This is a genomic window from Arthrobacter sp. 10L430 (assembly GCF_056395245.1).
Genome location: NZ_JBFTJD010000032.1, coordinates 1 through 43,063 on the forward strand (window position 1 = coordinate 1; position 43,063 = coordinate 43,063).

At 66.8% G+C, this 43,063-nt stretch carries 43 protein-coding genes; 18 read left to right on the forward strand and 25 right to left on the reverse strand.

Annotated features, from left to right (window positions below; genetic code table 11):
- Positions 1 to 265: 265 nt before the first annotated feature.
- Both AC1DDG_RS19780 and AC1DDG_RS19785 read left to right on the forward strand, forming a co-directional pair.
- Positions 266 to 2,674, forward strand: coding sequence for a molybdopterin oxidoreductase family protein (locus tag AC1DDG_RS19780; protein WP_476877403.1), 2,409 nt, complete (start codon positions 266 to 268; stop codon positions 2,672 to 2,674).
- The gene (locus AC1DDG_RS19785; protein WP_476877404.1) at positions 2,671 to 3,132 is read left to right on the forward strand and encodes a hypothetical protein; all 462 of its coding nucleotides are present in this window, start codon (positions 2,671 to 2,673) and stop codon (positions 3,130 to 3,132) included. The genes AC1DDG_RS19780 and AC1DDG_RS19785 overlap by 4 nt, the downstream gene beginning before the upstream one ends.
- A gap of 19 nt (positions 3,133 to 3,151) precedes the next feature.
- On the opposite strand, the gene AC1DDG_RS19790 is transcribed toward AC1DDG_RS19785, so the two are convergent.
- Entirely contained in the window at positions 3,152 to 4,201 is a 1,050-nt protein-coding gene (locus tag AC1DDG_RS19790; protein ID WP_476877405.1) for an FUSC family protein, read from the reverse strand.
- A gap of 129 nt (positions 4,202 to 4,330) precedes the next feature.
- Positions 4,331 to 5,296: an SMP-30/gluconolactonase/LRE family protein gene (locus AC1DDG_RS19795; RefSeq protein ID WP_476877406.1), complete on the reverse strand. Its 966-nt coding sequence runs from the start codon at positions 5,294 to 5,296 to the stop codon at positions 4,331 to 4,333.
- Between the two features lie 202 nt (positions 5,297 to 5,498).
- Here AC1DDG_RS19795 and AC1DDG_RS19800 point away from each other — a divergent pair, with 202 nt between their 5' ends.
- From AC1DDG_RS19800 to AC1DDG_RS19825, 6 genes are all read left to right on the forward strand, one after another.
- Positions 5,499 to 6,374 carry an amino acid-binding protein gene (locus AC1DDG_RS19800; protein ID WP_476877407.1) on the forward strand — a complete coding sequence of 292 codons (876 nt, stop codon included), beginning with the start codon at positions 5,499 to 5,501 and terminating at the stop codon, positions 6,372 to 6,374.
- A 385-nt stretch (positions 6,375 to 6,759) separates the two neighbouring features.
- On the forward strand, positions 6,760 to 8,124 hold the full coding sequence (locus AC1DDG_RS19805; protein ID WP_230120002.1) for an MFS transporter: 1,365 nt from the start codon (positions 6,760 to 6,762) through the stop codon (positions 8,122 to 8,124).
- 83 nt (positions 8,125 to 8,207) lie between these two features.
- Positions 8,208 to 8,891 (forward strand): GntR family transcriptional regulator, encoded by a 684-nt coding sequence (locus tag AC1DDG_RS19810; RefSeq protein WP_230120003.1) that lies wholly within the window; start codon positions 8,208 to 8,210, stop codon positions 8,889 to 8,891.
- Positions 8,888 to 9,679 (forward strand): aspartate/glutamate racemase family protein, encoded by a 792-nt coding sequence (locus AC1DDG_RS19815; RefSeq protein WP_476877408.1) that lies wholly within the window; start codon positions 8,888 to 8,890, stop codon positions 9,677 to 9,679. The genes AC1DDG_RS19810 and AC1DDG_RS19815 overlap by 4 nt, the downstream gene beginning before the upstream one ends.
- 53 nt (positions 9,680 to 9,732) lie before the next feature.
- The gene (locus AC1DDG_RS19820) at positions 9,733 to 11,169 is read left to right on the forward strand and encodes an amidohydrolase family protein (RefSeq protein ID WP_476877409.1); all 1,437 of its coding nucleotides are present in this window, start codon (positions 9,733 to 9,735) and stop codon (positions 11,167 to 11,169) included.
- A gap of 8 nt (positions 11,170 to 11,177) precedes the next feature.
- Positions 11,178 to 11,906 (forward strand): maleate cis-trans isomerase family protein, encoded by a 729-nt coding sequence (locus tag AC1DDG_RS19825; RefSeq protein WP_476877410.1) that lies wholly within the window; start codon positions 11,178 to 11,180, stop codon positions 11,904 to 11,906.
- Positions 11,907 to 12,039: 133 nt separating this feature from the next.
- Here the strand turns inward: AC1DDG_RS19825 and AC1DDG_RS19830 are convergent, their stop codons facing one another.
- From AC1DDG_RS19830 to AC1DDG_RS19905, 16 genes are all read right to left on the reverse strand, one after another.
- Positions 12,040 to 12,957, reverse strand: a complete 918-nt coding sequence (locus AC1DDG_RS19830) for a diacylglycerol/lipid kinase family protein (RefSeq protein WP_476877411.1) — start codon at positions 12,955 to 12,957, stop codon at positions 12,040 to 12,042.
- An 82-nt stretch (positions 12,958 to 13,039) separates the two neighbouring features.
- Positions 13,040 to 14,413 (reverse strand): NAD(P)(+) transhydrogenase (Re/Si-specific) subunit beta, encoded by a 1,374-nt coding sequence (locus tag AC1DDG_RS19835; protein ID WP_476877412.1) that lies wholly within the window; start codon positions 14,411 to 14,413, stop codon positions 13,040 to 13,042.
- Positions 14,410 to 14,766 carry an NAD(P) transhydrogenase subunit alpha part 2 gene (locus tag AC1DDG_RS19840; protein WP_230120009.1) on the reverse strand — a complete coding sequence of 119 codons (357 nt, stop codon included), beginning with the start codon at positions 14,764 to 14,766 and terminating at the stop codon, positions 14,410 to 14,412. Before AC1DDG_RS19840 ends, AC1DDG_RS19835 begins: the two co-directional genes overlap by 4 nt.
- Entirely contained in the window at positions 14,766 to 15,956 is a 1,191-nt protein-coding gene (locus tag AC1DDG_RS19845) for a Re/Si-specific NAD(P)(+) transhydrogenase subunit alpha (RefSeq protein ID WP_476877413.1), read from the reverse strand. Before AC1DDG_RS19845 ends, AC1DDG_RS19840 begins: the two co-directional genes overlap by 1 nt.
- A gap of 193 nt (positions 15,957 to 16,149) precedes the next feature.
- Entirely contained in the window at positions 16,150 to 16,989 is an 840-nt protein-coding gene (locus AC1DDG_RS19850; protein WP_476877414.1) for an IclR family transcriptional regulator domain-containing protein, read from the reverse strand.
- Positions 16,990 to 17,076: 87 nt separating this feature from the next.
- Complete coding sequence (locus AC1DDG_RS19855) at positions 17,077 to 17,766, reverse strand: 3-oxoacid CoA-transferase subunit B (RefSeq protein ID WP_476877415.1); 690 nt, start codon at positions 17,764 to 17,766, stop codon at positions 17,077 to 17,079.
- Position 17,767: 1 nt separating this feature from the next.
- A complete protein-coding gene (locus AC1DDG_RS19860; protein WP_476877416.1) occupies positions 17,768 to 18,427 on the reverse strand; it encodes a 3-oxoacid CoA-transferase subunit A in 660 nt (219 codons plus the stop codon).
- Between the two features lie 2 nt (positions 18,428 to 18,429).
- Complete coding sequence (locus AC1DDG_RS19865; protein ID WP_476877417.1) at positions 18,430 to 19,629, reverse strand: thiolase family protein; 1,200 nt, start codon at positions 19,627 to 19,629, stop codon at positions 18,430 to 18,432.
- The gene (gene pcaC / locus AC1DDG_RS19870) at positions 19,626 to 20,153 is read right to left on the reverse strand and encodes a 4-carboxymuconolactone decarboxylase (RefSeq protein WP_476877418.1); all 528 of its coding nucleotides are present in this window, start codon (positions 20,151 to 20,153) and stop codon (positions 19,626 to 19,628) included. The genes AC1DDG_RS19865 and pcaC overlap by 4 nt, the downstream gene beginning before the upstream one ends.
- Complete coding sequence (locus AC1DDG_RS19875; RefSeq protein ID WP_476877419.1) at positions 20,150 to 20,968, reverse strand: alpha/beta fold hydrolase; 819 nt, start codon at positions 20,966 to 20,968, stop codon at positions 20,150 to 20,152. Before AC1DDG_RS19875 ends, pcaC begins: the two co-directional genes overlap by 4 nt.
- A complete protein-coding gene (locus tag AC1DDG_RS19880) occupies positions 20,961 to 22,445 on the reverse strand; it encodes a lyase family protein (RefSeq protein WP_476877420.1) in 1,485 nt (494 codons plus the stop codon). The genes AC1DDG_RS19875 and AC1DDG_RS19880 overlap by 8 nt, the downstream gene beginning before the upstream one ends.
- Entirely contained in the window at positions 22,442 to 23,023 is a 582-nt protein-coding gene (pcaG, locus tag AC1DDG_RS19885) for a protocatechuate 3,4-dioxygenase subunit alpha (protein WP_476877421.1), read from the reverse strand. The genes AC1DDG_RS19880 and pcaG overlap by 4 nt, the downstream gene beginning before the upstream one ends.
- Positions 23,016 to 23,927 (reverse strand): protocatechuate 3,4-dioxygenase subunit beta, encoded by a 912-nt coding sequence (pcaH, locus tag AC1DDG_RS19890; protein WP_476877422.1) that lies wholly within the window; start codon positions 23,925 to 23,927, stop codon positions 23,016 to 23,018. Before pcaH ends, pcaG begins: the two co-directional genes overlap by 8 nt.
- Positions 23,928 to 23,968: 41 nt before the next feature.
- Positions 23,969 to 25,936, reverse strand: coding sequence for a bifunctional sugar phosphate isomerase/epimerase/4-hydroxyphenylpyruvate dioxygenase family protein (locus AC1DDG_RS19895; RefSeq protein WP_476877423.1), 1,968 nt, complete (start codon positions 25,934 to 25,936; stop codon positions 23,969 to 23,971).
- Positions 25,936 to 26,817, reverse strand: coding sequence for a shikimate dehydrogenase (locus tag AC1DDG_RS19900; RefSeq protein ID WP_476877424.1), 882 nt, complete (start codon positions 26,815 to 26,817; stop codon positions 25,936 to 25,938). Before AC1DDG_RS19900 ends, AC1DDG_RS19895 begins: the two co-directional genes overlap by 1 nt.
- Positions 26,818 to 26,965: 148 nt before the next feature.
- Positions 26,966 to 27,865 (reverse strand): IclR family transcriptional regulator, encoded by a 900-nt coding sequence (locus AC1DDG_RS19905; RefSeq protein WP_476877425.1) that lies wholly within the window; start codon positions 27,863 to 27,865, stop codon positions 26,966 to 26,968.
- Between the two features lie 227 nt (positions 27,866 to 28,092).
- Here AC1DDG_RS19905 and AC1DDG_RS19910 point away from each other — a divergent pair, with 227 nt between their 5' ends.
- Positions 28,093 to 29,412 (forward strand): MFS transporter, encoded by a 1,320-nt coding sequence (locus AC1DDG_RS19910; protein WP_476877426.1) that lies wholly within the window; start codon positions 28,093 to 28,095, stop codon positions 29,410 to 29,412.
- A gap of 150 nt (positions 29,413 to 29,562) precedes the next feature.
- Here the strand turns inward: AC1DDG_RS19910 and AC1DDG_RS19915 are convergent, their stop codons facing one another.
- Positions 29,563 to 30,630 (reverse strand): ATP-dependent DNA ligase, encoded by a 1,068-nt coding sequence (locus AC1DDG_RS19915; RefSeq protein ID WP_476877427.1) that lies wholly within the window; start codon positions 30,628 to 30,630, stop codon positions 29,563 to 29,565.
- 120 nt (positions 30,631 to 30,750) lie between these two features.
- Between AC1DDG_RS19915 and AC1DDG_RS19920 the strand changes: the two genes are divergently transcribed.
- Positions 30,751 to 31,722, forward strand: a complete 972-nt coding sequence (locus AC1DDG_RS19920; RefSeq protein WP_476877428.1) for a TIGR03885 family FMN-dependent LLM class oxidoreductase — start codon at positions 30,751 to 30,753, stop codon at positions 31,720 to 31,722.
- Positions 31,719 to 33,413: an alpha-amylase family protein gene (locus AC1DDG_RS19925; RefSeq protein ID WP_476877429.1), complete on the forward strand. Its 1,695-nt coding sequence runs from the start codon at positions 31,719 to 31,721 to the stop codon at positions 33,411 to 33,413. The genes AC1DDG_RS19920 and AC1DDG_RS19925 overlap by 4 nt, the downstream gene beginning before the upstream one ends.
- A gap of 70 nt (positions 33,414 to 33,483) precedes the next feature.
- Here the strand turns inward: AC1DDG_RS19925 and AC1DDG_RS19930 are convergent, their stop codons facing one another.
- Entirely contained in the window at positions 33,484 to 35,214 is a 1,731-nt protein-coding gene (locus AC1DDG_RS19930) for a glycoside hydrolase family 13 protein (protein WP_476877430.1), read from the reverse strand.
- Positions 35,215 to 35,424: 210 nt separating this feature from the next.
- Between AC1DDG_RS19930 and AC1DDG_RS19935 the strand changes: the two genes are divergently transcribed.
- Entirely contained in the window at positions 35,425 to 35,661 is a 237-nt protein-coding gene (locus tag AC1DDG_RS19935; protein ID WP_230120026.1) for a hypothetical protein, read from the forward strand.
- Positions 35,662 to 35,666: 5 nt separating this feature from the next.
- Here the strand turns inward: AC1DDG_RS19935 and AC1DDG_RS19940 are convergent, their stop codons facing one another.
- From AC1DDG_RS19940 to AC1DDG_RS19955, 4 genes are all read right to left on the reverse strand, one after another.
- Positions 35,667 to 35,954 carry a MoaD/ThiS family protein gene (locus tag AC1DDG_RS19940; RefSeq protein ID WP_476877431.1) on the reverse strand — a complete coding sequence of 96 codons (288 nt, stop codon included), beginning with the start codon at positions 35,952 to 35,954 and terminating at the stop codon, positions 35,667 to 35,669.
- A gap of 9 nt (positions 35,955 to 35,963) precedes the next feature.
- Positions 35,964 to 37,094: a WD40/YVTN/BNR-like repeat-containing protein gene (locus AC1DDG_RS19945; protein ID WP_476877432.1), complete on the reverse strand. Its 1,131-nt coding sequence runs from the start codon at positions 37,092 to 37,094 to the stop codon at positions 35,964 to 35,966.
- Between the two features lie 59 nt (positions 37,095 to 37,153).
- Complete coding sequence (locus AC1DDG_RS19950; RefSeq protein ID WP_230120029.1) at positions 37,154 to 37,444, reverse strand: hypothetical protein; 291 nt, start codon at positions 37,442 to 37,444, stop codon at positions 37,154 to 37,156.
- Between the two features lie 351 nt (positions 37,445 to 37,795).
- Positions 37,796 to 38,260 (reverse strand): DUF6194 family protein, encoded by a 465-nt coding sequence (locus AC1DDG_RS19955; RefSeq protein ID WP_476877433.1) that lies wholly within the window; start codon positions 38,258 to 38,260, stop codon positions 37,796 to 37,798.
- Between the two features lie 61 nt (positions 38,261 to 38,321).
- On the opposite strand from AC1DDG_RS19955, the gene AC1DDG_RS19960 reads away from it, so the two are divergent.
- From AC1DDG_RS19960 to AC1DDG_RS19980, 5 genes are all read left to right on the forward strand, one after another.
- Positions 38,322 to 38,912, forward strand: a complete 591-nt coding sequence (locus tag AC1DDG_RS19960; RefSeq protein ID WP_476877434.1) for a dihydrofolate reductase family protein — start codon at positions 38,322 to 38,324, stop codon at positions 38,910 to 38,912.
- Positions 38,913 to 39,050: 138 nt separating this feature from the next.
- Positions 39,051 to 39,515, forward strand: coding sequence for a phage tail protein (locus tag AC1DDG_RS19965; protein ID WP_230120032.1), 465 nt, complete (start codon positions 39,051 to 39,053; stop codon positions 39,513 to 39,515).
- Between the two features lie 102 nt (positions 39,516 to 39,617).
- Positions 39,618 to 39,950 (forward strand): hypothetical protein, encoded by a 333-nt coding sequence (locus AC1DDG_RS19970; protein WP_476877435.1) that lies wholly within the window; start codon positions 39,618 to 39,620, stop codon positions 39,948 to 39,950.
- A 155-nt stretch (positions 39,951 to 40,105) separates the two neighbouring features.
- The gene (locus AC1DDG_RS19975) at positions 40,106 to 40,537 is read left to right on the forward strand and encodes a LexA family protein (protein WP_476877436.1); all 432 of its coding nucleotides are present in this window, start codon (positions 40,106 to 40,108) and stop codon (positions 40,535 to 40,537) included.
- Positions 40,530 to 41,813 (forward strand): Y-family DNA polymerase, encoded by a 1,284-nt coding sequence (locus AC1DDG_RS19980; protein ID WP_476877437.1) that lies wholly within the window; start codon positions 40,530 to 40,532, stop codon positions 41,811 to 41,813. The genes AC1DDG_RS19975 and AC1DDG_RS19980 overlap by 8 nt, the downstream gene beginning before the upstream one ends.
- Before the next feature lie 18 nt (positions 41,814 to 41,831).
- On the opposite strand, the gene AC1DDG_RS19985 is transcribed toward AC1DDG_RS19980, so the two are convergent.
- Positions 41,832 to 42,032, reverse strand: coding sequence for a hypothetical protein (locus AC1DDG_RS19985; protein WP_230121448.1), 201 nt, complete (start codon positions 42,030 to 42,032; stop codon positions 41,832 to 41,834).
- Between the two features lie 168 nt (positions 42,033 to 42,200).
- Between AC1DDG_RS19985 and AC1DDG_RS19990 the strand changes: the two genes are divergently transcribed.
- Complete coding sequence (locus AC1DDG_RS19990; protein ID WP_230121449.1) at positions 42,201 to 42,710, forward strand: universal stress protein; 510 nt, start codon at positions 42,201 to 42,203, stop codon at positions 42,708 to 42,710.
- Positions 42,711 to 43,063: the final 353 nt, after the last annotated feature.

The window sequence follows — 43,063 nt, forward strand, 5'->3', positions numbered from 1 at the left end:
CATCCAAAATCGCGTTTTTCTCGTCAACAGTGAAGTGACGATTCGACTGGCGGACAGGAATAACAAAATCCATCATGGACCTTCCCCGCCCGAGTGCCGCGTCCGGTGCAGACAGAAACCTGTCACACAAGAGCCTGACACACAGGGGCCCAGGGCCGGTCAAGCGACCCAGGGCCGGTCATGCGGCCAACGGCGTTCAAACGCGCAAGGGCGGCGAGTACTCTAGGAACACCAAGCGCACTTACCATCGCTGGAGGGTGAACCGATGACGGACCGGATTACGGAAATCTGGGGCGAGCGAAAACCTTATGGGAGCGGCCAGGACTGGCCCGAGCGGGTGGACCAGGTCCTGGCGGAGGGGCTGACCGGGGACGACGTGGACCAGTGGGTGCAGTCGGCCTGCGTCCTGTGCAGCAACGGCTGCGGGTGTGACATCGCCGTCAAGGACGGCCGCATGGTGGGCATCCGCGGCCGCGTGCAGGACCGGGTGAACCGCGGTCGTTTGGGGCCCAAGGGGCTGTACGGAAGTTGGCAGGGTGAGACTCACAAGGACCGGCTGACCCGCCCGCTGATCCGGGTGGACGGCCAGCTCGTGGAGACGGACTGGGACACCGCCATGGGCCGGATCGTGGACCGGAGCAAGGACCTGCTGGCCAGCAAGGGACCGCTCAGCCACGGCTTCTACACCAGCGGCCAGCTGTTCCTGGAGGAGTACTACGCCCTGGGAATCCTTGGCAAGGCCGGGATCGGCACGCCGCACATGGACGGCAACACGCGGCTGTGCACCGCCACTGCCGCCGCGGCCCTGAAGGAATCCTTCGGCGCGGACGGCCAGCCGGGCAGCTACACGGACATAGACCACTGCAGCGCCATGTTCCTGTACGGCCACAACATGGCGGAGACGCAGACGGTTCTCTGGTCACGGGTGCTGGACCGGCTGGACGGCCCCAACCCGCCGCGGCTGGTGTGCGTGGATCCGCGCGACACGGAGGTGGCCCGCCGCGCCGAGGTGCACCTGCCGGTTCATCCGGGGACGAACCTTGCGCTGATGAACGGCCTGATCCGCGAACTCTTCACCAACGGTTGGATCGACGAGGATTTCATTGAGCGGCACACGGCCAACGTGGAGCAGTTGCGCAGCGTGGTGGACCCCTGGACGCCGGAAAGGGTTGCCGAAACGTGCGGTGTGGACGCAGCGGACGTCCGCCGCGCCGCCGAAATTTTCGGTACGAGCGACAGGGTGCTCTCCACGGTGCTTCAGGGCTTCTACCAGTCGGCGCACGCCACGGCATCGGCCTGCCAGGTCAACAACCTGCATCTGCTCCGCGGCATGCTAGGCTCCCCCGGCCGCGGCGTCCTGCAGATGAACGGCCAGCCCACCGCGCAGAACAACCGGGAATGCGGCGCCGACGGCGATCTGCCCGCCTTCCGCAACTGGGAGAACGCGGAGCACGTCCGGGAGCTGGCCGGTATCTGGAACGTGGACCCCGGCATCATCCCGCACTGGGCACCTCCCACCCATGCCCTGCAGATCTTCCGCTACGCCGAGCAGGGATCGATCGGGCTGCTGTGGATCTCGGCGACGAATCCGGCAGTGTCGATGCCGCAGCTGAGCCGGATCCGGGACATCCTCCGGAAGGACAGCCTCTTCCTGGTGGTGCAGGACATCTATCTTACCGAGACCGCCCAGTGCGCCGACGTCGTCCTCCCATGCGCGGCCTGGGGCGAGAAGACCGGAACGTTCACGAACGTGGACCGCACCGTCCATCTGTCCGAAAAGGCCGTGGATCCGCCGGGCGAGGCGAAGAGTGATCTTGATGTCTTCCTCGACTATGCGCGCCGGATGGAGTTCAAGGACAAGGACGGCCGGCCGCTGCTGGACTGGTCGGGCCCGGAAGACGGCTTTGAAGCCTGGAAGGAGTGCTCCCGCGGCCGGCCCTGCGATTACACCGGGCTCAGCTACGCGAAACTGAAGGGCGGCAGCGGCATCCAGTGGCCCTGCACCGATGCGCATCCGGACGGGACCGAGCGCCTTTACACCGACGGCGAATTCCCCACCACCCCGCAGTATTGCGAGTCCTACGGGCACGATCTCCTCACCGGCGCCACCACCGGCGAAACCGTCTACAAGGCAACGGTCCAGCCCGGAAAGGCGTGGTTGAAGGCGCTGGACTACAGTCCGCCGCACGAGGAACCCGACGCCGACTACCCGCTGCGATACACCACCGGCCGGACGGTTTATCACTTCCACACACGCACCAAGACCGGCCGCAGCCGCCGCCTGAACGACGCCGCCCCCGAGCCGTGGATCGAAATGTCCGTCCAGGACGCGGCGAGCGCCGGCTGCAAGGAAGGGGACATCGTCCGGGTCACCTCGCGCCGTGGCCGCCTCGAAGTGCCCGTGCGGGTCGGGGACATCCGCCCGGGTACCGTTTTCGCACCGTTCCACTACGGGTACTGGGACACGGCCGACGGCGGAACGTCCGAGGGCGGTTCGCCCGCCAGCCCCACCCGGGCGGCCAACGAACTCACCATCACCGAATGGGATCCGGTGTCCAAGCAGCCGGTCTTCAAGAATGCCGCGGTCCGGGTCGAAAGGTTGCGTGCCGGCGACGGGCCGTCCAAGGCGCCGGACACCGCGGCATCCCGCCCTGCCACAGGAGGCCAGCCGTGAAACTGCCTGTCTATATCGGTCTGCTCGACGAGGCAGAGGCGACCCTGGCGGCATCGTTCCGGGTGGTCGCCGAGGGCCACGTGGACGAGCCCGACGTGCACTTCATCCTTCAGACGCTGGCCAAGAAGTGCGACGCCCACCGCGAAGCCCTGAAGCCGGTCATCGAACGCTACGGCGAAGATGTCGAGGGCGAAGAGGAGCACCGCCTGACGGCCAACGGCGTGACGGAGGTCCGCTCGGGACCCCTCGCCCTGATGCTGGATCTGCAGGACCTGTACGTGCTGGTCCATCACATCGATGTCACCTGGATGATGGTGGGCCAGGCCGCCCAGGGGGACCGGGACGAGGAACTCCAGCGCATAGTGAAGCAATGCGAGGGAGACACTGAACTGCAGATCAGGTGGCTCAAGACGCGGATGAAACAGGCGGCACCGCAGGCCCTCCTCGTGGCCGAATGAGGGTTCGGCCGCATGAGGGCTAGCGCCGCAGCCGCGCCCAGGCGGTAGGCGCGAGCACCACGGCAATACCGACGGCGGCGCCAATCACCGTTTCCACGATCCGGTCCCGGAGCAGGAGATCCGGGTGAGCCGGAGCCGCCAACAGGGTCGAGATCAGCGCGAGCGGCGTCACGAAGACCTGCGCCAGGACGTAATTGCGGGCGATAAACAGCTCGGCGCCGAACTGGCAGAGTGCGATCACGAGAACGGTCTGCCACGGCACGGGATGCAGCAGCAGGATGCCCGCGAGCAGGATGAGGCCAAGCACCGTGCCGATGATTCTCTGGACGCCGCGCGCGACGCGGTGCCGCGTAGTGCGGCCCACCAGGGGAACCACGGCCGCCACCATGGCCCAGTAGTTGTGGCCAAACCCAAGCCACTGCCCCACGAGGGTTGCAAGGGACCCGGCCAGGCCTGCCGCGACCAGGTAGCCCACGGCCTCAAGCCACGCGGACCGCCGCTCGTCCGGCGTGATCCTCACTGGCGGAGGCATGTCCCACGGCGTCCGGCGGCTGCGCAGCACCCTGGAGGACAGGCCCAGCAGCAGGCAGAAGACCGTGGTCAGAAGGGCCACCAGCATGCATTGCCACAGCGGCGGCTGGTTGGGGATGGAGGCGATCGCGGCGAAGGCGAAGATGTGAAAGAGGGAGCCGGCCGGCCGGTGCCGCCACCTGGCGATGACCAAGGAGCAGGCACCGGCAACCAGCGTGGTGGCCAGGACCAGGAGCCAGCTGCTCGCGGCGGCCGAGAGCCCCAGCGCGTCGCTGCTCCGGGCCGACAAGGTGGCCAGGAGCATGACCAGGAGCATGAGCGACCCGGCCCGCACCTGGATGAACAGACGCTTCCTGTGCAGCTCACCGCGGCCGTAAATCCCTGTGAACGCACCAAAGGACGCAAAGATTGCCAGATCCAGGCGGTCCAGCAGCACGAGGGTGATCAGCGGGACGAAGACCCCCACTGCGCAACGGATGGCGACGCGATGGTCCTTGTTTGCCGGGGCAACGGTGAACATCTCGGCCAGCAGCTTCACGGTGGATTGGCGCCTTTCGTAGCGGTTAGGAACTCACGACGGCGGCTCTGGCGTCCGATTGTAAGTTTACTTGGCTGCTACCTTCCCTCCCGGTGAAACGGGGCGTCGGTGGTGTTGCGTTTGTCTCCGTCAGTCGAGCGAGCGGCCCCGCGCGTCGACCACGACAACCTCGAAGGTCTTCGCGTTCGGAACCCCGAACTTGGCGTTGACCGCGGCGAGGTCATCGCCGAAGAGTGCAACCGTCGTCGGTACGTTGAAGTGCTGGCTCTTAATGACCTCGCGCAGCTTTGCGGTTGATTCGTGGAAGTTCACGCGGAGGCGGCTGATCTGGTTGGAGGCGTTCTGCACAGCCCAGACCGTGCTGCCCTTCACCAGGATGCCGTCGACGTTCGGCAGTTTCACGCCCTTGATTTCGGCACTCGCCCCGGTCCGTGGGCTGACGGTGTACAGCGCCTTGTTGTCGGAGTGGGAAACCACCAGTCGGCGCGCGTCATTGGAATAGGCGATGCCGTTGAGGTTGAAGCCTTTCGTGAGCGCGGCTGCCGGCCCCGTCAGCTTCAGAGTCCGGAGTTTGCCAAGGTCACCGTCGTGACCGACGGGGACGAAGTACAGCTCAGCCGCTTGGGAGTTGGTGAACCAGGCGCCATCGGAGGTCAGAGCCACGTCGTTGATGAAGGAAGCCTTCTTCGTCAGTTGGTACGTCTTGAGCGTCTTCTTGGTCTCGGTGCTGTACACATAGGCCTGACCGGTGGGCCCGCCGGCAACGAAGAGAAGGTCGTTCCGGGTGTCGGCCTTCATGCCCACCGCCACCCGGCCGTCAGGCACGTCGATGAACTTCTTCGCGGTGCCCTTGTGGATGTCGCCGCGGAATATGTCTCCAGTGACGAGGTCGCCCGTGAAAAAGGTGTTGTCTTCGCCGGCCGCGATGCCTTCAGCACCTTTGGCGCCGGGAAGGACGATGACCGAGTGTCCGTCCTCCGACTGCGGCTGGCTGGCGGCCATGACGGGTGCCGGGACCAGCAGCGACGCCAGGGCGATCAGCCCGATGGCGGCACGGCGGCGTGCAGAACCAGAATTTCTTGTGCTGAGGCGCATTTTGCTCTCCGGAGTTGGCTGTTTTCCGTGCGAGCTGGCCGGTGCACGGGAGCTCCGCACGATGGTCTCTTCAGTGTAGATTCGGCCGTTATGGCTGGCCAGAGCGCGACGCAACAGGAAACCCCCGTCCGGCCGGAAATTCTTCCCGAGATCGGAACCCCCGGGCAATGCTCCCGTAACAGCAGCCAGACACGATGAAGGCATGAAGCCTAAAGCACCGATTCCTGCCGCGGCTGAATTGAGCTGCGAAGTGTGCGGCCAGATGCCCGAGCCACCCAAGACCCGCCTCACGGTGGCCAATGTCGCCGTCATGCTCCCCATCGAACTGCTGGTCCATGCCCTGGTGGTGCAGACACACCTGCCCTACCTGGCAAAGGTCCTGGTCCTCACGCTCACGGCCACCGTCCTGGTGATCTGGGTGGCGGAACCGTCGGCGGCGCGGATCCTGCGGCGCTGGCTTCACGCGCCCGCGCTGCGGCACCGGCGCCGGCTTGGCGCCGCTCCTGCCCTGTGGCGGGCCAGGACCGTTCTGCGGGACCAGCCCGGCTCCCTGAAGAAAATCACCCGGTCGCTGGCGCTGCTGGACACCAATATCCTGAGCATTCACGTCCATCCCGTCCGCGGCGGCGTGATGGACGAATTCGTACTGTCGGCACCCGGGGAACTTGGCGAGCGCAAGCTGCTCGACGCGCTTGAAGACGGCGGCGGCAGGCATCCGCAGGTGTGGCCGACCACCGCCCTGGCGATGGCCGACGGGCAGACCAAGGCGCTGAGCCTCGCGGCGCGCATCGCCGCGACCCCAGGGGAGCTTCCGCTGGCTGTCGCCGAGCTGCTGTCCGCACGGATCCTCGATCCCGGTGCCGAATCCGCCCAGCTTCCGGGGGAAACGAACGACGCCGGGACCCTCCTTAAGATTCCGACGGCATGGCACGGACCCATCACCTTCTACCGCCCGGGCGAGCCGTTCACGCCCGCCGAATCGGCCCGGGCGCACCGGCTCGCGGAACTCGCCGAGATCCTGGCGCATGTGCCGGCGACTGAGGAAGGGATCCGTCCGGCGACCGCGCAGTCAAGTTAGACGGCGTAGCCAGGCCAGAGACAAGCCGCCGGCGGAAGCCGGCGGCTTGTTCCCTTGCGTCCGGGCATTTCAAGCGCGTCCGGGTTTTGGCCAGTCACAATCGGTAAATAGGGCCGGCGGCGGCCATCTGTCCCGAAACCCTTGACAGTGGGCCGCATCACTTCTACCTTGGATTTTGGGATCCCAAAACGGGATCCCAAATGAGATCCGAACAGGATCCCAGAACATCAGGTATCGCCAGTGCTTTCGCCACTCAGACTTTGCCCTCCAGAATTCCCGCCGCCCACCCCGCGGCCGCACGTCTCCACCAGCATCACCCCCCAACAAATTTCAGATTCATCCAGCTCGATTCCCTGTCCGTAAACTTCCCCGTGAAGGAGAAGCTGTGTCCATTCCCAATACCGAAACAGTGACCGCAGAGGCTCAAGGCACCACCGGCCCCTCAGCCAACGGCAAGCCCGGCAAGGACGGCGTGCAACGGCGCACCAACGTCCGCTGGAAAATGTTCCTGCTCCTGCTCGTCCTGGTTTCCGTCAACTACATCGACCGGGGCTCCATCTCGGTAGCCCTGCCCATCATCCAAAAGGAGTTCAATCTCGCCCCTGAGCTTGTGGGCCTGCTGCTCTCCGCATTCTTCTGGACCTACGCCCTCATGCAGATCCCGGTCGGCCTGCTGATCGACAAGTTCGGTCCCCGCAAAGTGATGACCGCCTCCTGCGTTGGCTGGGGCGCCGCGACGGCCGCCTCGGGCATGGCCGGCGGCTTCCTGAGCATGTTCATCGCCCGCCTCGGCATCGGCATCACCGAAGCCGGCGTCATGCCGGCCGGCGGCAAGCTCAACGCCATCTGGATGCACAAGTCGGAGCGCGGCCGCGGTGCCACCATCCTGGACGCCGGTGCCCCGCTGGGTGCAGGCCTGGGCGGCATCCTCATCGCCGGCCTGATCGCCTCCACCGGCAGCTGGCGCAGTTCGTTCGTCATTGCCGGTGCCGCAACGGTCCTGATGGGCCTGGCCGTCTGGTGGTACGTCCGCGACAATCCGCGGCAGCACCGCGGCGTCAATGCCGCCGAAGCCGAGTACATCGAAGCCTCGCACGCTGCCGAGGATGCCGAAGCCGAGCTCGACGGCAGCAAGGGCAAGCGCGCGCTGCTGCCTTACCTGAAGTTCCGTTCCTTCTGGGCCATGTGCTTCGGCTGGCTCGGCTTCAACGGAGTGTTCTACGGCCTGCTGACCTGGGGCCCGCTCTACCTGGCCCAAGCCAAGGGCTTTGACCTGAAGACCATTGGCTGGTCCACGTTCGTGATCTTCGGTGCCGGCTTCGTGGGAGAAATCCTGGGCGGCACCATCGCGGACAAATGGCGGGCAACCGGCGCCTCGGCCAACCTCGTGATGCGCACACTCCTGGGCATCTCCAGTGTCGTGGTCATCGGCGGACTGGTAGGCGTCACGGTGGTCGCAGATCCCACGACGGCGGTTGTCCTGCTGTCCGTGGTCATGTTCTTCCTCCGCTGGGTGGGCCTCTTCTGGAGCATCCCCTCCATCCTGGGCGGCCGGACCAACGCCGGCGTGTTGGGCGGCGCCATGAACTTCAGCGGCAACATCTCCGGCTTCGTCACCCCGATCGCCGTGGGACTGATTGTCGGCGCCACCGGCTCCTACACCTGGGCACTGCTTTACTTCGTCGGATCCGCCATCATCATGGGCGTCTCCGTCCTCACCCTGAACTACAACAAGCGGCTTCCTGTCTAGGCCAGCCAGCCTAAGCTAGGCACCGCAGCACCTCCTCCCGCCGCCGGGAGCGCAACGTCACACGAGAATCCGAATGGAGCACCATGCTTACCGCAGAAGAGACCCAGGACAAGGAACGCCCCCTCCGCGAGGCCGTCCGGGATACCCTCCGCACCCGGATTTTTGAAGGGCACTACGCTCCCGGCACGCGGCTGGTGGAACGCGATCTCGCCACAGAATTCAATGTGTCACGGCTCCCCGTCCGGGAAGCCCTGCGCATGCTCCGCATGGAAGGCCTCATCAGCGACCGCGGTGCCCGGGGCGCAGAAGTCAGCAGCCTCAGCTCCAAGGACGTCGAGGATCTGTTCGACGTCCGGGAGTCGCTCGAGGTGCTGGCCTGCCGGCTGGCAGCCGTCCGCGCCACCGGGGAGGACCTCGCCCGCCTCAAGGGCCTGCTCGATGAGGCCGAGCGCTGCCTCACCAAAGGTGCCGTGATGGAGGCGCACCGCGCCAACAGCGAATTCCATGACGCCATCACCGGCATCGCCGACAACAACTTCCTCAAATCCGCGCTGGAACCCCTGCAGGGCCGAATGCACTGGCTCTTCCGCCACGTCAGCGACCTGCCGGAACTGATCCAGGAACACCGGGAACTCTACGGTGCGATCGCCAGCGGCGACCCGGACCGGGCGGCTGCCCAGTCGGCGTCGCACATCGGCAAGTACCGCGAGCAGTTCCCCGAGGACTTCCAGAAAACCGAACCCACGCTGCATCGGAAGAAAAAATGAAACTGCTCGTCATCAACCCCAACATCAGCGACGACGTCACCGCCCTCATCGAGTCCGAGGCCCTGCGCTCCGCCTCGCCGGATACCAAGCTGGTGGTCCGTACGGCCGGGCACGGCGTGGAGTACATCGAAACCCGCTTTGAGTCCCTGATAGCCGCCGGTGCCGTCGCCGAGATCATTGCCGAGCACGCCGGCGAGGTCGACGGCGTCGTGGTGGCCGCGTTCGGCGATCCCGGCATGCCGGCTCTGAAGGAACTCGCCGACGTGCCCGTCATCGGCATCACCGAGGCAGCCCTCTGCGCTGCCGCCCTGCAGGGGCACCGGTTCTCCATCATCGCCATCTCGGACCGGATCCGGCCGTGGTATCTGGACTGCGTGGAGCGCTTCGGCCTCGGCGGCCGGCTGGCATCCATCCGTTCCATCAATGAATCCCTGAACGCCATCGGCTCCGTGCAGCAGGACTTCAAGGAAACGCTGCTGGCACTCAGCCGGCAGGCCGTCGCAGAGGACGGGGCCGACGTCGTCATCCTGGCAGGTGCGCCGCTCGCCGGACTTGCCCGCGAACTCCGGGGGCAGATCCCCGTCCCCGTGGTGGACGGCATCTCCGCCGGCATCCGCATGGCGGAGGCCGTGGTGGGGCTCCAGTCCGGACACCACCGCGCCGGCGCCTTCGCACCGCCGCCCGTCAAGGCCCGCAGGGGGCTCTCGGAAAACCTCGACGCCGCCCTCACCACAGCGCAGAACGCCGCCCAGAGCGCAGCCCACGCCGCCGCGGCCCCGTCCCACTAGTCCAACCGGCCCCACCAGCTTCCCCTACCGGCTTCGTCCCAAGGAGGACAAAGATGTCCCACACTCCAGAACTCGTCATCGCCAACGGCACCGTGGTCAACAGCTTCGGCCGCCAGAACGCCCACATCGTCGTCCAGCACGGCAGGATCGCCCGGCTGGTCGATGCCTCCGAGCCCGCCCCCGCCGCTGCCCGCACCATCGACGCCACGGGCCGGCTCGTCATCCCCGGCGGCGTGGACGGCCACTGCCACGTGGCCCAGGTAACCGGACGCTTCCGGACCCTGGACGACTACCGCACCACCTCCACGGCAGCGCTATGGGGCGGCACCACCACCATCATCGACTTCGGCATACCCCGCGACGCCCAGGAAACCCCGCTGGCAGCAGTGCTCAACAAGAAGGAGCTGGCGCGGGATTCCCGCTGCGACGTCGCCCTCCACGGCTCGGTGGTCAGCTGGGACGAGACGGTGCCGTGGCAGCTCGAACAGCTCGCCGCCGGGGGCGTCCGCTCGGTCAAGATGTACACCACCAACCGCGGCACCACCATGGCCGACGGGGACACCATCCTGAAAGTGATGCGCGAGATGGTCCGGCTGGACGGCCTCACCTATATCCACGCCGAACACGACCCCATCATCAGCGACTGCACGCAGCAGCATGCCGACGACGGCAGGATCGGCATCGAGCACCTGCACCGGACGCGCCCGGAGCTGGCCGAGGAAATCTCCGTCAAGGAAACGCTGGCCATGGCCGAATACACGGGCGCTCCCGTTTATTTCGTGCACCAGTCCACGCCCGGTGCCGTGGACCTGGTCAGCGAGGCCCGCGCCCGCGGCCAGGAGGCCTACTCGGAGACCTGCCCGCACTACCTCACCCTCGATGACTCCGTATACGGGGCGGCGTTTCCGGAGTGGTACGCCTGTTGCCCGCCGATGCGCAGCGCCGAAACCGTTGCCGCCCTGAAGGAACGGCTTGCCGCTAGCGCCATTCACACTGTCTCTTCGGACCATTCCTGCTACGACCTCTCCCAGAAGCGCGAGCGCACGGACGACATCCGTGCCATGCCGCACGGCCTGCCCGGCGTGGAAACCCGGATGCCCGTCACGTTCAGCGCGATGATGGAATCCGCCGGGAACACCGTGGAGGACTTCGTTGAGGTCTTCTCCGCCGGACCGGCCCGGATCAACGCCGTCCCCCGCAAGGGGACCATCGCCGAGGGCTTCGACGCCGATCTCGTGGTGTTCGATCCCGCCGAACAACGCACCGTCGATGGCGCCAACCTGCACATGGGCACGGACTTCTCCCCGTTCGACGGCGTGGCACTCACCGGCTGGCCCGCAGTGGTGGTGTCTGCCGGACGCGTGGTGGTGGACGGCGACGGCTTCCACGATCCGGGACCCGTCGGCCGCTTCGTGGCCCGCAACGGCTTCCGCGAACACACCGCGGCAGCACCGGAACCGACCCCCGCGACCCTCTCTGCAGCACTGTAGGAGCATCCATGCCATCGACAACACGCAAAACCCGCATCGGCATGATCGTGCCGTCCTCCAACACCTGCCTGGAGCCGCAGAGCTACCGCATCCTGGGCGACCGGGATGACGTCACCATCCACTTCACCCGTATTCCCGTCACGCGGATCGCCCTCGACGATTCCTCCGACAAGCAGTTCGATCCGGCCGTCATGCGCGAAGCGGCCCGGCTGCTCGCGACGGCGGACGTGGACGTCATCGCCTGGAACGGCACCTCGGGCTCGTGGCTGGGAGCCGGCCATGACCGTGAGCTCGTCCGGGAAATTGCCGATGCCACCGGCGTTCCGGCCACGACGTCCACACTCGCCTATCTCGAGGCGTTCCGGTCCTTCGGCACCGAGCGGATCGGGCTGTTCACGCCGTACACGGAGGACGTCAACCACGCCATCATGGCGTCCTACGAGCGGGACGGCATCAAGACCCTCGGCCACCGGGCCCTGGGCCTGAGCGACAACGAGTCCTTCGGGCGGGTCACCGACGAGGAAATGCGGCCGGGCTCGCTGGACCTGGCGGCAGCCGCACCGGATGCCCTTATCTACCTGTGCACCAACCTGTACGGCGCCAACATCGCGGCGGAGATCGAGGCGGAAACCGGCGTTCCGGTGCTGGACTCGGTGGCCGTGACCCTGTGGCACTGCCTCAAACTTGCCGGGTCCCCCTTGCTCGCACCAAGGTGGGGCAGGCTGCTCGCGGACTGACCCCAGCCCGCTGGATTACAGCAGCCCGGACAAGGCAGGCGGCGGCGGCCCGCCCACTGGGAGCGGCCCGCCGCCGTCGACATTTAACGCTGCGGTACGGCGCTGCCGTGCCGCTGCCACCACGCCGGGCGGGCTACATGCGGATCTTGAGGGCGCCGGGATCCAGCCTGATGGCCAGGTGCTTTCCCGCTCCCACGTGGTCACCGTCCAGCTGGAACTCCTGCTCGTGCTCCAGGGTCACCTCTGCGGACTTCCCCTGGAAGTACTCGGCCGATTCGGTCTCGTTCTTCCGCCGGCCAAAGATCCCGGCCGCCACGCCAAGCCAGCCGAGCCTGCCGCGGGGGGCAAGAATGAGCAGATCGAGGACACCGTCGTCGATCTTGGCCTCCGGAAAAATTTCGATTCCGCCCATGATCCGGCCGCAGTTGCCGATCATCACGCTGCGGATGCGGCGCTTGACCGGGTGTTTGCCGTCCACCTGAATAGTGGCCTTGACCGGCTTCCCAGGCAGCTTCCGGATTCCCGCCTCAACGTAGGCGAGCCAGCCCATGCGGTCCTTGAGGACATCCACGGTGTCCGCCATGATTGCGGCGTCATAGCCCACGCCGGCCATCACCAGGAACACATTCTCGTCCTCGGAGTGGTCGAAGCTGCTCCTGACCACGTCCACGGAGCGTTCGGTGCCGTTCAGCACGTCGTACGCGGCGGCGACGGGGTCGCTGATGTCCACACCCATGTTGCGGGCCAGCAGATTCCCGGTCCCCAGGGGGATGAGCCCCAGCGGAGTGCCGGTTCCCGCGAGCACCTCGGCAACGCAGCGCACGGTTCCGTCGCCGCCGGCGGCGATGACGACGTCGACGCCCGCCTCCAGTGCCTCGCGCGCCTGCCCGACGCCGGGGTCCTCCTCCGTGGTTTCCAGCCAGAGCGGCTCCGCCCAGCCCTGAGTGTCACAGAGGCGAACCAGCGAGGCGCGGAGGTCGGAACCGACGGCCTTGACGGGGTTGATAACCACGGCTGCCCGTTGGGGTGAGGAGGCTTTGTTGGTTGTCATGGTGTCCTTCGACTTCAGTAAGGGCGGTTAGGCTGCGGAACTCAAATCGTAACCGCGTTGGCTGGAAATCCGCTGCAGCTACCTACAGCGCTTTCACCGCCCCGAGCACCTTGGTGAGGGATTCCTTCGCGTCGCCGAACAGCAGCGTGGTCTGCGGTTCGTACATGAGATCGTTCTCGATCCCGGCGAATCCTGGCCGCAGTGAGCGTTTCAGGAAGACCACCTGCCGCGCGTCGGCGACTTCGAGGATGGGCATGCCATAGATCGGCGATCCGGAGGACGTCTTCGCGGCGGGGTTGACGACGTCGTTTGCGCCCACCACCAGAGCGACGTCGGCTGTCTTGAATTCGGAGTTGATCTCGCCCATCTCCTTAAGCGACTCGTACGGCACATTGGCCTCGGCCAGCAGCACGTTCATGTGCCCGGGCATGCGCCCCGCCACCGGATGGATGGCGAAGTCCACCTTGATGCCGCGGGACTCCAGGGCCTGCGCCAGTTCGGCCGCGGTGTGCTGCCCCTGAGCCACGGCGAGCCCGTACCCGGGCACGATGATCACCCGCTGCGCGTAGCCCAGGAGCACCGCGACGTCCTCAGCGCTGGAGGAGCGCACGGGGCGGTCGCTCACCGCCGTCGACCCCGCCGTCGAACCTCCGCGGAAGGCCCCGAACAGGATGCCGGCGACGCTGCGGCCCATGGCCGCCGCCATGGCCCGGGTGAGGATGGTGCCCGAGGCGCCCACCAGGGTGCCCGCCACCACCAGCAGCACGTTGCCCAGCACCAGGCCGGAGGCCGCGACCGCCAGGCCGGTGAAGGCGTTCAGCAGCGAGATCACAATGGGCACGTCCGCCCCGCCCACGGGCAGCACCAGCAGCACGCCGGCCAGCAGACCCAGCAGCAGAAGCACCAGCGCGAGCGCCAGGGAACCGCCAAGAACCACCGCGACGGCGGCGCCCACCGCCAGGAGCAGCACGCCGCCCATGAGCACCGGCAGGCCCGGGAACACCACCGGGCGGGTGGTCATCAGCTCCTGCAGTTTGGCGAACGTGATGCCGGAGCCCGCGAAGGACACGGCTCCGACCAGCAGGGTGAAGACGATGGCCAGGCGCACCCAGGGATCGTCGGCCTCGGGGAGCTCGAGCAAGGCCACGAGCGCGGCCGCGCCGCCGCCCACGCCGTTAAAGAGCGCCACGAGCTGCGGCATCTGGGTCATCTTGACGCGCCGGGCCACCGGTGCGGCAACCCCGGATCCCACCGCGATGGCACCCAGGATCCACGGGACATTGTCCAGCCTGGCGGAGAAGAAGACAGTCACGACGGCGATCAGCGCGCCGAACGCGCCGATGAGGTTGCCGCGGCGTGCGGTTCGCGGCGAGTTGAGGCCCTTGAGGGCCAGGATGAAGCACGCGGCCGCGGCAAGGTACAGCAGCCCGGTGAGGGTGGGGGCGAGGAGTGTCACCGGGCGCCGTCCTTGCTGTCGGACGCTTCCGACCGCGGCCGGTGGCCATCCGGCGGGACCGGCCTGCCACCGTTGCCCCTGCGGCCCCGGAACATCTCCAACATCCGGTCCGTCACCACGAAGCCGCCCACCAGGTTGGCGGTCGCGAGAACCACTGCGAGCAGGGCCACGGCCAGCACCCAAGGATGCGCGGCCTGGCCGGCGACGATGATGGCGCCCACGAGGATGATGCCGTGGATGGCGTTGGCGCCGGACATCAGCGGCGTGTGCAGGGTGCTGGAAACCTTGGAAACCACCTCGAAACCCACGAAGACCGCCAGCACGGTGATCGTCAGCAAGCTGATGCCGTCCATCACACCACCCCCTCGTTCTCGGACGCCTTCTCGGCCTCGTCCTCCTGGCCGAGCGCCGCGAGTGCCTCCGCCGTCTGCGCATGCCGCACCACGCCGTCGTGCGTCAGGCAGGCACCGGCCACCAGGTCGTCGTCGAAATCCGGGGCCACCGTGCCGTCGCAGGTCATCAGTGCCAGGAGGTTGGCCACGTTCTTCGCGTAGAGCCGCGAAGCGTCTGCGGGCATGGCGGACGGGGCGTCCTTCAGCCCCACGAGGGTGACGGCACCTCTTCCGTCGGCGGTCGGAATGTGCACGTCCCTGCCCGGCAGAGAGCCCTCCACGTTGCCGCCGGACTCCGCGGCGAGATCGACGACGACGGATCCCGCGCGCATGCCCTGCACCATCTCCCTGGTCACCAGGAGCGGTGCCCGCCTGCCGGGGATGGCCGCCGTCGTGATCAGCACGTCCGCTTCGGCGACATGCGGTGCCAGGAGCTGGCGCTGCAGCGCGCCGCGGTCCGCACTGAGCTCCCGCGCGTAACCGCCGGACGCTTCGGCCGTTTCAAGGTCCAGTTTGATGAAGGTGCCGCCCATCGACGTCACCTCTTCCGCAGAGGAGGGCCTGATGTCGTTGGCCGAGACGCGCGCGCCGAGCCTCTTGGCCGTGCCGATGGCCTGCAGGCCGGCCACGCCGACGCCGAGGACCAGCACCCGCGCCGGCGGGACGGTTCCGGCCGCGGTCATGAAGAGGGGGAAAAACCGGGGCAACCGGATGGCCGCCTCGAGCACACAGCGGTAGCCGGCCACGAGGGCCTGCGAGGACAGGGCGTCCATGGACTGGGCACGGGAGATCCGCGGCACGAGCTCCAGGGCGAACGAGGTGATGCCACCCTCGGCCAGCGCCCGGACGGTGGCCAGCTCGGACGACGGCGAGGCCAGGCCCACAGTGACGGCCCCCCGGCGCAAGGCCGCCGCCGTCGGAGGCTCTAGCGGGTGGACATGGGCGTACACGTCGAGGTCCCCGATGTCGAGGTCCTGCACAATCTGGGCGCCCGCCTGGCGGTAGTCCTCGTCACCATGCCCGGCGAAGACCCCCGCCCGGGACTCGACCAGCACCTCGAGGCCCAGTCCCGCCAGCTGCTTCACGGTCTCCGGCGTGGCGGCAACCCGCCGCTCGCCCTCCCGGCGTTCCCGCGCTATGCCCAGCTTCACCCGCCACTCCCCTTCCAACGGGTGCAGCGGCTCCCGCGTCGTGGGCTCTTCCCCTCGGGCTCTTCCCTTGGGGCGGAACTCGCAAAGCGGCGCTGCTGCACGTAGTTGGCTAGAGTCTATGGCCCAGCGGCGCTGCGCGGCAGTAGTGGGGGCGTTACGGCTGGTGAACTCTTGGACCCGCCGGGTCGGGCGTTCAGTGTCCGGTGGAGAAGTCCGAGGAAATCTTTTCCGCGGTGGCCACGATTTCCTTGCGCACGGAGTCCAGGTACGCCTCAGGGTCGGGCTGGGCCGCGACGGACTGGGCTTGGAGCGAAACGTTGACCGCGGCCACGGCTTTGCTGCCGTGGTAGACCGGTGCGGCCACCGACATCAGGCCGAGTTCCAGCTCCTGGTCCAGCAGGCACCAGCCCTGGGCGCGCACGGTGTCCAGGACTGCCAGGAGGTCCTTGACGGTGCCGATGGCGCGGGTCGTGAGCGGCTTGATCTCGGCAGTCGCCAGGTATTCCTTCAGCTGCTCGGGCGGGAGGGCGGCGAGGAGCACCCTGCCCATGGACGTGGCGTAGGCCGGGAAGCGAGTGCCCACGGTGATGCCGATGTTCATGATCCGGCGCGTGGTGACGCGGGCGATGTACGCGATGTCCGTGCCGTCCAGCACCGCGGCCGAGGTGGATTCCCCCAGCTTGAGGGACAGCTCTTCGAGGTGCGGCTGGGCAAGCTGCGGAAGGGAGAGCCCGGAGAGGTAGGCGTACCCGAGCTGCAGCACCTGGGCCGTGAGCGCGAAGGTCTTGCCGTCGGTGCGGACGTAGCCGAGCTCCACGAGCGTGTGCAGAAAACGGCGGGCGGTGGCGCGGGTCAGGTCGGTGCGGGCGGCCACCTCGGTGAGGGTCATGACGGCGTGGTCGGTGTCGAACGAGCGGATCACGGCCAGGCCGCGCGCCAGCGACTGCACGTACTGGTCGCTGGCCGTAGGCGCAGCATCAGCTTTCGGCGTGCGGCGTGCCTTCGGTGCGGTCCCTGCTGCTGCGTCGGTCATGGTTATCTATCCTATTGGCGCGAACGAGCACTTGCGGCCCCTCCCCCCTGGCGCGAACGGGGATGAGGGGGTCGGGTTTCGAAAGGCTCAACCAGCGACGGCGGTGGCTGCTGTGAGGGGCACCGGCACCAGGGCCTGAAGCTCCTCGAGGGTGCATCCGAACGTCTCACGGACCTGGACGCCGCCGGGGCCCGTGAGGAACACCGCCTTGTCGGTGTACACCCGGGTCACGCAGCCCACGCCGGTGAGCGGGTAGGTGCACGCCTCAACGATCTTGGATGCGCCCTCCCGGGTCAGGAGCGTCATCATCACGAACACGTCCTTGGCGCCGGTGGCCAGGTCCATCGCTCCGCCCACGGCAGGAATCGCGTCCGGGGCGCCGGTATGCCAGTTCGCGAGGTCACCGGTCGCCGAGACCTGGAACGCGCCCAGGACGCAGATGTCCAGGTGCCCGCCACGCATGATCGCAAACGAGTCGGCGTGGTGGAAGTAGGACGCCCCGGGCAGTTCGGTGACGGGGATCTTGCCTGCATTGATGAGGTCGCCGTCGATCTCGTCGCCCTCAGCGACCGGGCCCATGCCCAGCATGCCGTTCTCGGTGTGGAGCGTGATGTTCTGCTCCGGCTGAAGATAGTTGGAGACCAAGGTGGGCTGGCCGATCCCAAGGTTCACGAAGGAGCCGGGCTTGATGTCCCGCGCCACCAGGCGCGCGAGGTCATCGCGGCCCATCGGCTTGTCCGAAGTCTGCAGGGTTTGGCTTGCTGTCTGTGCGTTCATCTCAGGCCACCTTCACAATGCTGTTGACGTAAATGCCGGGAGTCACGACATTCTCCGGGTCCAGCCCGCCCGTGGGCAGGATCTCGGAGACCTGGACCACGGTGTGCTTGGCCGCGGCGGCCATGATCGGGCCGAAGTTCCGTGCAGTCTTGCGGTACACCAGGTTTCCGACACCGTCGGCCTTGAGCGCCTTGATCAGGGCGACGTCGGCGTGGATGGGGGTCTCGAAGACCTGCCCGCGGCCGTCAATGATCCGGGTTTCCTTGCCCTCGGCCAGCATGGTGCCGTAGCCGGTGGGCGTAAAGAAGCCGCCGATGCCCGCGCCGGCGGCCCGGATACGCTCGGCCAGGTTGCCCTGCGGCACCAGCTCCAGCTCAATCTCGCCGGCCTTGTACTTGGCGTCGAAGTGCCAGGAGTCAGACTGCCGCGGGAACGAGCAGATCATCTTGCGCACCCGCCCTTCCTTGATCAGCAGGGCCAGGCCCTGGTCACCCTGGCCGGCGTTGTTGTTCACCACGGTCAGGTCAGTCGCGCCGCCCTCGAGCAGCGCGTCGATCAGTTCAAACGGCTGGCCGGCGTTGCCGAACCCGCCGATCATCACCGTGGAGCCGTCCTTGATGCCGGCAACGGCCTCGCCGACGGTGTCAATGAAATGCAGCATGGTCAGCCCTTAACTCCCGAAGTAACGTTCTCAAGCACCACGGCGAGGCCCTGCCCGACGCCGATGCAGATCGCAGCGACGCCCCAGCGCTCACCGGACGCTTGCAGGCTGCGGGCGAGCGTGCCGAGGATCCGGGCGCCGGAGGCGCCCAGCGGGTGGCCCATCGCGATCGCGCCGCCGTGCCGGTTCACCATCGAATGGTCGATGCCCCAGGCGTTGATGCACGCCAGGGACTGCGCGGCGAACGCTTCGTTAAGTTCGACGGCGCCCACCTGGTCCCAGCCGATGCCCGCCTTCTCGAGGGCCTTGTTCGCCGCTTCCACCGGGGCGTAGCCGAAGTACTGCGGATCGTTGGCATGCGCGCCGCGGCCCGCGATCCGGGCCAAAGGCTCCATGTTCAGCAGCCCGGCGGCGTTCTCGGATCCGATCCAGGCCGCGGACGCGCCGTCGGACAGCGGAGACGCGTTCCCGGCGGTGACGGTGCCGTTCTCGGTGCGGAACACGGTCTTGAGCCCGGCGAGCTTCTCCGCCGAGGACTCGGCACGGATACCTTCGTCCCGGACCAGGTCCGTGCCCGGTACCGGCGCCACGAGGTTGTCATAGAACCCCTCGTCCCAGGCCGCGGCCGACAGGTTGTGGGAGTTCGCGGCGAACTCGTCCTGCTGCTCGCGGGTCACGCCGTACTTCTCGCGCAGCCGCTCGGTGGCCTCGCCCAGGGAAATGGTCCACTCCTTCGGCATCGCCTTGTTCACCAGGCGCCAGCCCAGCGTGGTGGAGGCCAGGGTCATGTCCCCGGCCGGGTAGGGCTTCTCGGTCTTGGGCAGCACCCAGGGGGCCCGGGACATGGATTCGGCGCCGCCGATGAGCATCAGCTCGGCGTCCCCTGCGTTGATCTGGCGGGAGGCGATGATCGCCGCATCCAGGGAGGAACCGCAGAGCCGGTTGACCGTGGTGCCCGGGATCGAGACCGGTAAACCGGCCAGCAGCGTGCCCATCCTGGCGATGTTGCGGTTCTCCTCACCGGCGCCGTTGGCGTTGCCGAAGACGACCTCGTCGATCCGCTCCACGTCGAGCTGCGGCGCGCGCTTTACGGACTCGCTGATCACATGCGCGGCAAGGTCATCCGGACGGACCCCGGCAAGGCCGGAGCCGAACTTACCGAAAGGGGTGCGTACGGCGTCGTACACAAAAGCCTGATTCATGCGTTGTCCATTTCTGTGTTGTCCATTGCTGCGTTGTCCATTGCTGCGTTGTCCATTGCTGCGTTGTCCATTTCATGGAACACCTGCTGGGCGGTCTTGAAGGCGGTGTTGGCGGAGGGGACTCCGCAGTAGATGGCGGTCTGAAGCAGGATTTCCTTGATTTCGTCCCTGCTCAGGCCGTTGTTGATGGCGGCGCGGATGTGCATGGCCAGTTCTTCCCAGTGCCCGTGCGCCACCATGGCGGTGATGGTGACGGCGGAGCGCATCTGGCGCGGGAGGCCGGGACGGGTCCAGATCCCGCCCCACGCGATGCGGGTGATCATGTCCTGGAAGTCCTCGGTGAAGGAGTCCTTGTTGGCGTTGGCGCGGTCCACGTGCGCGGCGCCGAGCACCTCGCGCCGGACCACCATGCCGCCGTCGTAAATTTCCTGGCTGGTGGCGTCCGGCTGGACTACCCCGTTGCGTTCGGGGGCGTTGCGTTCTGGCCCGTTGCGTTCGGCGGCGTTGCGTTCTGGGGCGGTCACTTGGCTTCCCCCCGTGATTCGCTCCAGGTGATGAGGCTCCGGAGCAGTTCGGCAACGTGGGCGGGCGCCTCGGCCGGAGCCAGGTGCGCCACGCCTTCCAGGGTGACGGCCGAGGCCGTCCCGCCCCCGGCCGTAATTCCTGCCGCCACTTCTTCGGCCAACGCCGGCGGTGCCACACCGTCCTCGGCGCCCGCGACGGCCTGGGTGGGGACGGTGATGCTGCCGAGCTGGTCCCGGACGTCGAAGCCGGCCAGGGCCTCGCAGCAGAAAGCGTAGCTGAACCGGTCGGCGTCGCGGAGGGCGTGCAGGAGGCGGCTGCTGAGCTCCGGTTCGCGGTCCATGAACCCCGGGCCGAACCAGCGCTCGGCCGAACCCTGGATCATCACGGGAGTTCCCTGCGTCCTGACTGTTTCAGCACGTTCCAGCCAGCCCTCCGGTGTGCCGAGCTTGGCGCCCGAGCACTGCACGGACAGACTCTTGAGGCGGTCGCCGTGCTTGATGCCGAGCTGCAGGCCGGTGGCACCGCCGAGGGAGACGCCTGCGTAGTGGAATCTCTCGCCGGGGGCGAGCGAGTCGACAAGCCCGACGACGGCGTCGGCGAGTTCCGCGACGCTGAACGTTTCCGATGCGGCAGGCGACACACCGTGCCCGGGCAGATCCCAGGCCACGATGTCAAAGTCGCCGCCCAGCAGGGAGCCGGCCTGGGTCCAGAGCACCGACGAGGTGCCGAGCGACGGCCCCACCACCAGGAGCGGTTTCCCGCCCAGAGCGCGCTGGGGCGAAAGCAGCACTGCCTTCACTGTTGGTCTAGCCACGGGAGTCTCCGTTTCGGTCTGTTTCGGTTGGGGTTGGCGCATAGTCGGGGAAGGCGGCCAGGATCCGGCGGGAAATTTCAGCGGCCTGGCCGAGGTAACTCGCGGGGTCCAGCAGTTCGTCCAGCCTTGCGTCGGAGAGCCGGTCAGCCGGAACGGCTTCCCGAAGGAGCCGGCGGTACGTGGCGCCCTGTTCGGCGGCCGGCGCCTTCAGGGTTCTGTCCACCACCGACTGAAGCTGCTGCTTTCCGTCACCACCGGACCTGCCCGCACCCAGCAGGGGCGCCACAGCTGCGGACACGCCCTCGCTCAGGAGCAGCGGCCCGGACAGGTCCAGGTTGCGGCGCATGCCCTCCGGGAAGACCTGCAGCCCTTCGGCCAGTTCGCGGACGTGACCGGCGGCCCCCAGGGCCAGGGCGAGCAGCCGGCGCAGGGCCGGCCATTCGGTGTGCCAGGCGCCGTCGGGGCGTTCGTCGTTGAAGGTGGCGGCGGCCAGGTGCAGCTGGGCGGCCAGGCCGGGAGCCTGGAGCGCTGCGCTGCGGACCAGCACGGAGAGCACCGGGTTCTGCTTCTGCGGCATGGCCGAGGAGACGCCACGGCCGGGTGCCCGGGGTTCGGCCAGTTCAGCCACCTCGGGCCGGCTCAGGAACAGGACGTCCGCGGCGATCTTGCCCAGCGCGTCCACCACCGCGGCCAGGGAATCCCCCAGCGCGGTGACGGTGAGCCGGTTGGTGTGCCACGGTGCCGGTGTTCGGGCGAGACCCAGTTGCGCGGCCAGGTCGTCCGCGAGGCCAAAGGGGTCCGTGGTCGAGCCCACGGTCAGCACGGTGCCGGCGGCCAGCGTTCCCGCAGCGCCGCCGGTCTGCACCGGCAGCTCGAGTGCCTCGAGCCGGCGTGCGGCGGCGGCCAGCCCGTGGAACCACTGCGCGGCCTTCAGCCCGAACGTGAACGGCAGTGAATGCTGCGTCAGGCTCCTGCCGACGCACAGCGTGTCCGTGTGCTGTCGGGCCAGGCGGGCGAGCGCCGTCGTCGTGCCCTTCACGTCTGCGAGCAGGGCCGAAACGGTGTTCCGGGCCAGCAGCATGAGGGCGGTGTCCAGAACGTCCTGGCTGGTCAGTGACGTGTGGACCGCACGCAGTGCACCAACACCGGCAGCACCCACGTTGCCCGTATCCAGGGCTTTGACCTGCGCGCGGAGATCCGCCAGCAGCGGGATCACCGGGTTGCCGCCGCCCTGCGCCCGGCGGGAAATATCGGCAAGATCGTAGCGGGACGCGTCGGCCGCATGGGCTACTACGGCCGCTGAGCCGGCCGGAACGAGATCGGCCTTCTCCAGCACGGCGGACCAGCCGGCCTCGACGGCGAGAATCGCCGCCAAGACCGCACGGTCACCGGTCAGTGCCGCCACCAGGGGCGACGCCGACACGGGACTGAGCAGCCCGACGTCACCGTCGGTGCCGGCTGGCTGGAGAGTGGTCACTGGGCGGCACCCTCGGTTCCGGTTCCCTCGAAGTCGAGGAAGACGGTTTCGCCCTCGCCCTGGAGACGGATGTCCCAGGTGAGTCCGCCGTCGGCGTCGCGGCGGGCAATCAGCGTCCTGCGGCGCTCGGGGTCCAGTGAGGACAGCAGCGGGTCCTTCGCCAGTGCTTCCTCGTTCTCCGGCAGGTAAACGCGGGTGAAGAGGCGGTTCATCAGGCCGCGGGCAAAGACGGCGACCGAGATGAAGGCGGCCGCGCCGGGCTCCGTGGGGCCGGGGTTGACCGTGGTGAAGGTGTACACGCCGGAGTTGCCCACGGCGCTGCGGCCGAAGCCGGTGAAGGTGTAGCCGTCGCGGACCAGCGACCCGGTGCGGCGGACAATGTTGCCGTCGGAATCCGGCTGCCAGATCTCGAGGATGGCGTCGGGGATGGCGTGCCCGGCGCCGTCGTAGACGGTGCCCTGGAGGCGGATGGACCCCGGCGAGCCGGGAGCCAGCAGCTCGCGGTCCTTGTCGTAGGGCAGCGCGTAGCCGTAGAAGGGTCCGACGGTCTGGCCAGGTGTTGCGGTGAGTTTACTCATGGTCGTCTCCGTCTGCTCCGAGGGCCTCGTTTTCGGTCCAGGTCCGCTTGGAACCGGTCAGGACGATGTCCCAGTTGTAGCCCAGGGCCCATTCGGGCTGGGTAAGGTCGTGGTCGTAGTCGGCCACGAGCCGGTCACGGGCGTCCTGGTCAACGATCGACTGGTAGATCGGGTCGAGCGGGAAGAGCTGGTCCCCCGGGAAGTACATCTGCGTGACGATCCGCTGGGTGAACTCCGTGCCGAACAGGGAGAAGTGGATGTGCGCGGGCCGCCAGGCATTGAGGTGGTTCTTCCACGGGTAGGCGCCGGGCTTGATGGTGGTGAACCGGTAGGAGCCGTCCGGGCCGGTGATGCAGCGGCCCACACCGGTGAAGTTCGGGTCCAGGGGCGCCGGATGCTGGTCGCGCTTGTGGATGTAGCGGCCGGAGGAGTTGGCCTGCCAGATCTCCACAAGCTGGCCGGCCACGGGGCGGCCGTCGCCGTCCAGCACGCGGCCGGCAACGATGATGCGTTCGCCCTGGGGCTCGCCGTTGTGCTGGATGGTGAGATCCGATTCCAGGGCGTGCACGTCCTGGTGCCCGAACGCCGGGGAGTACAGCTCGATGGTCTCCGGGTCCGCGTGGTGCAGGCTCTTGGTGGGGTGGCGCAGGATGCTGCTGCGGTACGGGGCGAAGTCCAGCCGAGGCTGGGTTTCCTTCTTCGCACCGCCCTTCACTGCCTCGGCGTAGGCCTCTCCGAGTGCCTTGATCTCCGCGCTGAGGTCCTGCTGGGTTTCCACGCGGGGTGCAGGCGTCTGGGCGGCAGTCCGGGGCAGAGCAGTCTGGGGCGCAGCGGGCACTGCGTCGGACAGGTCCTCAGTGAGCGCATCGGCGTTGTACGTCTCAAGGTTCAGGTCTTCAGGCACAGCAGCCTCCTTTCAGTAGGTGAAGGTGTTGGTTGGGCTGGTCATTTGGTCAGTTGGTGCAGGTGGTCATACTGGACGGCGTGGCGTACCGGAGCATTGGGCGCCCCGTAGCCGTCGTAGTTGCCGCGGCGTTCCACCATTTCGAAGAACACGCTGCCCACGGTGGCGGTGTAGAAGTGCAGGAACTCGCCGTCCGCGTCGCGGTCGTAGAGCAGGTTGAGCTCCTGAAGCGTGGCCAGGAACGCCGGATCAAGCCCGAAGCGGGCGTCCAGGTCCTCGTAGTAGTTCGCCGGGATCTGCAGGAAGTCCAATCCCCTCTCCTGCGCCGCCCGGGCGGTGGCCACGAGGTCGTCCACGGCGAACGCGATGTGCTCCTGGTAGGTCTTCCGCTGGCCCGTGCCCGACGCGCCGGTGCCCGTTTCGGAGGCCCCATCCTGCTGGATGACCGGTGCCAGATTCAGCACCAGCCGCACGGCGCGGTCGGAGGTCTGCATGACCTGGGAGCGGACAAGTCCGCTGGGGCTGGCCACCTCCGCGTACGGCTGCGGTTCCAGGGCCAGGGCGCTGGTGTAGAAGAGGACGGCCTCGTCGAAGTGCTGCCATGGCTGCGCGAGGTTCACGTGGTCGATCACCGCATTCCGCGCACCGGAGGGGACTTCCAGCCCCCCGCCGGACCCGCGGGTCTCGCCAAATTCGTTGATCCAGGCGGCGGTGCCGTCCGGGCTGCCCTGGCACAGGAAGATCTCGGTGGAGTCCGGGGCAGCGAAGCCCTGGAACACCTCTTCGTCGGCCTGGCTCTTGCGCGGCACAGCGGGCGCCTTGAGCTGCTGGGCGCGGGCCGAGGCAATGACCGGGGAGTCGACGTCGAACCCGACGGCGGCGATGGCCGGCGCGCCCGAGCCCACGGCACCGGGGGCCTGTTCGTTGATGATCACCCGGGCGTGGCCCATGGTCCACAGCTGGACGTCCTTGGTGCGGTGGCGGCCGTTAAACTCGAAGCCGAGCTGCCCCAGGACGGTTTCCAGTGCGGCGGTGTCCGCGGCCTTGACCTCGGCGAAGTTGAAGCCGGCCGGTTCGGCCACCTGCGGGAGCGTGGCCAGTTCCATGGGGTAACGACGGCGGCCGGCAGCTTTGGCGCCCGCCCCGCCACTGGCGGTTCCGGCCCCGTTAAGAGCGGATGCCGCGTTGGCATCCAGCCACTTGGCGCTCTGCTCCTCCAGCCAAATCAGCGAGCGCATGGCGTCCACGGCGGTGCGCTCGACGTCGGACTGGCGGAACACGTCATTGAAGACCTCGAGCGACACCGGTCCGGTGTAGCCGGCGCGGACCACGTGGCCCATGAACTTGGCGAGCTCGAACTGTCCTTCGCCCGGGAACACGCGGTAGTGGCGGCTCCAGGACAGCACGTCCAGGGAGAGCTTGGGGGCGTCCGCCACCTGGACGAAGAAGATCTTGTCCGGGTCGAAGTCCTCGATGGGCGCGGTGTCCCAGTCGCGGGACACGATATGGAAGGAGTCCAGGCATGTGCCGAGGTTGGGGTGGTCCACCATCTCCACCAGGCGGTGCGCGTGCTCGTAGTCATTGACGTACTTGCCCCAGGCGAGCGCCTCGTAGGCCACCTTGACGCCGTGGTCGCCGGCAAGGGCGGCGAGGTCGGCCAGTTGCCCGGCGCGGAGGCCGTCGTCGTCGATCGTGGCTGTGGCCACGTTGGAGCAGACCAGGATGGTGTCCATGCCCAGCCGGGACATCAGCCCGAACTTGGCGTCGGCCCGGCGGAGGTTCGCGGAAAGCAGGTCCTCGGTGACACTGTCGAAATCGCGAAACGGCTGGTAAAGGTCCAGGGTGAGGCCGAGGTCCGCGGCCATCTTGCGGACATCCTCCGGGCTCAGCGGTGAGGTGACCAGGTCCTGTTCGAAGATTTCAATGCCGTCGAAGCCCGCAATGGCGCAGGCCTGCATCTTTTCCTTCAGGGTGCCGGAGAGGCACACGGTGGCGATGCCGGTGCGCATCAGACGGCCACCTCTTCCGCCGCGATGAGTTCCAGGAAGTGGGCGCGCATGCGCTCGGCGTCCGCTTCCAGGCCGGTGAAGATCCGGAAGGCATCCGCGGCCTGGCCCACGGCCATGCGGCCGCCGTCGAGCACTTCGCAGCCCTTGGCACGGGCCTCGCGGACCAGTTCGGTCTCGATGGGGCGGTAGACGATGTCCGCCACCCAGTGACGCGGTTCCACGAGGGCCATGTCCAGGGGCGTGCCGGGGTGGGCTGCCATGCCCACCGGGGTGCAGTGCACCAGGCCGTCGGCCGAAGGCATGAGTTGCGGCAGCTCCGACGTCGTGCGTCCCGTGATGGTGCGGTCGGGGAAGAAGCCGGACAGCTCGGCGGCGCGTTCGGCGCTCCGCGCCGGGTCCATGTCCACGAGGTCCAGTGTCTGCACACCGGCGGTGAGGAGGGCGTAGGCGACGGCGGAGCCGGCACCGCCCGCTCCCAGCTGAACTACGCGGTCCAGCTTGGCGTCCGGGAGCCCGGAGGCCAGGGCGGCGGCAAAGCCGGAGAAGTCGGTGTTGTGGCCGATGAAGCGGCCGTCCTGGATCACCACGGTGTTTACGGCGCCAAGCTTTTCGGCGTCGGGTGCGATCTCGTCCAGGTGCTCCAGGACCAGCTGCTTGCACGGGTGGGTGATGTTCAGCCCGTTGAAGCCCATACGGTAGGCGCTCTGCAGCAGGTCACCGATGGACGTGGCGGGAAGGTCCAGCTCGTGGAGGTCTATGGGGCGGTAGAGGTAGCGGAGCCCTTGGACATCGCCTTCGCGCTCATGCATGTGGGGGGAAAGTGACGGCATCACGCCATCGCCGACCAGTCCCACGAGGTAGGACTCAGTTCGATTGCTCATGCGTGCGGCTCCTTTGACTGCGGCACACGGCCGGCTGGGGCGCTCGGGCGCCTGCCGCTGGCCAGGTGATAGGGATTACAGTACAACAAAAGTTCATATGATGCACTCTTGTTCTTGATACGAACAAATCATGGTGAATCAGCACGCATTACCGCTGGGGCAGGCGCGCGGCCAGCTCGGCAGCCGCCTCCTGCAGCAGCGGAACGTGAGCCACGAGGGCGTCCATGCTGAGCCGGAAGACGGGCACGGCGGTGGCCAGCGAGGCGAAGGCGACCCCCTGGGAGTTGAAAACCGGCACTGCCACGGCGCGCATGCCAAGCTCGTTTTCCTCGTCCATGACCGCGAAGCCCTGGCGCCTGACCTTGTCTATCTCGGCACGGAAGACACCACGGTCGGTGATGGAGACATTCGTCAGCGGATCCAGCGGCAGCTCCTCCAGGAGCCGCTCGCGATCTGCGTCCTCGGCGAAGGCCACGAGCGCCTTGCCCACCGACGTGGTGTGGAGGGCGCCGAGGAAGCCCGGATCGCTGGTCACGCGGAAAGTCTGCGGGCCGTCCACCTTGTTCACGGTGAGGTGGTGGATGCCATCCCGGACGGACAGGATGGTGGCCTCGCCCGTCTGTTCGGTGACGCGCCGCAAAATGGGAAGCGCGGTGCCGGCGAAGCCGTGGTGGTTGGACACCCGCTGGCCGAGCTGGAAGATCCGCAGGCCGAGGTGGTAGCGGCGGCCGTCCGGCTCGTAGTCCACGAAGCCGTCCCGCGTCAGGGAACCCAGCAGCCGGTAGGTGGTGCTGAACGGAAGGTCGGCCCGCCGGGAAAGCTCGGAGGCACTGGCGCCGCGCGGCTCGTCCCCCAGGAGGACCAGCAGGCCCAGGGCCTTGCCCACCATGTCCGTGCGGGAATCACCCTTTCCCGGCTTGGCGGGCTTGGCCTTCAGACCTCCCTCCGCCGCCGATGCTTCCTCGGGGAACCGGGCTTCGTCCGGGGCCTTGATTTCTTCCGGGGGCTGGATGCCGGCGTCATTGCCTGTGGCTTCTTTCACACTCATAACTCGATGTTGCCACAATGTGAGAGCAATTTCTAGATGGTGAATAAGTTTCTTGACAAGTGACTGCCCTCACAGTCATAGTTGCTGTATCGCACAAGTAGCTCTCACCATGTGGCTACTTAGTCCGGGTCTTTCCAAGGACCTCCAGCCGCCCCTTCCCCATCCAGGACGGCGGCTGCGACCCTCCTGATACATCCGCGACAATGTCGTCACACTGAAGGAACACCATGAGCCAGACACTCCCGTCCATGACGCCGGGCGCTGTTGCCCCGGCCGGGACCCCGAAGAAGGCAGCCCTTGCCAGCTTCCTCGGCAGCGCCGTCGAGTACTACGACTTCTTTATCTTTGGCTCGGCAGCCGCCCTGATCTTCCCCAAGGTCTTCTTCCCGGACGCCGACACGAACGCGGCCATCATGTCCTTTGCCACGTTCGGCTTTGCCTACGTGGCGCGCCCCGTGGGTGCCGTTATCCTGGGCCACTTCGGCGACCGGGTGGGCCGCCGCAAGGTCCTCATGTTCACCCTGCTCCTCATGGGCGCCTCCACCTTCGTGATCGGCTGCCTGCCGGACTTCAAGACCGTTGGCTGGTGGGCTCCGGTCCTCCTGGTGCTGGCGCGCCTCTGCCAGGGGCTTTCCGCCGCCGGCGAGCAGGCCGGAGCCTCCTCCATGACGCTCGAGCACGCCCCGGACGACCGCCGCTCCTTCTTCACCTCCTGGACCCTCACCGGCACCCAGGGCGGCCAAATCCTCGCGGCCCTCGTTTTCATCCCCGTCCTTGCCCTGCCTGACGAGATCAAGTACGGCATCGGCTGGCGCATTCCGTTCTGGCTCAGCGCCGTGGTGGTCATGGTTGCCTTCTTCATCCGCCGCACCCTGCACGAGCCGCCGGCCTTCGCGGAAGCCCAGAAGACCGCCCAGATCGCCAAGCTTCCCGTCGCCGACCTGCTCAAGAGCCACTGGCGCGACGTACTCCGCGTCATCTGCTGCGCGTTCATCGCCGCCGTCTCCACCGTGTTCGGCACCCTCGCCATCAGTTACGCCAAGACAGTTGCCGGCGTGGACGGCACCACCACCCTGTGGCTTGTGGTCGGCGCCAACCTCGTGGCCCTGGGCACGCAGCCGCTGTTCGGCAAGCTCGCAGACAGGATCGGCCGCAAGCCCGTCTTCATCTACGGCGCACTCTCCAGCGCTGTCCTCACCCCGGTCTTCCTGCTCAGCCTCGAATCCCACAGCGTCCCGCTGATGTTCCTGGCCGCCATCGGCTTCTTCTCGTGCGGCTATGCAGCCTCGAACGCCGTCTGGCCGTCCTTCTACGCTGAAATGTTCAGCACCAAGGTCCGCTTCTCCGGCCTCGCGATCGGCACCCAGCTCGGCTTCCTCATGGCAGGGTTCGCCCCCGCCATCGTGGCGGCCATGGGCGGCATCAAGCCCGGCGGCTGGGTCCAGATCAGCATCTTCACGGCCGTGATCTGCGTCGTTGCGGCCGTCTCGGCCCTGACGGCCAAGGAAACCTTCAAGGTTCCCACCAAGCAGCTCGGCCTCAAGTAACCCGACCGGCCCGGGTCCCTCCCGCCGTCGTGACCCCGTTTGCCCGCCAAACGCCTCACGCCACGGCGAGTCCCCTGCCTACTCGGCCTGTTCGGCTTCAAAGAAGGTCACGACGGCGGCCCTCCCCTCATGAGGGGAGGGCCGCCTTTTTCATGTGGCCAGCACCTCGGCGAGGTCGAACTTCACGGGCTCCTCGAGCTGCTCGTAGGTGCACGTCTCCGGGTCCCGGTCCGGGCGCCAGCGCACAAACTGCGCGGTATGGCGGAACCTTTCACCCTCCATGTGGTCGTACTTGACCTCCACCACGCGGTCGGGACGCAGCGGCGTGAAGGAAAGGTCTTTGCCTGCGCTCCAGCGGCTGCCCTCGGCCTTGCGCGGCGTGCGCGCGCCTTCCTCCTGTTTGGCCCAGGCCCACGGGTGTTCATCGAAGCTGGTGACCAGCGGCTGGAGTTCCTCGAAGAGCTCCCGGCGCCGCTGCATCGGGAAGGCGCCCACCACACCGACGCTGGCCAGTTCGCCGCCGGGCTTGTACAGGCCCAGGAGCAGCGAACCGATCGCGTCCGGCCCGCTCTTGTGCACCCGGTAGCCGGCCACCACGCAGTCGGCGGTGCGCTCGTGCTTGATCTTGAACATGACCCGCTTGTCCGGCTGGTACACGCCGTCGAGGGGCTTGGCGATGATTCCGTCCAGGCCTGCGCCTTCAAACTGGTGGAACCACTTCCCGGCGATCTCCCGGTCCTGCGTCGCGGCGGTCAGGTGGAGCGGTGGAGCGGCGCTGGCGAAGACCTGTTCCAAGGCTGCGCGCCGCTCGGTGAACGGCCGGCCGCTGAAGTCCTCATCCCCAAGGGCCAGAAGATCGAACGCCACAAACTTCACCGGTGTCTGTTCTGCAAGGAGCCTGACGCGGCTGGCCGCAGGATGGATCCGCTGCTGCAGGGCGTCGAAATCGAGCCGGTCCCCTGACGCGCCCACCAGCACGATTTCGCCGTCGAGCACGCACCGCGGGGGCAGGTTGGCCTTGAGCGCCTCCACGAGTTCGGGAAAGTAGCGCGTCATGGGTTTTTCGTTGCGGCTGCCGATCTCCACGTCGTCGCCGTCGCGGAAAACGATCGACCGGAAACCGTCCCACTTCGGCTCGTAGCTCATGGCGCCGTCCGGAATGGCGGCCACCGCCTTCGCGAGCATCGGAGCAATGGGGGGCATGACCGGCAGCTGCATACGCCCCATTCTTGCCCGGGGGCCGTCCCGGCGCCAGCCCCTGCGCCCGGCGATCCTCCGCCGCGGGCCTTTCCACACCCGGCCCTCGACACAGCCACCGGCCGCCGGTAGACATTAACGATGGCAGCCATCGGTTTTCACGCGTCGCATGAACAGATCAGCCCGGCACAGCTTCTGAAGGACGTCCAGCGTGCCGAGGAGGCAGGCTTCGACGCTGCCATGTGCTCGGACCACATCGAGCCATGGTCCGCACGGCAGGGGCATTCCGGCTTTGCGTGGTCCTGGCTGGGCGCCGCGCTGGCCACCACCGGACTGCGGTTCGGCGTGGTCAACGCGCCGGGCCAGCGGTACCACCCCGCCATCATCGCCCACGCCTCGGCAACGCTGGCGTCGATGTTCCCGGGCCGGTTCTGGATGGCGCTGGGCAGCGGGGAGAACATGAACGAGCACATCACGGGTGACCCGTGGCTGCAGAAGGACACCCGTCAGCGCCGGCTGGAGGAATGCGTGGACGTCATCCGCCGCCTGCACGACGGCGGGGAGGTCACGCACCACGGGCTGGTCACCGTGGAGCAGGCAAGGATCTGGGACGTTCCGGAGCCCAGGCCGCAGCTCATTGCCCCGGCCGTCAGCGTGGAGACGGCGCGCCGTTCGGCCGCCTGGGCTGACGGGCTGGTGACCGTGAACCAGCCCCACGGGAAGCTCAAGGAGATGCTCGCCGCCTACCGGGACAACGGCGGCCGCGGCAAGGCAGTCCTGCAGATCCACCTGTCCTGGGCGCCCGGGGAGCAGGACGCGGTGGCCCTTGCACTGGACCAGTGGCGGACCAACGTTTTCGCCCCGCCCATCCCCTGGGACCTGCCCACCGCTTCCCATTTCGACGGCGTCAGCGCAGATGTCGGGGAGGAACAGGTCCGGAAGGCGGTGAATATCTCGGCCAGCCTTGACCAGCACGCCCAGTGGCTCGGTGAGTACGCCGAGCTCGGCTTCGACGAGCTGTACCTGCACTTCGTGGGGCAGGATCAGGCCCCGTTCATCGATGCCTTCGCCGAAAAGGTGCTGCCCCAGCTGCGGACGGTGCCGGTCGCATGAGAATCGCTGAAACCTCGGACCTGTGGTGGAAGAACGCGGTGATCTACTGCCTCGACGTCGAGACATTTTTCGACGACGACGGCGACGGCACCGGTGATTTCGCCGGGCTCACCCAGCGCGTGGACTATCTAGCGGCGCTGGGCGTGAGCTGCATCTGGCTCATGCCGTTCTATCCCTCGCCTGACCGCGACGACGGCTACGACGTTACCGATTTCTTCAGCGTGGACAGCCGGCTGGGCACCATGGGTGACCTCGTGGAGTTCATCCGTACGGCCAAGGACCGCGGGATCAGGGTGATCGCGGATTTCGTGGTCAACCACACCTCGAACCAGCATCCGTGGTTCCAGGAGGCGCGGAAGTCCGTGGACAACCCGTACCGCGACTACTACGTGTGGCGGAAGGACACACCGCCGGACACGTCCTCGGAAGTGGTGTTCCCGGGCGAGCAGACTTCCATCTGGACCCAGGACGACGCCACCGGCGAGTGGTACCTGCACATGTTCGCGGAGCACCAGCCGGATCTGAACGTCACGAACCCCAACGTCAGGAACGAGATCGCCAAGGCCATGGGGGTGTGGCTGCAGCTCGGGTTGGACGGGTTCCGCCTAGATGCCGTGCCGTTTTTCCTGGAAACCCGCGGCGAGCCCAAGGACGAGGCGGCCAAGATCGACCCGCACGACTACCTCAGCGCCCTGCGCAGTTTCCTCAACCGCCGCAACGGCAGCGCGGTCCTGCTCGGCGAGGTGAACCTGCCGTACAAGGAGCAGCTGGAGTACTTCGGCGGCGCCGAGGGCAACGAGCTGAACATGCAGTTCGACTTCATGTCCATGCAGCACATGTATCTCTCGCTGGCCAGGCGGGACGCACGACCGCTCGCGGAGACGCTGAAGAGCCGCCCGCAATTGCACCCTGACAACCACTGGGCCATGTTCGTCCGCAACCATGACGAGCTCACGCTGGACAAGCTCAGCGACGGCGAGCGCGAGGAGGTTTTTGCCGCGTTCGGCCCGGAGAAGACCATGCAGGTCTACGGCCGGGGCCTCCGGCGCAGGCTGCCGCCGATGCTTGACGGCGATACCGGCAGGATCAAAATGGTCTATTCGCTGATGTTCTCCCTGCCCGGCACTCCCGTGCTGTACTACGGCGAGGAAATCGGGATGGGCGAGGACCTGCGTCAGAAGAGCCGGGCCGCCGTCCGCACGCCCATGCAGTGGAACAGCGAAAAGAACGGCGGCTTCTCCGAAGCCCGGGCATCGCAGCTGGTGGCGCCGCTGGTGCGTGGAGACTTCGGCCCGGACAAGGTCAATGCGGCGCAGGCCAAGCGGGATCCGGAGTCGCTGTGGAACTTCATCGCCACACTGATCCAGCGCTACCGCGAATCCCCGGAGCTGGGCTGGGGCGACTTCGCCGTCATCGACCAGCCCGAGCCGGCGGTCTTTGCCCACTCCTGCAGCTCGGCAGGAGCAACGCTGGTGCTGCTGCACAACTTTGGCCAGGACACGGTGAAGGTCAGCGGCACAGTGGGGCCGAAGGAGGCGCCCCGGGCGGCCTTCAGGGGCGCCGTCCTGCTGGACCTGTTCGACGGCGGCAACGTTCCGTTGGAGCCCGACGGCGGGTTCACCGTGGAGCTGGGACGCTACGGCTACCGTTGGTTCCGCGTCCACCGGCCTGGCGACCGCCTGGCGCCGTGAAACCCCCTGGCCCCCTGCGGGCGCGTGTCCCCATGGGAGCGCCGCCCCGGGTCGTGGCCCCGCGGCGCCCCTACAGCCCCCGGCGGAACACCTTCACTGCCCAGGGACGCAGCCCAAGGCCGGGCTCGGCCGGGTAGTTGCCGAGCACCTGTCCGGCATCTTCCCAGGAGCCGTCGATGTCGGCGCGCTGTTCCGTTCCGGAGAAGTTGCCAAGCACCAGCATCTCGGCGTCCGGCAGCGAGCGCCGGAATGCATAGACGTGCTCGTCGTCGGGCAGCAGCATGGTGAAGTCGCCGTAGGCCACCACGGGGTCCGCATGGCGCAGCGCGATGACCTTCCGGTAAAAGCTGAAGACCGACTCGGGGTCATCCACCTGGGCAGCGGCGTTGATGGAGTTGGCGTTCGGGTTCACCGCGATCCACGGGGCGCCGGTGGTGAAGCCGGCGTGCCGGCTGGCATCCCATTGCACCGGCGTGCGGGCGTTGTCCCGGTTCAGGGGCGCCAGAGCGGCGAGGACCTCGGCATCGGTGTGCCCGAGGTGGGTTGTTGCCTCCCGGTGGTGGTTCAGGACCTCGATGTCGCGGTAGTCGCTGATCGCGCCGAACGACATGTTCGTCATGCCCAGCTCCTCGCCCTGGTACACATACGGGGTGCCGCGGTGCAGATGGAGGATGGCGGCGAGCATCTTGGCGGAGAGCTCCCGGTACTGGCCGTCGTCACCGAAGCGGGATACGGCGCGGGCCTGGTCATGGTTGCCCCAGTAGAGGCTGTTCCAGCCGCGCTCCCCGAGTCCTTCCTGCCAGCGGCCCAGTGACTTCTTCAGGTCGGTGAGCAAGAGCTTCTTCGGACGCCATTTATTGCCGCCCTCCTGGTCCAGGGCCACGTGTTCGAATTGGAACACCATGTCCACTTCCTGGCGTCCGGGGTCAGTGAAGAGCGCGGCGTCCTCCACCGTCACTCCGGGCATCTCGCCCACAGTGAGCAGTTCCTTGTCCCGCCCGGCGAACACTTCCTGGTGCATTTCCTGCAGGAACTCGTGGATCCGCGGGCCACAGATAAAGTGCGGGCCGCCGTCGCCGTACAGCATGCCTTCAGCAATCGGTCCGTCCGGCAGCGACTGCTCCTTGGAAATGAAGTTGATGACGTCCATCCGGAATCCGTCCACGCCACGGTCCAGCCACCAGTTCATCATGTCGTAGATGGCGGCCCGCACTTCCGGGTTTTCCCAGTTCAGGTCCGGCTGCTTCCGGGAGAACAGGTGGAGGTAACACTCTCCGGTGGCGGCGTCGTACTCCCAGGCGGGGCCGGAAAACGCGGAGCCCCAGTTGTTGGGTTCCGCCCAGGCGGCCCCAGGCTCAGCACCGGACCGCGGCGGCCGCCACCAGTACCAGTCGCGTTTCGGGTTGTCCTTGCTCGAGCGCGACTCCACGAACCACGGGTGTTCGTCCGAGGTGTGGTTGACCACGAGGTCCATCACGAGCTTCATGCCGCGGGCATGGAGTCCTTCGAGCAGCTCATCCAGCGTTTCCAGGTCTCCGAAGATGGGATCGATGTCGCGGTAGTCGCTGATGTCGTAGCCGTTGTCGTCCTGCGGTGAGCGGTACACGGGGGAAAGCCAGACGACGTCGACGCCCAGCGTCTGCAAATAGTCGAGCCTGCCGATGATCCCGCGGAGGTCCCCCACCCCGTCGCCGTCAGAATCGGCGAAGCTGCGCGGATAGATCTGATAGACCACTGCACTCTTGAACCACTCACGGCCTGCTCTGAAGGCCGCTTCTGCCTCGGTTTCCTGGATCGTCATTGCTGGTCCCTCCTGGTCGGCGGCGTGACGGATGCAAGCCCACTGAAAGTCTGCTGGCTCTGCTTTCGGCGGTCAATGGCATGCTGAAACCGGACCGGCGCGGGAAACTAACCGCGTGCTAACGGGCAGGAAACGCAGGCGCAACAATCCCCCGCCACACTGGAAGTGCCGGCAATAGCAGGCACCAGCTCCAGCTCGGGAGGCCACGCCATGTTGAAGGAAGCCAAAGCCCACATAACCCGCGTCCGCGCCTTGGACCAGCTCCACCGCGGGGACGAGATCGAAGCCCGCCTCTCGGTGGGTCCCAGTTACGACGACGTCGTCATCCGCCGCGGCAGCGTCCAGGAGACGGCGCCCGGGATCGGCGTCGTGTGGATCATGGACCATCACACCGGGATGCGCCGGGCCATCAATACGGATGAGTGCAGCGTTTGGCGCGTCGCCTGAGCCAGCTATCCCCCGGCCACGGACTGAATGATCAGCACTTCCTGGCCGGCAGCGACTTCCGTATCCAGGCCCTGGAGACGCCGGACCTCGTAGCCGTTCACGTAAATATTCACGTAGCGGCGGAGTGCACCGGTTTCGTCCCGCAGCCTCCTGGCAAGCACCGGGTAGTCCCCGGTCACGGAATCCAGCACCCGGCCCACAGTCACCGTCCCGTCGGCGGGCGCAGTCAGCAAGGACTGCCCGCCGGTGAGCGGCTGAAGGACGCTGGGAAGCACCACGCTGATCTCACCCACAACGGATCCTCATGCGGAGGCCGGCGCGGGAACCGTGGCATCCGCCACGACGGCAGCGCGGACGCACAGGACGTCCGGCAGGTGGGACGCAACCTCCGCGAAGGTTTCGCCCTCGTCTGCGCTGGCGTACACCGAGCCTCCGCGCGTTCCGAAGTACACCCCGGCAGGTTCGGCGGAATCCACGGCCGCGGCGTCACGGAGCACGGCGTTGTATTCGGACTGCGGCAGTCCCGCATCCAGCCGCTTCCAGGTGTCGCCGGCGTCGTCGGTGCGGTGCACGGCGAGCTTCCCCTCGGGCGGGATCCTTTCGCCGTCGGCCTTGAGCGGAACCACCCAGGCCGTGCCCGCCCTCCGCGGGTGCGTCAGCATCACGAAACCGAAATCGGCGGGCAGCCCCTCCGCGATTGATTGCCAGCTCTCGGCATTGTCGTCACTGCGGTACACGCCGTGGTGATTTTGCGCGTAAAGACGGCCTTCGACGGCGGCATCCGCTGCAATCTTGTGGACACACTGGCCGAACTCCGGGTTGGGGTCCGGCATGAAGTAGGCCGAAATTCCCTTGTTCCGGGGCTCCCAGGACGTCCCGCCGTCGAGCGAGCGGTAAACGCCGCCCGTGCTCATGGCGATGTGCACGTTGTCCCCGGACGGGTTGACGACGATCGAGTGGGCGGCGGCGCCGCCATAGCCGGCGCCCCATTCGCTGCGGTGGGGGTGGTCCCACAGTCCGCGGTTCAGCTCAAAGTGTTCGCCGCCGTCGGTGGACTTCCAGACCGAAATCGGCTCGGCGCCGGCCCACACCACGCCGGGCCGCGACTCGGCGTCGGGGTGGATCTGCCAAATGCGTTCGACGGCGGCGTCGGTGCCGTCGGGGAACTGGATGGCACCCTGTTCGGGCTCGGTCCAGGTGGCGCCGAGATCATCCGAGTGGGCCACGGTGGGGCCCCAGTGTTCAGACCGCACGCCCACCATGATGCGGGTGCGGCCGTCCCGCGTGTCGATTCCGATGCTCGGTATCTCGCTCATCAGGAAGTGCGGGCCGGAGAGGGACCATTGCTTCCGGTCCTGGCTGGTCGCCAGCCAGAGTCCTTTTTTGGTCCCGATCGCTAAGAGGTAAGTCTCTGGGGTAGCCATGAACCCCATGCAACCACTCCGGCAGAGAGGCCGCAATGGTTTTCCAGGCAATCAGAAGGAACCGCGCCTCAGCGCTTGGTTGCGGTCCGCGTCCTGGCAGCCGCCCGCAACTGGCCGCGCCGGTGCTTGCGCCACCACCGCCGCACCAGGTCGAAGGCGGCCAAAAGTCCGGCGAGGGGCGACAGGACGGCCAGGGCGTAGACGAAGAGCAGCCATGTCAGCGTTGCCAGGGGAGGCTGATTCTTGCTCAAGAGCGACAGCCCGCCAAAGAGGCCGGCAGTCCAAAAGAGCACCACGAACACCAGCACGGCAGCCGCGGGAAAGTACTCATTCCGCACGATTCTCATCAGGGTCCCCATGCCTGCTCCTCCTACCGTCCCCGCACAATTGGCCTGTCCGTTCCAGTATGCGGCGCCCGGACCGGACTTCCCGCGCGCCACGGGCCGATGTGATCAAACCGACCCCTGCCGGGCCGGCCCGACCTGCGTCAGGGGGTCCTTGGCGTGACCCGAACGCCGGCGACTGCCCCTGAGACGTTGCCGGACGGGAGCCGTGCGAGCCTGGCAAGGAGGGGCCCGCGCTGAAGCTCGATGACTCGCGTGCTCACCGCGGCACAAAACGTGACATGCATCGAGCGTGCACAGGAGGTGGATCACGGACGTGGGACGCCTGCATCAATGTTCTGCATCAAAGTTCGGTGCGGAGCACGCCTAGCGGTTCATTCTGCGTTCGAAGCGGGCGCGAGCGAGGTCGTAGGCCTGGCGGAGCAGCGTCCGGGCGGTCTGGGCTGTCGATGGTCCCGGATTGACTATGGCCAGCCACCCCAGGGATCCGTAGACAGGATGAGCAATTACACGGTCAGCGACGCTTGGATCAACGTCGTCGGCCGGCTCCCCTGGTTGGTGGCCGGTCCACTCAACGAAAGCGGCCCTGCCGGCGGCAATATTTACGCGGAAGAATCCTGACCGGTCAAGGCGCGACTGCTCGTCTTCGGGGTAGTTCTTTGTCACGATGGTCGCAAAAGGTTGAGTTGCTTGGGGCATGATGCCGTCGGGGGCGTAGTAGAAGAATGTGTCACCCCAGGCAAGTTCTGGCGAGCCATCTCCTTGGCCGGCAGTGACGGCCAATGCGCCGTCGAAGCTTTTCACCAAAGCAATAATTTCATCGATGGTCATGCCTCAAGCATTTCATTTAATTGGTCATCCCCGAACCGCCGAGTGGTGTCATGATGGGCGCATGAGCCAAGTGACGTGCGATCTCACCATCTCCCTCGACGGATTCGCCGCCGGCCCGAACCAAAGCCTGGCGGATCCCCTGGGCGAGGGCGGAGAGCTCCTGCACCGGTGGCAGTTCGAAGAACCCGAGCCCAACGCAGCCGCGCTCGACGGCATCCTCGCGGCCGGCGCCTACATTATGGGACGGAACATGTTCGCAGGGCGCGGGGCGTGGGATGAGGAATGGCGGGGCTGGTGGGGTGAGGAACCGCCCTATCACGCACCCGTGTTCGTTCTCAGCCATCATCGACGCGAGCCTCTGGAGATGCAGGGCGGCACCACGTTCAACTTCGTGACTGATGGGATCGAATCCGCGCTGGCCCAGGCGCGCAAGGCCGCTGGCGGCAAGGACGTGGCCGTTGCCGGAGGAGCGCAGACCGTCCGCCAATTCCTTTCGGCGGGGCTGATCGACGAGCTGCGGCTCCACATCGCGCCCATCGTCCTGGGAGCGGGCGAGCGGCTGCTGGACGGCGTCGAGAATCTCAAGCTTGAGCCGACGGAAGTGAGCGGTACTCGCCTCGTCACCCACGTGCGCTACCGGGTAATCCGCTGAAAAGCTGACGAAACTCCGGAGTAGCTTGCTGACCGGCCTGTCACGGGGCTCTGCACGGTACGCACGTACACGTTCTGCCGTCCGGGCGGCACGCCGTCGCGTTAGCATTGGTCCCGACACGTCTGACCAGGAGGATGCATGCCGTACACCGTTGACTTCGAGAACGTTTCTACTGTCGGCTTGGAATCGTCTCCGGTCGCCGAGGCCCTCGCCGGGTTGCGCGCCAACGAGGCGCGCTATTACCGGAACAAGTACGACCATGCCTTCACCGTGAGCCCTGCAAGCGAGGTTCCAGAGGTGGTCGACCGGGTGAGCCGGATCCTCCGGGACGAGCGCGACATCGTCATCGGATCCCGGCCGCTGGAAGCGACCGCCTTCGAAGTCGACGGTTTGCGGATGGCCTACGTTTTCTACGAGTCGGGGCTGTCGATCAACGTCATGTACAGCATCGAGGACGGCGGGAAGCGGGCGGTCGGGTTCAAGCTTGCCGAAGGCATGGAAATTCCGGAGGAGTTGGCGCCGCGCTTCAAGTTCGCCCGCCAAAAATCGAAGCTGGCTGGCGTTATTCGCGGCTCCTACTTCGTGATCAAGGGCGAGTACTGACCGGGGGATGGCCCCATGTCCGGATTGTCGAGCATCAAGCGCATGCCCCGGGTCATGCGGCGCTGTTCATTGAGGAGCGCGGGCTTTATCGTCGCCGGCGACATGCTTTCTGATGTCTTGATTCCGATGCTCGACTTGAACGATACCGCAGACCCGATGGAGGACTACCTCGCCGCGCTGCGGCTGCTCGAGGGCGTGGTGGGCGACGTCGATGTCCTCGTCCCCGGCCACGGGTCCATCGGCGGAGCTGATCAGGTACGCGCACGGATCGACCAGGATCGGGCGTACGTGCACGCCCTGCGTGACGCCCATGGTGCCAGCGATCCGCGGGTCGGGCCGTCGGCCATGCCGGGCTGGGACTGGGTGGGCGGCGTGCACGCACGGCAACTCCAGCAGCTCGCCCCACGAAACCAGCGCGACGGAACGCCCGGCTAGCGATCGCGTACCGGGCACTGTGGGCTGTCTCCGCGCAACCCGCGACTGGACGAACTGCTTCGAGCCTGCCCGGAGCCAATTCGTCAAAGTATGCAAACTGTCCGACCCCGGGGCTACACTAAAGTATCGAACATATATTCGAATAAAGGTGTGTTGTGGGCGTTCTTATTGGCCCCCGCGTGATAGACGCGGGGCTTTCCCTGAGCCTGGCGCTGGTGTCGCCGGTGGCGGTCGCCGCGGGCTACCCCTCCCCTGCGCAGGACTACTTTGACGGCCGGATCGACCTCAACGAGCACCTCATCAAGGACATCACCAGCACCTATGTAGTGCGGGTCTCCGGCGACTCGATGGAACAGGCGGGCATCAGCGATGGCGACGAACTGATCGTCAACCGTGCGCTGGAGCCGCGGGACGGCTCCGTGGTGGTGGCAGTCCTGGACGGCGAGCTCACCATCAAACGCCTGAGGATCACGCCAACGGGGGTGGTTCTGCAGGCGGCCAATCCGAACTATGCGGACATCCGCGTTCCCGCCCTGGCCGAGCTGACGATCTGGGGCGTGGCCACCCGGTGCCTCCATCATGTCTGAACACCGGCCCCAGGTCGCACTGGTGGACGTGAACTGCTTCTACGCCAGCGCAGAGCGGGCCTTCGATCCGTCCCTGGAGGGCAAGCCGCTGGTTGTGCTCTCCAACAATGACGGCTGTGCCGTAACGCGCAGCCCGGAAGCCAAGGCACTTGGCATCGGGGTGGGGGAGCCCTGGTTCAAGCTCGCGCCGCGGGCCAAGGAGTGGGGCCTCGTAGCCCGATCAAGCAACTACGAGCTGTACGGGGACATCAGTGCGCGGGTCATGGAACTCCTCGGGCGCTATTCGGCATGGCTGGAGGTCTATAGCATCGACGAGGCATTCCTTGGCGTGAAGGGCAGTCCGGACGAACTGCTGCGGCTTGGGCGGACCATGAGGGCTGCCGTGCAGCGCAACGTGGGCGTGCCGGTCTGCGTGGGCATAGCGGCCACGAAGACCCTCGCGAAGCTGGCCAACAAATGGGCCAAGAACAATCCGACTTTCGGCGGCGTGTGCAGGTGGGAATCGAGGCCGGCCGCAGAGCGCCAGGCGCTCATGGGGCGCCTGTCCGTCGTCGAAATCTGGGGCGTTGCCGCCAGGCTCACCAGGCGCCTGAACGCCATCGGCATCCACTCAATCCTTGACCTCAGCCGCGCAGACCCCGTGATGATCAGGGACCGGTTCTCCGTGGTCATGATGCGGACCGTGCTCGAACTGCAGGGAACACCCTGCATCCCACTTGAGGAAGAACGGATCGGGCGGGATCAGCTGATCTTTTCCCGCTCCTTTTCCACGCCCATTACAACGTCCGCTGAGCTGCGCCAGGTCCTGAGCGTCTACGCACAACAGGCAAGCGCACGGCTGGCCCGGCATGGGCTGCAGGCCAAGATCCTCACCGCATTCGCGGGCACATCAGAGTACAACCCGCAGGATAAGTCCTTTCCGTCCGTGTGCATTCGGCTGCCGATGCCCACCGCCGACCCTGTGCTCCTGACCCGGGCAGCGCACGGGCTCCTGCCCGCCATCCAGGACGGCAGCAAGTATGTCCGCGCCGGGATCATGGTCACCGACCTTCGGCCAACCGGAATCCAGAAGCCCCTGGAACTGTTCGAGAACCTTCACGAGGAGCGCAACATCGGCCCACTCGTGGAGGAAATCAGCCGCAGGTACGGCAGGGGCGCAATCGGACTCGGGTTCGCCGGGCTGCGCAGCGGCGTCGATTGGAGCATGAAGCGCGACATGCGATCACCCCGCTACACGACGCACTGGGATGAGCTGCCGGTTGTCAGGGCAGCCTGATGGGCTCTGAGGTTGCCCTCAGTCCACGAATTCAGATTGGGTCTCGATGAAATCCCACTCGGCTTCAGTCAGGATGCTCTGCGGGGTGTCCGGATGAGGGCCCCCGGCTTCTGCGATTCCCTGCACAACAAAGAGCGGAAGTTCCTCGGCCCTGAGGTTTTCCCGGAGCCACTCCTTGCTTTTCAGGTCCAGATCAAGCCACCACATGTAAATCTGCATGTCCCGCCGCCTCTCTACGACTCAACGCTATGCGTGCTGCACCCCGGACACAAGGGACAAAACGGTGGCCTCGCCGCCCCGGTTTACGGGATCCGCCACGCGGCCGCCGGCACGCAAACGCCCAGTTCAAAGCCTAGTTATTCCCTGTGCCGGGGAACACAATGGAGTATGTCCCCAGAGCGCTTCAGCGGCCCGCCTCCCCTGCTCGTCGGCGTAATGCCGGGCCAGCATCCCGAAGTCCTCAAGACGGCAGCCACGCTGGCCCAACAACTCGCTGCGCCGCTCCTGTGCGCCTACGTGGACGAGGCAAGCTACCTCGTGGAATGGGATCCGGCGCGCTCTGCCCACCGCCTTTCGCTGCATCCGGACAAGGACGATGAGGACATCCGATCCGTGACGGAGGGCCTCAAATCCGTCATCGGCTCCGCAGTCCGGCCCGGGCCGCCCACGGAGTGGACGCTGCGCACACTTGCCGGCGATCCCGCGCGGGCGCTTGGAAGACTCGCGGCCGAGGTCAACGCACCGATGATTATTGTGGGCACGGCCGAGCGCGGCTGGGCGCACCGGATCACGGAGGCGCTTAATGGGTCCGTGGGTGACTGGCTCAGCCACCACCAAAACCGGCCCGTCCTGGTGGTGCCCTTCCGGAGACCCGCCCATGAAGACGGTTCCGACTAGAGTTGCGGCGCTCAGAAGCCGCGTAATTCCCGGTGCTGTTGTGGCAAAATCCACCCCCTGAAAAGTAAAGCGAAAGTAGTTATTCGAGGTAGTGGCGAACTTCATTACCGGCAAGTAAGCTGGTGTTCGCAGGTTGATTTAGCGTCTGCCCAAAAAGCTGCTCCGGAGTGCGTATCCCCCAATAACGCACTCCGGAGCTTTTTTGGGGTTATAGGACAAAACGTGTGTAATTCCCGGGTGTGTCATGTGCGTCCTGCCCATCCGGTGCGGTGCCAGAGGCCTTCTTCAGGGCTGAGTCCGGTGCTGTAGAGCTCGGGGCCGGGGTCCCGTTCTGTCGGGGCGCTGGCTTTGGT

What these genes read in the sequence shown, in the direction of transcription:
- AC1DDG_RS19960 (WP_476877434.1), top strand. Translation starts at nt 38,322, where the DNA reads ATGAGCCAAGTGACGTGCGATCTCACCATCTCCCTCGACGGATTCGCC.
- AC1DDG_RS19810 (WP_230120003.1), top strand. Translation starts at nt 8,208, where the DNA reads ATGCTTACCGCAGAAGAGACCCAGGACAAGGAACGCCCCCTCCGCGAG.
- AC1DDG_RS19925 (WP_476877429.1), top strand. Translation starts at nt 31,719, where the DNA reads ATGAGAATCGCTGAAACCTCGGACCTGTGGTGGAAGAACGCGGTGATC.
- AC1DDG_RS19990 (WP_230121449.1), top strand. Translation starts at nt 42,201, where the DNA reads ATGTCCCCAGAGCGCTTCAGCGGCCCGCCTCCCCTGCTCGTCGGCGTA.
- AC1DDG_RS19945 (WP_476877432.1), bottom strand. Translation starts at nt 37,094, where the DNA reads ATGGGGTTCATGGCTACCCCAGAGACTTACCTCTTAGCGATCGGGACC.
- AC1DDG_RS19920 (WP_476877428.1), top strand. Translation starts at nt 30,751, where the DNA reads ATGGCAGCCATCGGTTTTCACGCGTCGCATGAACAGATCAGCCCGGCA.
- AC1DDG_RS19955 (WP_476877433.1), bottom strand. Translation starts at nt 38,260, where the DNA reads ATGACCATCGATGAAATTATTGCTTTGGTGAAAAGCTTCGACGGCGCA.
- AC1DDG_RS19820 (WP_476877409.1), top strand. Translation starts at nt 9,733, where the DNA reads ATGTCCCACACTCCAGAACTCGTCATCGCCAACGGCACCGTGGTCAAC.
- AC1DDG_RS19910 (WP_476877426.1), top strand. Translation starts at nt 28,093, where the DNA reads ATGAGCCAGACACTCCCGTCCATGACGCCGGGCGCTGTTGCCCCGGCC.
- AC1DDG_RS19980 (WP_476877437.1), top strand. Translation starts at nt 40,530, where the DNA reads ATGTCTGAACACCGGCCCCAGGTCGCACTGGTGGACGTGAACTGCTTC.
- AC1DDG_RS19915 (WP_476877427.1), bottom strand. Translation starts at nt 30,630, where the DNA reads ATGCAGCTGCCGGTCATGCCCCCCATTGCTCCGATGCTCGCGAAGGCG.
- AC1DDG_RS19900 (WP_476877424.1), bottom strand. Translation starts at nt 26,817, where the DNA reads ATGAGCAATCGAACTGAGTCCTACCTCGTGGGACTGGTCGGCGATGGC.
- AC1DDG_RS19930 (WP_476877430.1), bottom strand. Translation starts at nt 35,214, where the DNA reads ATGACGATCCAGGAAACCGAGGCAGAAGCGGCCTTCAGAGCAGGCCGT.
- AC1DDG_RS19905 (WP_476877425.1), bottom strand. Translation starts at nt 27,865, where the DNA reads ATGAGTGTGAAAGAAGCCACAGGCAATGACGCCGGCATCCAGCCCCCG.
- AC1DDG_RS19795 (WP_476877406.1), bottom strand. Translation starts at nt 5,296, where the DNA reads ATGCGCCTCAGCACAAGAAATTCTGGTTCTGCACGCCGCCGTGCCGCC.
- AC1DDG_RS19780 (WP_476877403.1), top strand. Translation starts at nt 266, where the DNA reads ATGACGGACCGGATTACGGAAATCTGGGGCGAGCGAAAACCTTATGGG.
- AC1DDG_RS19830 (WP_476877411.1), bottom strand. Translation starts at nt 12,957, where the DNA reads ATGACAACCAACAAAGCCTCCTCACCCCAACGGGCAGCCGTGGTTATC.
- AC1DDG_RS19855 (WP_476877415.1), bottom strand. Translation starts at nt 17,766, where the DNA reads ATGAACGCACAGACAGCAAGCCAAACCCTGCAGACTTCGGACAAGCCG.
- AC1DDG_RS19825 (WP_476877410.1), top strand. Translation starts at nt 11,178, where the DNA reads ATGCCATCGACAACACGCAAAACCCGCATCGGCATGATCGTGCCGTCC.
- AC1DDG_RS19950 (WP_230120029.1), bottom strand. Translation starts at nt 37,444, where the DNA reads ATGGGGACCCTGATGAGAATCGTGCGGAATGAGTACTTTCCCGCGGCT.
- pcaG (WP_476877421.1), bottom strand. Translation starts at nt 23,023, where the DNA reads ATGAGTAAACTCACCGCAACACCTGGCCAGACCGTCGGACCCTTCTAC.
- AC1DDG_RS19985 (WP_230121448.1), bottom strand. Translation starts at nt 42,032, where the DNA reads ATGCAGATTTACATGTGGTGGCTTGATCTGGACCTGAAAAGCAAGGAG.
- AC1DDG_RS19895 (WP_476877423.1), bottom strand. Translation starts at nt 25,936, where the DNA reads ATGCGCACCGGCATCGCCACCGTGTGCCTCTCCGGCACCCTGAAGGAA.
- AC1DDG_RS19850 (WP_476877414.1), bottom strand. Translation starts at nt 16,989, where the DNA reads ATGACCGACGCAGCAGCAGGGACCGCACCGAAGGCACGCCGCACGCCG.
- AC1DDG_RS19965 (WP_230120032.1), top strand. Translation starts at nt 39,051, where the DNA reads ATGCCGTACACCGTTGACTTCGAGAACGTTTCTACTGTCGGCTTGGAA.
- AC1DDG_RS19860 (WP_476877416.1), bottom strand. Translation starts at nt 18,427, where the DNA reads ATGCTGCATTTCATTGACACCGTCGGCGAGGCCGTTGCCGGCATCAAG.
- AC1DDG_RS19800 (WP_476877407.1), top strand. Translation starts at nt 5,499, where the DNA reads ATGAAGCCTAAAGCACCGATTCCTGCCGCGGCTGAATTGAGCTGCGAA.
- AC1DDG_RS19815 (WP_476877408.1), top strand. Translation starts at nt 8,888, where the DNA reads ATGAAACTGCTCGTCATCAACCCCAACATCAGCGACGACGTCACCGCC.
- AC1DDG_RS19970 (WP_476877435.1), top strand. Translation starts at nt 39,618, where the DNA reads ATGCTTTCTGATGTCTTGATTCCGATGCTCGACTTGAACGATACCGCA.
- AC1DDG_RS19865 (WP_476877417.1), bottom strand. Translation starts at nt 19,629, where the DNA reads ATGAATCAGGCTTTTGTGTACGACGCCGTACGCACCCCTTTCGGTAAG.
- AC1DDG_RS19935 (WP_230120026.1), top strand. Translation starts at nt 35,425, where the DNA reads ATGTTGAAGGAAGCCAAAGCCCACATAACCCGCGTCCGCGCCTTGGAC.
- AC1DDG_RS19840 (WP_230120009.1), bottom strand. Translation starts at nt 14,766, where the DNA reads ATGGACGGCATCAGCTTGCTGACGATCACCGTGCTGGCGGTCTTCGTG.